Source organism: Pseudomonas sp. LBUM1679, assembly GCF_059695565.1.
Map to the genome: position 1 here is coordinate 6,140,169 of NZ_CP166774.1, position 55,613 is coordinate 6,195,781.

57 protein-coding genes and 3 pseudogenes (2 of these 60 cut by a window edge) are annotated in these 55,613 nt (G+C 59.8%); 22 read left to right on the forward strand and 38 right to left on the reverse strand.

The annotated features are described in order from the left end of the window. From ACA062_RS27980 to ACA062_RS27995, 4 genes are all read right to left on the reverse strand, one after another. Positions 1-1,054, reverse strand: the 5' portion of a protein-coding gene (locus ACA062_RS27980) for a PepSY-associated TM helix domain-containing protein (protein ID WP_497453931.1). It extends 530 nt beyond the left edge of the window; the window shows 1,054 of its 1,584 coding nt (coding positions 1-1,054); the start codon lies at positions 1,052-1,054; its stop codon lies off the left edge, out of view. Continuing rightward, positions 1,054-1,350, reverse strand: coding sequence for a DUF3649 domain-containing protein (locus ACA062_RS27985; protein ID WP_497453932.1), 297 nt, complete (start codon positions 1,348-1,350; stop codon positions 1,054-1,056). Before ACA062_RS27985 ends, ACA062_RS27980 begins: the two co-directional genes overlap by 1 nt. A 230-nt stretch (positions 1,351-1,580) precedes the next feature. Further along, a complete protein-coding gene (locus ACA062_RS27990; protein ID WP_059403312.1) occupies positions 1,581-1,991 on the reverse strand; it encodes an HPF/RaiA family ribosome-associated protein in 411 nt (136 codons plus the stop codon). A gap of 214 nt (positions 1,992-2,205) precedes the next feature. After that, on the reverse strand, positions 2,206-3,153 hold the full coding sequence (locus tag ACA062_RS27995) for a LysR substrate-binding domain-containing protein (protein WP_497453933.1): 948 nt from the start codon (positions 3,151-3,153) through the stop codon (positions 2,206-2,208). Positions 3,154-3,288: 135 nt separating this feature from the next. Between ACA062_RS27995 and ACA062_RS28000 the strand changes: the two genes are divergently transcribed. The 3 genes from ACA062_RS28000 (at position 3,289) to ACA062_RS28010 (ending at position 6,742) form a co-directional block, all read left to right on the forward strand. Then, a complete protein-coding gene (locus ACA062_RS28000) occupies positions 3,289-4,665 on the forward strand; it encodes an L-serine ammonia-lyase (RefSeq protein ID WP_497453934.1) in 1,377 nt (458 codons plus the stop codon). 63 nt (positions 4,666-4,728) lie between these two features. Continuing rightward, the gene (locus ACA062_RS28005; protein ID WP_497453935.1) at positions 4,729-6,030 is read left to right on the forward strand and encodes a serine/threonine transporter; all 1,302 of its coding nucleotides are present in this window, start codon (positions 4,729-4,731) and stop codon (positions 6,028-6,030) included. Positions 6,031-6,424: 394 nt separating this feature from the next. Next, a complete protein-coding gene (locus tag ACA062_RS28010) occupies positions 6,425-6,742 on the forward strand; it encodes a DUF3509 domain-containing protein (protein ID WP_497453936.1) in 318 nt (105 codons plus the stop codon). Here ACA062_RS28010 and ACA062_RS28015 read toward each other — a convergent pair. Continuing rightward, positions 6,739-7,239 carry a phosphate-starvation-inducible protein PsiE gene (locus ACA062_RS28015; RefSeq protein ID WP_064679662.1) on the reverse strand — a complete coding sequence of 167 codons (501 nt, stop codon included), beginning with the start codon at positions 7,237-7,239 and terminating at the stop codon, positions 6,739-6,741. The two genes, ACA062_RS28010 and ACA062_RS28015, sit on opposite strands and share 4 nt — an antisense overlap. A gap of 352 nt (positions 7,240-7,591) precedes the next feature. Between ACA062_RS28015 and ACA062_RS28020 the strand changes: the two are divergent. Next, positions 7,592-7,846 (forward strand): annotated as a pseudogene (locus ACA062_RS28020) (YebG family protein); the annotation flags it as partial. 294 nt (positions 7,847-8,140) lie between these two features. On the opposite strand, the gene ACA062_RS28025 reads toward ACA062_RS28020, so the two are convergent. Next, positions 8,141-9,160, reverse strand: coding sequence for a Glu/Leu/Phe/Val dehydrogenase family protein (locus tag ACA062_RS28025; RefSeq protein WP_497453937.1), 1,020 nt, complete (start codon positions 9,158-9,160; stop codon positions 8,141-8,143). Positions 9,161-9,342: 182 nt separating this feature from the next. Between ACA062_RS28025 and ACA062_RS28030 the strand changes: the two genes are divergently transcribed. Beyond that, a complete protein-coding gene (locus ACA062_RS28030) occupies positions 9,343-10,146 on the forward strand; it encodes a SirB1 family protein (protein ID WP_497453938.1) in 804 nt (267 codons plus the stop codon). A gap of 116 nt (positions 10,147-10,262) precedes the next feature. On the opposite strand, the gene maiA is transcribed toward ACA062_RS28030, so the two are convergent. From maiA to hmgA, 3 genes are read right to left on the reverse strand one after another with little or no spacing between them, the layout of a single operon-like run. Beyond that, positions 10,263-10,898, reverse strand: coding sequence for a maleylacetoacetate isomerase (maiA, locus tag ACA062_RS28035; protein WP_497453939.1), 636 nt, complete (start codon positions 10,896-10,898; stop codon positions 10,263-10,265). Between the two features lie 12 nt (positions 10,899-10,910). Continuing rightward, entirely contained in the window at positions 10,911-12,215 is a 1,305-nt protein-coding gene (gene fahA / locus ACA062_RS28040) for a fumarylacetoacetase (protein WP_497453940.1), read from the reverse strand. A 3-nt stretch (positions 12,216-12,218) separates the two neighbouring features. Next, complete coding sequence (hmgA, locus tag ACA062_RS28045) at positions 12,219-13,523, reverse strand: homogentisate 1,2-dioxygenase (protein ID WP_497453941.1); 1,305 nt, start codon at positions 13,521-13,523, stop codon at positions 12,219-12,221. Between the two features lie 163 nt (positions 13,524-13,686). Here hmgA and ACA062_RS28050 point away from each other — a divergent pair, with 163 nt between their 5' ends. Further along, a complete protein-coding gene (locus ACA062_RS28050; protein WP_497453942.1) occupies positions 13,687-14,478 on the forward strand; it encodes an IclR family transcriptional regulator in 792 nt (263 codons plus the stop codon). On the opposite strand, the gene ACA062_RS28055 is transcribed toward ACA062_RS28050, so the two are convergent. The 3 genes from ACA062_RS28055 to ACA062_RS28065 form a co-directional block, all read right to left on the reverse strand. Beyond that, entirely contained in the window at positions 14,471-17,026 is a 2,556-nt protein-coding gene (locus ACA062_RS28055) for a LuxR C-terminal-related transcriptional regulator (protein WP_497453943.1), read from the reverse strand. The two genes, ACA062_RS28050 and ACA062_RS28055, sit on opposite strands and share 8 nt — an antisense overlap. A 141-nt stretch (positions 17,027-17,167) precedes the next feature. Beyond that, complete coding sequence (locus tag ACA062_RS28060) at positions 17,168-18,535, reverse strand: DUF1329 domain-containing protein (protein ID WP_497453944.1); 1,368 nt, start codon at positions 18,533-18,535, stop codon at positions 17,168-17,170. Between the two features lie 22 nt (positions 18,536-18,557). Continuing rightward, the gene (locus ACA062_RS28065; RefSeq protein WP_497453945.1) at positions 18,558-20,351 is read right to left on the reverse strand and encodes a DUF1302 domain-containing protein; all 1,794 of its coding nucleotides are present in this window, start codon (positions 20,349-20,351) and stop codon (positions 18,558-18,560) included. 133 nt (positions 20,352-20,484) lie between these two features. On the opposite strand from ACA062_RS28065, the gene ACA062_RS28070 reads away from it, so the two are divergent. After that, positions 20,485-20,667: a hypothetical protein gene (locus ACA062_RS28070; RefSeq protein ID WP_497453946.1), complete on the forward strand. Its 183-nt coding sequence runs from the start codon at positions 20,485-20,487 to the stop codon at positions 20,665-20,667. Positions 20,668-21,163: 496 nt separating this feature from the next. After that, the gene (locus ACA062_RS28075) at positions 21,164-21,931 is read left to right on the forward strand and encodes an N-acetylmuramoyl-L-alanine amidase (protein WP_497453947.1); all 768 of its coding nucleotides are present in this window, start codon (positions 21,164-21,166) and stop codon (positions 21,929-21,931) included. Positions 21,932-22,027: 96 nt separating this feature from the next. Here the strand turns inward: ACA062_RS28075 and ACA062_RS28080 are convergent, their stop codons facing one another. The 5 genes and pseudogenes from ACA062_RS28080 to ACA062_RS28100 form a co-directional block, all read right to left on the reverse strand. Then, positions 22,028-22,939 carry an SDR family oxidoreductase gene (locus tag ACA062_RS28080; protein ID WP_497453948.1) on the reverse strand — a complete coding sequence of 304 codons (912 nt, stop codon included), beginning with the start codon at positions 22,937-22,939 and terminating at the stop codon, positions 22,028-22,030. A gap of 262 nt (positions 22,940-23,201) precedes the next feature. Next, positions 23,202-24,104: an alpha/beta fold hydrolase gene (locus ACA062_RS28085; protein WP_497457504.1), complete on the reverse strand. Its 903-nt coding sequence runs from the start codon at positions 24,102-24,104 to the stop codon at positions 23,202-23,204. Next, entirely contained in the window at positions 24,104-24,886 is a 783-nt protein-coding gene (locus ACA062_RS28090) for a class II aldolase/adducin family protein (RefSeq protein WP_497453949.1), read from the reverse strand. The genes ACA062_RS28085 and ACA062_RS28090 overlap by 1 nt, the downstream gene beginning before the upstream one ends. A gap of 137 nt (positions 24,887-25,023) precedes the next feature. Next, positions 25,024-25,110: pseudogene (locus ACA062_RS28095) on the reverse strand (LrgB family protein); the annotation flags it as partial. A 33-nt stretch (positions 25,111-25,143) separates the two neighbouring features. Continuing rightward, positions 25,144-25,599, reverse strand: coding sequence for a flavodoxin (locus tag ACA062_RS28100; RefSeq protein ID WP_497453950.1), 456 nt, complete (start codon positions 25,597-25,599; stop codon positions 25,144-25,146). Between the two features lie 144 nt (positions 25,600-25,743). Here ACA062_RS28100 and ACA062_RS28105 point away from each other — a divergent pair, with 144 nt between their 5' ends. Both ACA062_RS28105 and ACA062_RS28110 read left to right on the forward strand, forming a co-directional pair. Further along, positions 25,744-26,220: a PAS domain-containing protein gene (locus ACA062_RS28105; RefSeq protein ID WP_497453951.1), complete on the forward strand. Its 477-nt coding sequence runs from the start codon at positions 25,744-25,746 to the stop codon at positions 26,218-26,220. Between the two features lie 54 nt (positions 26,221-26,274). Then, entirely contained in the window at positions 26,275-26,880 is a 606-nt protein-coding gene (locus tag ACA062_RS28110) for a hypothetical protein (protein ID WP_497453952.1), read from the forward strand. Position 26,881: 1 nt separating this feature from the next. On the opposite strand, the gene ACA062_RS28115 is transcribed toward ACA062_RS28110, so the two are convergent. After that, the gene (locus ACA062_RS28115; RefSeq protein ID WP_497457505.1) at positions 26,882-27,841 is read right to left on the reverse strand and encodes a MerR family transcriptional regulator; all 960 of its coding nucleotides are present in this window, start codon (positions 27,839-27,841) and stop codon (positions 26,882-26,884) included. A 145-nt stretch (positions 27,842-27,986) separates the two neighbouring features. Here ACA062_RS28115 and folM point away from each other — a divergent pair, with 145 nt between their 5' ends. From folM to ACA062_RS28145, 6 genes are all read left to right on the forward strand, one after another. Further along, positions 27,987-28,697 (forward strand): dihydromonapterin reductase, encoded by a 711-nt coding sequence (folM, locus tag ACA062_RS28120; protein WP_497453953.1) that lies wholly within the window; start codon positions 27,987-27,989, stop codon positions 28,695-28,697. Between the two features lie 21 nt (positions 28,698-28,718). After that, the gene (folE, locus tag ACA062_RS28125; protein WP_497453954.1) at positions 28,719-29,279 is read left to right on the forward strand and encodes a GTP cyclohydrolase I FolE; all 561 of its coding nucleotides are present in this window, start codon (positions 28,719-28,721) and stop codon (positions 29,277-29,279) included. Between the two features lie 2 nt (positions 29,280-29,281). After that, positions 29,282-29,653 carry a dihydroneopterin triphosphate 2'-epimerase gene (gene folX, locus ACA062_RS28130; protein WP_008026970.1) on the forward strand — a complete coding sequence of 124 codons (372 nt, stop codon included), beginning with the start codon at positions 29,282-29,284 and terminating at the stop codon, positions 29,651-29,653. Between the two features lie 96 nt (positions 29,654-29,749). Beyond that, positions 29,750-30,046 carry a DUF1244 domain-containing protein gene (locus tag ACA062_RS28135; RefSeq protein WP_092273166.1) on the forward strand — a complete coding sequence of 99 codons (297 nt, stop codon included), beginning with the start codon at positions 29,750-29,752 and terminating at the stop codon, positions 30,044-30,046. Next, positions 30,039-30,377 (forward strand): HopJ type III effector protein, encoded by a 339-nt coding sequence (locus ACA062_RS28140; protein WP_497453955.1) that lies wholly within the window; start codon positions 30,039-30,041, stop codon positions 30,375-30,377. The genes ACA062_RS28135 and ACA062_RS28140 overlap by 8 nt, the downstream gene beginning before the upstream one ends. A 292-nt stretch (positions 30,378-30,669) precedes the next feature. Continuing rightward, the gene (locus ACA062_RS28145) at positions 30,670-31,920 is read left to right on the forward strand and encodes a 2-aminoadipate transaminase (protein ID WP_497453956.1); all 1,251 of its coding nucleotides are present in this window, start codon (positions 30,670-30,672) and stop codon (positions 31,918-31,920) included. A gap of 182 nt (positions 31,921-32,102) precedes the next feature. Here the strand turns inward: ACA062_RS28145 and trxB are convergent, their stop codons facing one another. Further along, the gene (trxB, locus tag ACA062_RS28150; protein WP_128872979.1) at positions 32,103-33,065 is read right to left on the reverse strand and encodes a thioredoxin-disulfide reductase; all 963 of its coding nucleotides are present in this window, start codon (positions 33,063-33,065) and stop codon (positions 32,103-32,105) included. Positions 33,066-33,373: 308 nt separating this feature from the next. Between trxB and cysZ the strand changes: the two genes are divergently transcribed. Together cysZ and ACA062_RS28160 are read left to right on the forward strand one after the other, a co-directional pair. Next, on the forward strand, positions 33,374-34,126 hold the full coding sequence (gene cysZ, locus ACA062_RS28155) for a sulfate transporter CysZ (RefSeq protein WP_497453957.1): 753 nt from the start codon (positions 33,374-33,376) through the stop codon (positions 34,124-34,126). A gap of 40 nt (positions 34,127-34,166) precedes the next feature. Then, positions 34,167-35,366: a glycosyltransferase family 4 protein gene (locus ACA062_RS28160; protein ID WP_497453958.1), complete on the forward strand. Its 1,200-nt coding sequence runs from the start codon at positions 34,167-34,169 to the stop codon at positions 35,364-35,366. A 134-nt stretch (positions 35,367-35,500) separates the two neighbouring features. Here ACA062_RS28160 and ACA062_RS28165 read toward each other — a convergent pair whose 3' ends face one another. The 3 genes from ACA062_RS28165 to ACA062_RS28175 form a co-directional block, all read right to left on the reverse strand. Continuing rightward, positions 35,501-36,604 carry an NADH:flavin oxidoreductase gene (locus ACA062_RS28165; RefSeq protein WP_497453959.1) on the reverse strand — a complete coding sequence of 368 codons (1,104 nt, stop codon included), beginning with the start codon at positions 36,602-36,604 and terminating at the stop codon, positions 35,501-35,503. A gap of 224 nt (positions 36,605-36,828) precedes the next feature. Beyond that, on the reverse strand, positions 36,829-37,311 hold the full coding sequence (locus tag ACA062_RS28170; protein ID WP_497453960.1) for a glutathione peroxidase: 483 nt from the start codon (positions 37,309-37,311) through the stop codon (positions 36,829-36,831). Positions 37,312-37,435: 124 nt separating this feature from the next. Next, entirely contained in the window at positions 37,436-37,921 is a 486-nt protein-coding gene (locus ACA062_RS28175) for an FKBP-type peptidyl-prolyl cis-trans isomerase (RefSeq protein ID WP_497453961.1), read from the reverse strand. Here ACA062_RS28175 and ACA062_RS28180 point away from each other — a divergent pair. From ACA062_RS28180 to yihG, 3 genes are read left to right on the forward strand one after another with little or no spacing between them, the layout of a single operon-like run. Further along, complete coding sequence (locus tag ACA062_RS28180; RefSeq protein WP_497453962.1) at positions 37,890-38,228, forward strand: DUF3565 domain-containing protein; 339 nt, start codon at positions 37,890-37,892, stop codon at positions 38,226-38,228. The two genes, ACA062_RS28175 and ACA062_RS28180, sit on opposite strands and share 32 nt — an antisense overlap. A gap of 60 nt (positions 38,229-38,288) precedes the next feature. Beyond that, positions 38,289-40,388 (forward strand): phosphate acetyltransferase, encoded by a 2,100-nt coding sequence (pta, locus tag ACA062_RS28185; RefSeq protein WP_497453963.1) that lies wholly within the window; start codon positions 38,289-38,291, stop codon positions 40,386-40,388. Further along, positions 40,389-41,294, forward strand: coding sequence for a 1-acylglycerol-3-phosphate O-acyltransferase, YihG family (gene yihG / locus ACA062_RS28190; RefSeq protein WP_497453964.1), 906 nt, complete (start codon positions 40,389-40,391; stop codon positions 41,292-41,294). It abuts the gene before it with no gap. Between the two features lie 198 nt (positions 41,295-41,492). Here yihG and ACA062_RS28195 read toward each other — a convergent pair whose 3' ends face one another. The 7 genes from ACA062_RS28195 to ACA062_RS28225 form a co-directional block, all read right to left on the reverse strand. Continuing rightward, positions 41,493-42,116, reverse strand: a complete 624-nt coding sequence (locus ACA062_RS28195; RefSeq protein ID WP_497453965.1) for a hypothetical protein — start codon at positions 42,114-42,116, stop codon at positions 41,493-41,495. A 65-nt stretch (positions 42,117-42,181) separates the two neighbouring features. Further along, positions 42,182-42,436, reverse strand: coding sequence for a hypothetical protein (locus tag ACA062_RS28200; protein WP_497453966.1), 255 nt, complete (start codon positions 42,434-42,436; stop codon positions 42,182-42,184). Between the two features lie 3 nt (positions 42,437-42,439). Continuing rightward, on the reverse strand, positions 42,440-43,024 hold the full coding sequence (locus ACA062_RS28205) for a 2OG-Fe(II) oxygenase (protein WP_497453967.1): 585 nt from the start codon (positions 43,022-43,024) through the stop codon (positions 42,440-42,442). Next, entirely contained in the window at positions 43,005-43,559 is a 555-nt protein-coding gene (locus ACA062_RS28210) for a hypothetical protein (protein ID WP_497453968.1), read from the reverse strand. The genes ACA062_RS28205 and ACA062_RS28210 overlap by 20 nt, the downstream gene beginning before the upstream one ends. A 795-nt stretch (positions 43,560-44,354) precedes the next feature. Beyond that, entirely contained in the window at positions 44,355-46,253 is a 1,899-nt protein-coding gene (cysN, locus tag ACA062_RS28215) for a sulfate adenylyltransferase subunit CysN (RefSeq protein WP_497453969.1), read from the reverse strand. A gap of 9 nt (positions 46,254-46,262) precedes the next feature. Beyond that, positions 46,263-47,180, reverse strand: coding sequence for a sulfate adenylyltransferase subunit CysD (cysD, locus tag ACA062_RS28220; RefSeq protein WP_497453970.1), 918 nt, complete (start codon positions 47,178-47,180; stop codon positions 46,263-46,265). Between the two features lie 247 nt (positions 47,181-47,427). Then, positions 47,428-48,186 (reverse strand): Nif3-like dinuclear metal center hexameric protein, encoded by a 759-nt coding sequence (locus ACA062_RS28225; protein WP_497453971.1) that lies wholly within the window; start codon positions 48,184-48,186, stop codon positions 47,428-47,430. Positions 48,187-48,288: 102 nt separating this feature from the next. On the opposite strand from ACA062_RS28225, the gene algW reads away from it, so the two are divergent. Continuing rightward, positions 48,289-49,455 (forward strand): Do family serine endopeptidase AlgW, encoded by a 1,167-nt coding sequence (gene algW / locus ACA062_RS28230; RefSeq protein WP_150763950.1) that lies wholly within the window; start codon positions 48,289-48,291, stop codon positions 49,453-49,455. Between the two features lie 139 nt (positions 49,456-49,594). Here algW and hisC read toward each other — a convergent pair whose 3' ends face one another. The 9 genes and pseudogenes from hisC to mlaD form a co-directional block, all read right to left on the reverse strand. Beyond that, a complete protein-coding gene (gene hisC, locus ACA062_RS28235) occupies positions 49,595-50,647 on the reverse strand; it encodes a histidinol-phosphate transaminase (protein ID WP_497453972.1) in 1,053 nt (350 codons plus the stop codon). Positions 50,648-50,649: 2 nt separating this feature from the next. Next, the gene (gene hisD / locus ACA062_RS28240; RefSeq protein ID WP_497453973.1) at positions 50,650-51,987 is read right to left on the reverse strand and encodes a histidinol dehydrogenase; all 1,338 of its coding nucleotides are present in this window, start codon (positions 51,985-51,987) and stop codon (positions 50,650-50,652) included. Positions 51,988-52,111: 124 nt separating this feature from the next. Beyond that, the gene (gene hisG / locus ACA062_RS28245; protein ID WP_007901570.1) at positions 52,112-52,747 is read right to left on the reverse strand and encodes an ATP phosphoribosyltransferase; all 636 of its coding nucleotides are present in this window, start codon (positions 52,745-52,747) and stop codon (positions 52,112-52,114) included. A gap of 116 nt (positions 52,748-52,863) precedes the next feature. Beyond that, positions 52,864-52,971: pseudogene (locus ACA062_RS28250) on the reverse strand (N-acetyltransferase); the annotation flags it as partial. A gap of 25 nt (positions 52,972-52,996) precedes the next feature. Then, positions 52,997-54,262 (reverse strand): UDP-N-acetylglucosamine 1-carboxyvinyltransferase, encoded by a 1,266-nt coding sequence (gene murA, locus ACA062_RS28255; protein ID WP_128872995.1) that lies wholly within the window; start codon positions 54,260-54,262, stop codon positions 52,997-52,999. Positions 54,263-54,284: 22 nt separating this feature from the next. Next, positions 54,285-54,524: a BolA family protein gene (locus tag ACA062_RS28260; protein WP_128872996.1), complete on the reverse strand. Its 240-nt coding sequence runs from the start codon at positions 54,522-54,524 to the stop codon at positions 54,285-54,287. Positions 54,525-54,638: 114 nt separating this feature from the next. After that, the gene (locus tag ACA062_RS28265; protein WP_497453974.1) at positions 54,639-54,944 is read right to left on the reverse strand and encodes an STAS domain-containing protein; all 306 of its coding nucleotides are present in this window, start codon (positions 54,942-54,944) and stop codon (positions 54,639-54,641) included. Next, positions 54,941-55,597 carry an MlaC/ttg2D family ABC transporter substrate-binding protein gene (locus ACA062_RS28270; protein ID WP_497453975.1) on the reverse strand — a complete coding sequence of 219 codons (657 nt, stop codon included), beginning with the start codon at positions 55,595-55,597 and terminating at the stop codon, positions 54,941-54,943. Before ACA062_RS28270 ends, ACA062_RS28265 begins: the two co-directional genes overlap by 4 nt. Positions 55,598-55,608: 11 nt before the next feature. Beyond that, positions 55,609-55,613 carry the 3' portion of an outer membrane lipid asymmetry maintenance protein MlaD gene (gene mlaD, locus ACA062_RS28275; protein WP_338920668.1) on the reverse strand. It continues 463 nt past the right edge of the window, so only the last 5 of its 468 coding nucleotides appear in the window; its start codon lies beyond the right edge, outside the window — the gene reads right to left on this strand; its stop codon occupies positions 55,609-55,611.

Genomic DNA, 55,613 nt, shown 5'->3' on the forward strand with positions numbered 1-55,613 from the left:
CTGCCAGCCCGCAAATGAAGTACAGCCAGCGCAAGACCGGGCCGGCGAAATGGCCCATGTGCAAACCGTAGAAGGCCCCGGAAATCGCCATGGGCAAACGCTGTTGCGGTGTCGTGCCGAGCAACTGGCCGGTGACGCCATTGAAGGTCACTGCACTGCCGAAGTCGTGGACCACCTGGTCGCTGCCATCACGGAAAAGCACCACCGAGGCGTTCACATCGCCCGGGTTGTTTACCGTCAGCCGCCCCACTCCACCGCCCGACCATAATTGGCGGGCCTGTTCCAGAAGCGGTGCCATCGGCGCCAACTGACCCGGTTGGCCAGCGGGCTCAGGCGTATTGGAAGCCGGAAACACCTCATCGTAAAACACCCGGACATCGCCCTTGTACGAGGCGAGGATGCTTGCCGGCATCACCATCGACATGAAAATCACCAGACTGCTGTAGGTGATCATCAGGTGGAACGGCAACACCAGCACCCCCACGGCGTTGTGCCCGTCGAGCCAGGAACGCTGGCCTTTGCGCGGGCGAAAGGTGAAGAAGTCCTTGAAAATTTTCTTGTGGGTGATGATCCCGCTGATCAACGCGACGAACATCACCATGGCCGCAATGGTCGACAACCAGCGGCCCCACGGATACGGCATCTGCAGCTGGAAGTGGAAGCGATAGAAGAAGTCGCCGCCCATGGTTTCCCGGCCCTGCACTTCGGCGCCGGTTTGCGGGTCGAGAAGTTTTTCTGTGAATTGACCCCGCTCGCCACGCTTGGCCGGGGTTTGCTGCCACCGCACCGAAAGACCCGGTTCCCGTGCATCGGGCAGATCGATGAGCCAGCGCGAAGCCCCGGCGGCGTGCCGCCGAAGATAATCCTGGGCCAGGCTCAGGCTGGCCTCGGAGGTAGCGGACCGGGCGGGAATCTCCGGCTGCATCCAGTGACTGATCTCGTCCTTGAAATAGGCCAGGGTGCCGGTCAGGAAAATGGCGAACAGCAGCCAGCCGAAGATCAGCCCGGTCCAGGTGTGCAGCCAGGCCATGGCCTGACGAAAACCCTCTTTCATCAGTGACCCACCCAGTACGCCAGGCCCGACAGTGCCGCCAGCACCAGGCTCGACACGATCAGTCCCCACCAGGCCTGCCATGCGCTGCGGCAGGCAAAACACCACAGCACCGCGACGAGGTAGGCCAGAAACGAAGTCATCATCCCGGTCACCACGGCTTCGGCGCGAGCCATGGGCAACCACAGGCTCAGGCTGACACTGGCCAGCGCCGCCACGAGGTAACCGCCCAACACGGCGGCCAGCACCCGCGAAGTGACCGCCAGTCGATAGGAAACAGGGAGACTTTTGCCTTTCATGTTTCGACCTTGAAACGAGGGTGGGATCGCGTGAAGTCACGGGACCAGCAAGGTCGCAATATTAATGATAAATATTCGCATATGCAAAACGATCCGATGAGATCGTCACTGCCGATCAGGGGATCCAAGGCGTTTTGAAAGACACGTCACGATCATGCATGGCGCACAAACGCGAACGGGCCTGCATAAGCAGGCCCGTTCTGTGTGGGAGGGTAAAAGTGAATCAGACTTCAGCCGTTTTGCGCAGCCTGTTCGTTCTCGAGAAACTCTTCTTCCAGAAGCACATCTGCGTGTGCCCCCCTCTCGAACGGCACCACAGCGGCACGTGGTTTGCCCCGCAGTTTGCCGAACAGGTGATCCAGCGCATGTTCCAGTTTGGTGGCCGCCCCGTCGATCGCCAGTTCCAGGGAGTCGGCTTTATGGGTGACAGAAATCGGTTGGTGGCCTTTTGGCCGCGCTTCCAGCTGGCAGCGCATGTCGTGCGGTCCGGGCTTGTCGCCGTTTTCGTCCCGCAGGTGAACCTCGACACGGGTCAGGTCCTCTTCATAACGTTCGAGCGTGCTCTCAATGGTAGTACGTACCCACTCCTCCAGTCGGATGCTGCTTTGAATATGGTTATCGCTGTTGACTTGGATTTGCATAGTTCATCCCTTATTTCAGCTAGCTCGCGAGAGGCGCATCGGCTGGCCCTTGGGCGTCATCACCGTGACCTCTTACTTACACAATCGGTGTGCGCGCGAAACAATTCAACCCCTGGATAAAGATAAATATGGATTTGCAAAAAAAGTCGGACAACCGGTAAAAGCGCTGCTAAGGTCGGGAGTTGGGTCGCCCCGCTCCGATGTCCCGAACGGCTCACATCTGCCGCTCCCCCAGCGGGTGCAGGCTACGAAACATCCCCGCCTCTTCCACCAGCCAGTCATGCACCGCACGCACGCCCGGATGACTCAGCGCGCCCGGCGCGTAGAGCAGCACATACCGCTTGTGATTGGGCACCGCCAGGCCAAACGGCACGATCAGCGTCCCGCGCTCCAGCTCATCGTTGAGCAGCGTTCGCCGCGCAATCGCCACGCCCATGCCGGCAATCGCCGCTTCGATGGTCAGGTGATTGCGATTGAAGGTATGCCCGCGCCGGACGTCCGCGCCTTCAAAACCGATGGCATTGAGATAGAACTCCCATTCCGCGTATTCATAGCTGCCGCGCCAGGCGGTGATGTCGTGCAGCAACGGGAAGTGCACCAGGTTCGCCGGGCCATGCAGCGGCGGGCGGCCACGCAACAGGCTCGGGGCACACACCGGAAAGATTTGCTCGTCGAGCAGGGCTGTGGATAACAAGCCGGGATAACTGCCGTCGTTCAGGTCGATGGCCAGATCGAAGTCGCCCTCGTGCAAGGGCACGCTGCTGTCCTCGGCCACCAGGCGCAATTGGATATCCGGGAAACGCTGCTGCAAACGCGGTAACCGCGGGGTCAGCCACTTGCTCAGGAAGGAGGGAATCGAGCGCAGCCGCAAAATCCCGCTGATCATTCCCGCGTCCAGTCGTCGTAATTCTGCATCGATGCTGCCGTAAGCCTCGTTGACTGTGATGGCCAGCCGCTGGCCTTCGGCGCTCAATTCCACCCCGCGAGCACGACGATGGAACAGGCGAAAGCCCAGCCGCTCCTCCAGTTGGCGGATTTGCTGACTGACCGCACCCGGCGTGATGTGCAGTTCTTCGGCGCATCGGGTGAACGACAAGTGCCGCGCGGCACAGGAAAACACGTGCAGCCAGACGTAGGTCTGGGCGTGCAATTGACGACTCATCGTTTAGTCCTGCTAAAGGCTGTCTTAGAAAGTTTCGTTGGTCACGTAGGACCAAGGGAGGCAGTATCGCCGAGATTGCGCTTGTCCTACAAAAATGGCAGCGATTTCTCCTCCATTGCTTGTATAGGCTTTAGCATGGCTATCAGTGTTTTTGATCTTTTCAAAGTGGGCATCGGTCCGTCCAGTTCCCATACCGTCGGTCCGATGCGCGCCGCCGCGACCTTCGCCCAGGCCCTGATTGACCACCACCTGCTGGACGACGTACGGCGGGTAGAGATCCGCCTCTATGGCTCCTTGTCGGCGACCGGCGTCGGTCACGCCACCGACCGCGCCTGTGTCATGGGCTTGATGGGCGAATGGCCGGACAGCATCGATCCCGCGTCCATTGATAGCCGAATCCAGGCCCTGCGCGAAACCGGCGAGCTCAACCTGGCGGGCAAAACCACCATCGCCTTCAACTGGCAGCACGATCTCCTGCTGCTGGACGAGAGCCTGCCCTATCACCCCAACGCCATGTCCCTGAGCGCCTTCGGCGACACCGGTGAATTGTGGGAGCAAACATATTACTCGATCGGTGGCGGTTTCATTATCGAAGCGGCCGAAGCCGAGTCCGGCATTGCGCCGGCCAGCGACGTCGTGCTGCCCTACGATTTCTCCAGCGCCGCCGAACTGCTCAAGCTCTGCAACCAGCATGGGATGCGGGTTTCCGAGTTGATGATGGCCAATGAACTGGCCTGGCGCAGCGAAAGCGAAATCCGCCAGGGCCTGCTGCACATCTGGTCGGTGATGCGCGAGTGCGTCGAGCAGGGCTTGGTGCATGAAGGCATCCTGCCCGGCGGGCTGAATGTTCCGCGTCGCGCCGCGAAATTGCATCGCAGCCTGCTGGAAATCGGCAAGCCGAATGTCATCACCTCGACCCTGTCGGCCATGGAGTGGGTCAATCTGTTCGCCCTCGCCGTGAACGAAGAAAACGCGGCCGGCGGACGCATGGTCACGGCACCGACCAACGGCGCGGCCGGGATCATTCCGGCGGTGCTGCACTACTACATGAAATTCAATCCGGACGCGTCGGACGACGACGTGGTCGCGTTCTTTCTGGGTGCTGCTGCCGTCGGCATCCTCTGCAAGAAAAACGCTTCGATTTCCGGCGCCGAAGTCGGCTGCCAGGGCGAAGTCGGTTCGGCCTGCGCGATGGCCGCCGCCGGTCTGGCAGATGTGCTCGGCGCCACCCCGGAACAACTGGAAAACGCTGCCGAAATCGGCCTGGAACACAACCTCGGCCTGACGTGCGATCCGGTCGGCGGCCTGGTCCAGGTGCCCTGCATCGAGCGCAACGCAATTGCCGCAGTGAAGGCGATCAACGCCACGCAAATGGCCCTGCGCGGTGACGGCAAGCACTTCATTTCCCTGGACCGGGTGATCCGCACCATGCGCGATACCGGCGCCGACATGCATGACAAATACAAAGAGACTTCACGGGGCGGCCTGGCGGTGAGCTGGGTGGAGTGCTGAGGAGCATTCCCTGACCGTCCGCAACACGTGAGCCCGAGCAAGAACAATAACGAGGCCTGATCGATGACCGATGTACGTACACCTGCTGCCGATAATCCCGCTGTAGACCTGACACGCAGTACTGAAATAACCCACAAGGGCTGGAGCAAACACGACACCACCTGGATGCTCGGCCTCTACGGCACGGCCATTGGCGCCGGTACGCTGTTCCTGCCGATTAACGCAGGCGTCGGTGGTTTCTGGCCCTTGCTGATCCTGGCCGTCCTTGCGTTTCCGATGACCTTTTTCGCCCACCGCGGCCTGACCCGTTTCGTGTTGTCCGGTCGCTCCGGGGACATCACCGAGGTGGTGGAAGAGCACTTCGGCATCGGCGCCGGCAAGCTGATCACCCTGCTGTATTTCTTCGCGATCTTCCCGATTCTGCTGGTGTACAGCGTGGCGCTGACCAACACCCTGAGCAGTTTCATGGAGCATCAGTTGCACATCGCCCCGCCACCGCGGGCGATTTTGTCGCTGGGGTTGATCCTCGGTCTGATGGCCATCGTTCGTTGCGGCCAGGGGGTCATCGTCAAATGCATGAGCGTGCTGGTTTACCCGTTCGTCGCGGCGTTGCTGCTGCTCGGCCTGAGCCTGATCCCGAACTGGAACGGCGCCTTCTTCGCCACCGCCAGTGAAGGCATGCCGCTGCCGATGTTCTTCCAGACGCTGTGGCTGGCGATCCCGGTGATGGTGTTCTCGTTCAACCATTCGCCGATCATCTCCGCCTTCGCCGTCGATCAGAAACAACGCTATGGCGAACAGGCCGAGCGCAAGAGCAGCGGCATCCTGGCCATCGCCCACGGGATGATGGTCGTTACCGTGATGTTCTTCTGCTTCAGCTGTGTGCTGGCGCTGTCCCCGGCCGACCTGGCCGCGGCGAAGGCACAGAACATCTCGATCCTGTCGTACCTGGCCAACCACTTCCAGACCCCGGTCATTGCTTACGCGGCACCGCTGATTGCGCTGGTGGCAATCACCAAATCCTTCCTCGGCCATTACATCGGCGCCAGCGAAGGCTTTCAGGGCCTGATCGTGAAAAGCCTGCGCGGCCGTGGCCGGGTGATGTCGGCGAGCTGGCTGAACCGCGCGACGGCGCTGTTCATGATCCTCAGCTGCTGGGCCGTGGCGACCTTCAACCCGAGCATCCTGGGCATGATCGAAACCCTCGGCGGGCCGATCATTGCATGCCTGTTGTTCCTGATGCCGATGTACGCCATCCGTCGCGTGCCGGCATTGCGCCAGTACTCGGGACAGGCCTCGAACGTGTTCGTGGTGCTGATCGGTTTGATTGCACTGTCTGCGATCATTTATTCATTCATGCCCTGATACGGGCAGCCCCCCCTGGCCCTGAAACGGGCAGCCCCCCCTGTAGGAGCTGGCTTGCCAGCGAAGGCGGTAGAACATTCAACACATGTGTTGGCTGTCAGGACGCCTTCGCTGGCAAGCCAGCTCCTACAGATCGGCCAACAGTCCTCCCGCCGTATTCACTGTCCGACAATTTTCCCGGCATGCCCCTTGCTTTGCTTCAGGTAGGAGCTGCCGCAGGCTGCGATCTTTTGATTCTGCTTTTCAAAAACAAGATCAAAAGATCGCAGCCTGCGGCAGCGCCTACAAAAGCGATGATGGCGATATGGCTATGAAATGCCGATGGTCTGGTGTTGCGAACCAATCCGATCTCGTCCGGTCAACAACTGCACGTTCAATCAGGCGGTGACGCATCATGGACAACCCTTTTCAGCTTATTACCGATGCCTTCGCACCGGATTACCAGATCAACCTGAGCATTCAGGGTCTGGACGGCAGCATCATGCTGACCCTGTCCAACAGCGGGCACGTGGTGGCCAAACGGATGATCAGCGCCGAACAACGCAACGACCCCAAACGCCTTAAACGCCTGGTGGAAAGCATTCAGTTCGGCATCGCCATCGAGCAGGGCCACAGCGCCGTGGCCATCCTCGAAGCCATGACCGACGGCGACAATCGCAACCTGCCGCCACCCCAGGTCAAAAGCCACAGCCAGCCGGCCGTGGGGCTTTAAATCTCGCCCTTCTCCACTTCGGGATGTTCACCGGAACCCGCACCGATCTTGCGCTGCGGGTGCTCGATCTTCACCGAAGGGAATTGCGACGAGGCATAACGCACCACCAGGATCGAAAACGCCAGCAGCAGAATCCCGCCGCACAGGTAGATGATCCCCACATCCGGCGGATTGTGGTGCGAGACGTTGGAGATCAGCAGCCGCGTCAGCGCGGTGATCGCCACATAGATCAGGAAGCGCACCGGCATGTGGTTGGTCTTGAAGTAAATCCCGACCATCGCCCCCAGTTCCAGGTAGATGAACAGCAGCAAGATGTCATCGATCTTGATGTGCCCTTCTTCGAGCATCCCCAGAAACTCCATCACCGCCGCCCACGCGGTCACCGCACCGATGGCGAACAGCGCCAGGTAGTGGAAGGTTTCGACAAACAGGTTGCCCAGGGACTCGGCCAGTTGGTGCACGTTCTGCCGCAGCTTCTCGGCCCAGTTGATTTTCACGATGATTCTTCCTTAGCTCGGTTCGAGCGGATGATGCGGGTTGGACGTGACGGTTGTTCTGCATGCAGAAAAAAGGCCAGGGATGTGGGTGAGATGATGGCTGCGGGAAATGAGGCACGTCTGCGGTGTCTGGACGGACGCCTTCGCGGGCAAGCCCCGCTCCTACGGATCACAGACCTGTAGGAGCGAGGCTTGCCCGCGAACGGCTTGACGCGGTTTACCCTGACAAACCCTGAATTCGATCTACAGTCAAAAGCCACTACCCAAAGCGACGGGATTCGCTTATCCTTAGCTGTATATAGATACAGTAGTCGATACAGACAACTTAATGTGAAGGCATGTGAGGTGGTGAATGGCCGTCGAAGTGGTATACCGCAGCAGCCGAGATCTGGAGCGCTTGTTCATGGATAAAGCCGAAGCTGACCGTCATGACAAAATGCTCGAACTGGCTGAATTGCTGGCCGAGGTGTTGCAGAAAGCCGTTCCGTCCCTGACTGAACAGCAAGTGGAAGAAGCCGGGATCTACATGGCAAAAAATCGCGACGTGTTTGCCAAGGCGTTCAAGAGCCAGCCGGATGCCTTGTCCGAACTGCTGAACGCGCCTGCTGAAGTCGCTGAACCTGTAAAAGCGGCTGCTCCTGTTAAAGCGGCTGCACCGGTTGAAGCAGCACCGGTCGAAGTACCGAGCGCTGAGCCGACCAAGCCAGCCAAAGCGGCCAAGACGCCGAAGTAAGCAACGCCCAAATTGAATAGGCCCCGAATGGAATAATTCAGGGCCTTTTTCATTTCAAGATCAAAGGATCGCAGCCTCGCTCCGCTCGACAGCTCCTACATTGGAACGCGCACTCCTGTAGGAGCTGTCGAGCGGAGCGAGGCTGCGATCTTTTGATCTGTTTCTAATTCAACGGTACAACACTTTCTCCGCCAACTCGTCCGCCACCCGCGCCGGGGAGCGTTTTTCCGCCTGGGCATGGGCAAAGACTTCGGTCAGGCGCGAGCTGATTTTCGACAGGTGTGCGGTGATGGTCGTCAGCGCTTCGCCGCGATGCTTGAGCGAGACGTAGATCAGCCCGCCGGCATTGATCACATAGTCCGGCGCATACAGGATGCCCCGCCGCTCCAGTTGATCGGCAACGTCCAGGTGGGTCAATTGGTTGTTGGCGGACCCGGCCACCGCCGCGCAGCGCAGTTGCGTCACACTGTTGCTGTTGAGCACGCCGCCCAGGCCGCAGGGCGCGAGGATGTCGCACGGCGTACTGAGCAACGCATCGTTGGCGATCGGGTGAGCGCCCAGCTGCTCCATCGCCAATTGCACCTTGCCGTGATCGATGTCGCTGACCAGCAGTTCGGCACCGGCGGCATGCAGCTGTTCGGCAAGGGCGTACCCCACATTGCCCAGCCCTTGAATCGCCACGCGCAGGCCTTCGAGGTTATCGCTGCCCAGGCGGGCCATGGCGGTGGCACGTATGCCGGTGAACACGCCCATGGCCGCGTGGGGTGCAGGGTCGCCCGCCGAGGTCGTGCTGGTGACATGCTGGGTCTGTTGGGCGATGCAATCCATGTCCGCTACCGAGGTGCCGCTGTCGATGGCCGTGATGTAGCGGCCGTCGAGCTGATTGATGCAGCGCCCGAAGGCCTCGAACAACGCGGCGCGGCTTTCCACATGCACCGGTCGCATGATCACCGCCACGCCGCCGCCCTGAGCCAGGCCAGCGAGCGCCGCCTTGTAACTCATGCCTTGCGCCAGGCGAACAGCGTCCTCGACCGCGGACTCGTCGTCAGGATAGGCCAGGTAACGACAGCCTCCCAGGGCAGGTCCGAGACGACTGTTATGAATGGCAATCACCGCCTTCAACCCGGTGACCGGGTCGACGCTCAAATGCAGCGATTCAAGGCGAGTGCTTTGCATGAGAGCGAACATAGCAGGGCTCCCGAATGACTACTCGTAGCGCCAGTATAGGCTTGCGCTCAAAAATTGCAGAAGCGCGCCGGAATAAGCGCAGCCGCCAAGCAGGCTTTCGGAAATAACCTGGGATGGCTGGCGCGGGGTACTGGACGAATGTCGCAGACGAGGCTAAAACGAGGCATACCCCGGAGATTTTGATGACGCCGCGCCAATGTTTCTTCGCCTGTCTACAACGTTCACCGCCCGCGCTGTTCGACGCGGCGCTGTGGATCGCGGCCGAACACGACAAAGAGGTGAATGCAGAGGCGGTCCTGAAAGACTTCAAGGACCTGCAGCAGCGGATCAGTTCTGGCTTGCCGATGTTGCCGGTCAGCGAACTAGCCCAGCCCCTGTTGCGGCGCATGAATGACCTGGGCTTCGCCCAGGACGACTTCACGCCCTTGCGCCCGCAGGTGGCCTTGGTCAACAAGGTGCTGGAACGCCGGCGTGGCCAGCCGCTGGCTCTGGGGTTGATTGCGTTGGAGCTGGCCAGGCGGCTGGAAATCTCCATGGTCGGGGTCAACTTTCCCGGGCATTTCCTGCTGCGCGTACCGGGTGCCGATCACCTGCTCGACCCCTGCGGTGGCCGTCGCCTGTACCCCAACGATTGCCGGGAACTGCTGCTGCGCCAGTATGGCCCGAACATGAAACTCAGCGCCGAGCACTTGCTGACCGCCGAGCCGGTGCAAATGCTGCAACGGCTGTCACGCAACCTGCGCCAGTTGCACCTCTCCAACGATGACTACATCGGCGCCCTGATCGATGCCGAACGAGTGCTGGCATTGGGCAACGCCAGCGCCGCCGATTACCTGGCCCGGGCCAGCCTGTATCAACGGCTGGATTGCCCGAACGCCGAGCGCTTCGACCTTGAGCATGCGTTGCTGCTCAGCGACGACCCGATCCAGCGGATACGTCTGACGGATCGGCTGGGACACCTTCCCCCTAACTCAATCGTCCATTGAACGCAGACCCCTTGTAGGAGCGAGGCTTGCCCGCGAATGCGGTGTGTCAGCTACATGGATGCCGACTGACACTCCCTCTTCGCGGGCAAGCCTCGCTCCTACAGAGGTGTGTTGCGTCAAGGGGTATCTGGCTGGTTCGCCGGATGCGCCTTGATGAATGCCGGGTGTGCCGCGGCGAGTGCCGCCACTCGACGAATCCGCGGATACGCCTCGAGCGAAATATTGAAGCGTTCGGCGGCGTAGAGCTGCGGGATCAGGTAGGTATCCGCCAGCCCGGGCTGCGGACCGAAGCAATAACCTTCAGCGCCGATCAACTGCTCTACCGTCGCCAGCCCCTGACTGATCCAGTGCCCGATCCACGCCACCACCTGGGTTTCATCGTGGCCCAGCTGCCGCAGCTGGTTGAGCACGCTGACGTTGTGCAGCGGGTGCACATCGCAACCGATCAGTGACGCGACGCCGCGTTCACGGGCGCGTGCCGTGAGGTCCTTGGACAACAGCGGCACCTGTGGATAACGTTCTTCCAGGTACTCGATGATTGCCGGTGACTGGATCAACAGCTCACCTTCATCCGTGCGCAAGGCCGGGACCCGGCCTTGCGGGTTGACGCTCAGGTATGGCGGTTGTCGGTGCTCGCCACCCGGCGGTGCGATCAGGTTGATCGGCAGCGCCTGATAGTCCAGGCCCTTGAGCGCCAATGCGATCCGCACCCGATAGGACGACGTCGAACGGTAGTAGGTATAGAGTTCCATGAGCCGATCCTCTCAACGTGCCGGCAGCACTTTGCCGCGGCATTCGCCGAAACCGATGGAGGCAAAACCCTCGCGGCTGCAACGGGCGCGCAGGATGATTTCATCGCCGTCCTCGAGAAATTTACGCACCTCGCCCGACGCCAGTTCGATCGGCTTTTTGCCGCCCTCGGTGATTTCCAGCAGGCTGCCGAACTGGCCGTTTTCCGGTCCCGACAGGGTGCCCGAACCGAACAGGTCACCGGCCTGCAGCTGGCAGCCGTTGACACTGTGGTGGGCGACCAGTTGCGCCGCGGTCCAGTACATGTGCCGGGTGTTGCTCAGGGTCAGGCGATGGGCCGGCAGGTTCTGCTCGCGCATGGCTTCGGTGAGCAGCAGCACTTCCAGTTCGATGTCGAAGGCGCCAGCGGCCTGATCGCGCTTGTCGAACAGGTACGGCAGCGGCTGCGGATCGCCTTCGGGACGGGCCGGTTGCGCGCGACGGAACGGTTCCAGTGCTTCGGCGGTCACCACCCACGGCGAAATGCTGGTGATGAAGCTTTTCGACAGGAATGGCCCCAGTGGCTGGTATTCCCAGGCCTGGATGTCCCGCGCCGACCAGTCGTTGAGCAGACAGAAACCGGCGATGTGATCGGCGGCGTCGCCGATGGCGATCGAGTCGCCCAGCTCGTTGCCCTGGCCGATCCAGATGCCCAGCTCCAACTCGTAATCCAGGCGTGCGCAGGGGCCAAAGGTCGGCTCGGTCTGACCGGCCGGCAGGGTCTGGCCTTTCGGACGGCGCACGTCGGTGCCGGACGGGCGAATGGTCGAGGCGCGGCCGTGGTAGCCGATCGGCACGTACTTGTAGTTGGGCAGCAGCGGATTGTCCGGGCGGAACAGTTTGCCGACGTTTTGCGCGTGCTCGATGCCCACGTAGAAGTCGGTGTAGTCATTGATTTTCGCCGGCAGGTGCAAGTCGCAATTGGCCGCCAGCGGCAGCAGTTTCGCGCCTTGGGCTTCGATCTTGCCGTGCAGGGTGCTGCCCTCTTGCAGCAGCTCGAGCAGACGTTCGCGCAACGCCACCCGCGCCTCGCGACCCAGCTCGAAAAAAGCATTCAGTTGGCCGCCACGGGTGGCTTCGACTGCAGTCTTTGCCGCGCCGTCGAACAGACCGGCATCGAGTGCCGCTTCCAGATCGAAAATATGCTCGCCGATGGCCACACCACTGCGCGGTGCCGAACCCTTCACGCTGAATACGCCCAATGGCAGGTTCTGCAGCGGGAAATCAGCATGGCCGTTGGCGGAGGCAACCCAGCTACGAGTGATGGAAGTCTGAGTCATGGGTTATCTCCGGGTCGGGTCGAAAGTGGCGGGCAGCGTGGCCCAGCAGGCATCGTAGGTGTTTTGCAATTGTGGGCAGTCCAGGGCGAAACGGCTCGGGCGCAGCACCTGGCTGGTCTCGAACATGAAGGCCATGGTGTTGTCGATTTTCGTCGGCGCCAGTTCGGCGTTGATCGCCCGGGTGCAGGTTTCGCCGTCCGGGCCGTGGGCGCTCATGCAGCTGTGCAACGACGCGCCGCCCGGCAGAAAGCCTTCAGCCTTGGCGTCGTATTCGCCCTGGATCAGCCCCATGAATTCGTTCATCAGGTTGCGGTGGAACCACGGTGGACGGAAGGTGTTCTCGGCCACCATCCAGCGTGGCGGGAAGATCACGAAGTCGAGGTTGGCCAGGCCGTGCACGCTGGTGGGCGAGGTCAGGACGGTGAAGATCGAGGGGTCCGGGTGATCGAAACTGACGGTGCCAATGGTGTTGAAGCGGCGCAGGTCATATTTGTACGGCACATTATTACCGTGCCAGGCCACTACGTTCAGCGGCGAATGATCGAGCTCGCACCCCCACAGCTCGCCGAGGAATTTCTGCACCAGGGTGGTCGGTTGCTGGAGATTTTCGTACTGGGCGACCGGGGTCAGGAAGTCCCGCGCATTGGCCAGGCCGTTGCTGCCGATCGGCCCCAGGTCCGGCAGGCGCAGCGGCGCGCCGTGGTTCTCGGCGATGTAGCCGCGGGCTTGCGGGTCAAGCAGTTCGACACGGAATTTCAGGCCGCGCGGCAGTACCGCGATTTCCAGCGGCTGCAGCTCCAGCACACCCAGTTCAGTGGCGATGCGCAGACGGCCCAGTTGCGGTACCAGCAGCAGCTCGCCGTCGGCGTTGAAAAACACCCGTTCCATGGAGCGGTTGGCGCGGTAGCTGTAGATGCTGATCCCGGCCGGTTTTTCCGCGCCCGAGTTGGCCGCCATGCTCACCAGCCCGTCGATGAAATCGGTGGGCTCGCTCGGGATCTCCAACGGGTTCCAGCGCAGGCGGTTGGGGGTCACTTCACCCAAGGGGCCGCCGGCCAGTTGCCGGTCCAGTTTGACGAACGCCGGGTGGTTGGCCGACGGCTGAATGCGGTACATCCAGGTGCGCCGCGCTTCGCTGCGGGCCATGGTGAACGCGGTGCCGGAGAACAATTCGGTGTAGAGGCCATAGGGGGCTTTTTGCGGGGAGTTCTGGCCGACAGGCAATGCGCCGGGCAACGCCTCGCTGCTGAATTCGTTACCGAAGCCTGACTGATAAGCCAGCGCGGACGCCGTCGAATCGAGGTTCATGGAGCCTCCTGAACAGAGTATAGGCAGTGGCCTTTCGCTCGGTTGAAGAGGTCTTGGCACGCCCGGGTTATTTTTATCGTAATCCAATTACGCATAACGTAATTTGATTGGTAATGACCGTCAAGCTATAAAGACGCCCATTCGTCCCGGGATCACCGCTTCCATGGAAAAGCCTGACAGCAACGGCAAACAGAAAGTCCGCTCGGCCGAAGTCGGTACCGACATCCTCAAGGCCCTGGCCGAGTTGTCGCCATCGACCTCGTTATCGCGCCTGGCCGAACACGTGCAGATGCCGGCGAGCAAGGTTCACCGCTATCTGCAGGCCTTGATCGCCAGCGGCTTTGCCGAGCAGAACACCACCACCAACCATTACGGCCTGGGTCGCGAAGCCTTGCGCGTCGGGTTGGCCGCCCTCAACAGTATGGACGTGCTGAAAGTCGCCGCCCTGCCCTTGGCCGAGTTGCGCGATGAGTTGAACGAAACCTGCTTTCTGGCGGTGTGGGGCAATCAGGGCGCAACCGTGGTGCATATCGAGCCGGCGGTGCGCGCAGTGACAGTGGTCACGCAATTGGGCTCGGTGCTGCCATTGCTCAGCTCATCGACCGGGCTGGTATTCGGCGCGTTCCTGCCCAAGCGTGAAACCGTGGATTTGCGCGAGCAGGAACTGCAAAACGACAGCGCGCACGCCCTCGCCGAAGATCAGGCCTATGAAACCCTGTTCGGGCAGATCCGTGACCGTGGCCTGCATCATGTGCATGGATTGCTGATGCCGGGTGTCGATGCGCTGTCGGCGCCGGTGTTCAACGCCGTCGGGCACGTGGCGGCAGTGATCACCATTGTCGGCCCGACCTCGTTGTTTCATGCCGACGAAAACGGCCCGGCGGCCCGGCGATTGCTGGCGACGACGCAGGCCGTGAGTTGGCGGATGGGCTACGAGTCGCCCGCCGTCAAATGACAATGCCCAATGCTTTGGCCCTGGCCACCGCTTGAGTCCTGCGTTCCACCCCCAACTTGCCATTGATGCGTCGCGCGTGGGTTTTCACCGTGTGCAACGAGATGAATAACAGATCGGCAATTTGCTGGTTCGAGTTGCCCTGTGCCACTAACGTGAGTACTTCGATTTCACGTTGACTCAACCGGTTCCCGGTGGCGGCCGCCACCTCAGGATCATGACCCGGTTCGGCCCGTCCAATGGCCTGCGGCAACCGTGGCTGGCGCAACTGCAAATCGCGCAAGGCCTGTTGCAGGTGACAACGCTCGACCAGGGCCAGGCCTTCCTGCAACGATTGCCGGGCAACGGCCGGGTTGTCGGTCAGCCAGGCGACTTCGGCCAGCGCCAGGTGCAATTGCGCCTGCAGCCCCGACATCCCGCGCAGCCTGGCCCAATGCAATTGCGCCTCGAGCCGGGCCACAGGCCTGTGCGCCTGTCCCAGATAAACCTCGGTCAATACCAACAGATAGTCCAGGACCGGAATCAGCTCCAGCGTCGCCGGCGGTGCCTGACGTGCGAGGGGGCCCTGATAGTGACGGAGCACCCGGGTCAGGGCTTCATGAGCCAGGTGCGGCCGGCCCTGCTGCAGCCAGAAATGGCAGCTGATTTGCAACAGGGCACTGCGGTACACCGTGTCTGGAATCCGTCGTTGTTGCATCAGCCGTTCGGCGTCACGCAGCAGGACGAAGGCTTGCGCATAATCCAGCCGATTGGCCGCCAATTGTGCCAGGCCGAGGAACCCATACAGCGCGCGTTTATCCTGGTTGCGCAGGCAGATCTGCAGGCCGGTCTCGAAATACGCCGCCGCCTGCGTTTCCCGGCCCTGACTCAAGCTCAGACGCCCACGATGCAGGGCAATCCGTCCCAGCAAGGGTTCGGCCAGCGGTTGCTGCCGCAGGAGCAGGCCGTCCATGTTGGCGAGCAAGTGCTCGGCTCTGCCGCAAGCCCCCCGTTGCTCGAGCAACTGGGCGTGATCGAGTTCCAGCAGGCCTTCAAACACCAGCGAGCCTTGCGCCCGGGCCAGGCACAACGCCTCACGGTTGAGCGCCTGCGCCACCTCGAGTTCGCCCCGCACCAGGGCCTGTTGCGTCAAACCGGACAGGCACATCAGCCGCACGGGCCAGAATGCTGGCCCCAGCGCGTCGAGCGCCTCAAGAAAGTGTGCCCGTGAAGCCTCCATGCGCCCCTGCAAATGCAGCAACCATCCTTGTTGTGCCTGCCAACGCGCGATCAATTGCCGTTGGTGGAACGCTGACGGTTGGGGCAGGAAGCGCGACAAATGGGCGATGCACTCACCCGCCTGCTCGAAGCGTCCGGCAAACAACAAGGCCGCGGTGACCAGCCCGACCAGTTGGGGCGAACCGAGCATCAGTTCTTCGCCTTGTAGCTCGTGCAAACGCAACAGCAGTACCACGGTCTGCTCTTCGAACAGCTGCTCGAAATTGAAATGCTGCAACAAGCTGACGGCGACCTCGTACTCTTCGGCCAGCAAGGCCTGTTCGAACGCGGCCTTCCAGTCCAGTTCGGCGGCGAACCACTGACAGGCACGCCGATGCCAGGAGCGCCCGGCCGGCCATTGTTCGTCGCGCATCAACCGGGTCAGGGGCGCGAAAATCCGCAGCCAGTCTGCCGAGTTTTGCCAAGGCTCGATGAAGCAGCCCAGTTCCTGCAGCGCGCTCAAGCATTGAGTGCCCTCGCCCGCGCCGAACAGGTGATCGCAGAGCCGGGCATTGAAACGTGGCAAGTGGGCCAACACCCGCCAGGCTTCGGCAAGCTCCGGGGTCAGGCTGGCGAAGAGCTCATGTTCCAGGTAATCGTGCAGGGTGTCCGGCCGACCATGGCGTGTGTCGCTGCGTGACCAGTCGCATTTTTGCAGCAGCGCCATCCGTACCCCGGCGCACCAGCCACCACTGCGCTGGAAAATCCGCTCGGCAGCTTTCGCGGCCAGAGCCGGCTCCAGGTGATGCAGCAGGTGTTCGATTTCACCCTGAGTGAACGCCAGCGTGGAGCAATCGCAATCGTACAATTCGTCATCCAGCAGCAGGCGTGGCCAATTGCATTGCGGACGCCGCCGACCGCTCAGCCACCAGGTGACCTGCGGGCTGCTGATGGCCAGCAACCGGTCGAGCAACAGATCCAGTTGCGGCTGGGGAACACGGCAATAGTCATCGAGAAACAGCCAGGTGGTTGTCTGCAGTCGAGCCAGATGCGCCAGCAACGCGGGCTCATCCGATGCCGGCAACCCCAGGGTTTGCGCCAGGCGCTGGCGAAAATCGACCACACTGATCGCCTCCCCCGCCAACGGCAGCCAATGGACCTGACACTGTGCGGGCGCCTGCAACAGGCATTCGACGAGCAGCGCACTCTTGCCGCTGCCCGCCGGTGCGCAGAGCAATTTCACCCGCGCCGTCGATGCCAGCATGGGTTCGATCAACCGGTCGCGCGACTGGTGGTGGCAAGACAAACGGGGCAGGAGTCCAGGACGGTCCAGACACAGCGTCATGGCAGTCATAGTGGTGCGCCTTTTTATAATTGTGGCGCCACCCTAGCCCTGTCCCGACAGCTTGTTGAAGAAGTATTCAACGCACTGATCGACCCCTATAAAAAAGGTGACCTTATGTCACCTTTTTCTGTAGGACGACTGTAGGAAAGCTTACCTCACCCCTGTACTCCGCAAGGCTGCCGGCGTGTAGTCCCCTGCTTTGGCGACGACACCGAATTCGAAGCTGCGTTTCTCCTCGTTCTTCATCCCCAGGGCAATGTAGCGACCGGCAATCAGGTCATACAGCGCTTCAACGGTATACGCCGGGACCTGGTGATCGTAGTAGAACTGCGCATGCCCTTCGGCGACACGCCACAGCTGACCGCGACCGTCGTAGTGGTCGGCCAGTGCGACTTGCCAGCTGTCTTCGTCGATGTACATGTGACGCTTGGCATACACGTGCCGCTCGTTCGGCTTGACCGTGGCGACCACCTCCCAGACCCGGTGCAGCTCATACCGGGTCAGGTCCTGATTGATGTGCCCGGCCTGGATCACGTCGGTGTACTTGAGGCTGGGCGAATCGAGCTTGTAGCTGTTGTACGGGATGTACATTTCTTTCTTGCCGACCAGCTTCCAGTCGTAGCGATCCGGTGCACCGGAAAACATGTCGAAGTTGTCGGTGGTCCGCAGCCCGTCGGACGAGGTGCCCACGCCGTCATAGGCGACTTGCGGCGCACGGCGTACACGTCGCTGGCCGGCGTTGTAGATCCAGGCCTTGCGCGGCTCCTGGACCTGATCGAGGGTCTCGTGCACCAGCAACACGTTGCCCGCCAGCCGCGCTGGCGCGGTGACTTCCTGCTTGAAATAGCTGAGTACGTTCTCATCGCTGCCCGGTTTCAGATCCCCCACCAGCGACGGCACGGCAACCTCGTCCTTGAAGCGGATGACCGTGAAATCCCCATTGGTCTGCGGTGTGGCCTGGGTGATGGTACGGCGCAGGTTACCGCCGTGATAACGGGTGACGTGGTTCCAGATCACCTCGACACCGTTCTTCGGAATCGGAAACGCGTAGTAGCGATTGCCGGTGAAATTGGCCAGGCCGTTCCCGTCATTGATCGGTGTCACGTTCAGGGCGCTGCGCTTGGCCGACTCATTGATGTCCGCTGGCACGGCCACGGTACGGTGGGTGGGGTAAACCGGGATTTTATAGGTCTCGGGGTAGCGCTTGAACATCGCTATCTGGCCATCGGAGAGCTTGTCCTTGTACTTGTCCACCGTCGCCGCGGTGATGGTGAACAACGGCTTTTCATTGGCGAACGGGTCGGCCAGAAAACCCTTGCTGTCCACGGCTCCGGCGTTTTTCGGCAGGCCGCCGGTCCAGGCCGGGATCGAGCCATCGGCGTTGCCAGCCTTCTCGCCGCCCAGCGGGGTCAGGCTGGTGCCAAGCTTGTTCGCCTCTTCCGGCGACACCGCGGCCATGACGTTGGCAGCCAGCAGGCTCAGGGCCAGGGCGCCGCATTGCAGAATCATCTTGCGCATTGATTTCATCCTCTCAGCCAGATCAGAAGTTCACGCCAAAGCTCAACGCCAGGAAGTCGCGGTCTTCCAGGGTGTTGTAGTCACCGCCGAAAAAATCGGTGTAACTCAAGCTCGCGGTATAGGTATTGCGGTAGTCGGCGTCGACGCCGAGGCTGATCGCCTTGGCGCCTTCGTTGAACAGCCCGTTGGGGCCGTAACCGGCGACGTCATGGGACCAGGACAGGTTGGGTTTGAAATTGATCCCGGCGATGACGTTGTTGTAGTCAAGGATGGCGCGGGCGCGGTATCCCCAGGAGGTCGACGTGACAAAGCCGTCGGTATCGCCGCCAAAACCATATTGGCCGTACACCGAGTCGCGGCCGTAGCGCAGCCTGGAGCGGCCCTCCAGCCCGCCAACGTGAACAACCGCCCCTTCACCCACCAGGGTCAGCCGGTCCGCGCCCATCACCTGGTCGATGAAGTGGGTCAGGGTGCTCTGGATTTGCGTCACTTCCTTGCGGCGATAGCCTTTATTGTCAGCGCCTGGCGTCGTCGCGATAGGCGACGCCGCGCCGCCGGCGATCGGGTTGAGCATCGCCAGCGTCAGGTCGGTGCTGTTGAGCTGCACCGGTGCGTTGGGGCGATAGCTGATCTCGCCGGTCCACGCGGTGCCGGTCGGCAAGGTGGTAGAAAAACTTGCACCGTAGAGACGAATGTCTTCCGGGTACTCGAGGTAATACTGGCCGCGACCGAGCATCACACTCTGGGCCAGCGCCGATCCGGTGCCGGGCGCAATAGCGTTGGCGGTACCGACGATGGCCGGGATTTGCGACAAGGTGCCCAGGCCGGCCGTCGTGGTGCCGACGTTCGGCGTGCGGCTGTGGTAGTTCATGAAGTACAGGCCGTATTCGGTATCGTCGCCCAGCCAGCGCAGCGCCGTGCCCCATTGCCCGGAGTCGCGGGCGTCGCGGTCACCGCCACGGGGCACAATCACCCCTTCCCTGCCGACCTGGAAGCCCTGGCCAAACGCGGCGGCAATCGGTTGCAACGGCGCGATGGCCGGGCTGGCGACTGTGTAGCCCGTGGTGCAACCGTCTGCCGCCACGTCACCGCCAAAGAAGGTGCCGCAGTTGTCGAGAACGGTCTGGTCCCACTCCAGTTGATAGAAGCCTTCCACGTTAAGTTTGTCGGTCAGGCCCTGGGAGGCGAACAGCATGTTCACCGGGATCAGGCCTTCCTTGATCTCGGCCCCAGGGCGGCGGAACGCCGAAACGTCGACCGGGTTGATGCTGTTGATCGAGTTGCCGATGAACGTGCTTTCGCCCCAGCTGACCACCTGCTTGCCAGCGCGCACAGTGCCCGGCAGATCGGCGATGGAATAGTTGTGATAGACGAAGGCGTCGAGGATCTGCGCACCGGCAGACTTGGCGCCCTCCTTGCGATTTTTATCGCTGATCGGCTTGAATTCGCGATCTTCGTCCTTCAGTTCGAAGTCGTACCAATACTTGCCGCGGACAAACACCCCGGTGTCACCATACTTCAGCTCAAGATCGTGGATCCCCTTGAAGATCTTGGAGAAGGTTTCGCCCTTCTTGAAGTTCAGCCGCCCGTCGTCACCGGTCGACGCCTGGCCGGTCCCGCCATTGACGATACCCACCAGCGCCTTATCGGCATCGCGCATGCCCCAGCTCGCGCCAACGGACAATGAGGAGTCGAATGTCCCTTCAATTTCGCCGATGTTGAATGAAACGGCCTGCGCCTGGGCACAGCATCCCAAGGCCACCGCGGCGGCCAGCGCCTGCGGTGTGAAGATGGCGCGCATTGTTGTTTTTGTCATGCGTCTTCCCCGGTGAGTGACAGAAGGCCACACCCTACTGCCGCATCCCGAAGGCGATAAGCGCACCAAGGAGGTATTCGTGGTGTCGCTCTAAAGGATGAAAGGCTGCAGCGGGTGGGGTTTTGCCCGGGATATGGATGAGCTGGATGGAGGGTTATCAGCGCAAAGCATGCGTTCACCGGCAACAGCTGCAGAGACTGTTACACAAACTGCAACAGTGCATGTCTGCAATCGCTATTTCTCCTTTGACGCCAAGGGCTTATTCTTGATGGGCTTTCACGGCAAACAGCCTGAAAGCACGGCGAATGGCCTGTGATCGTTCCATTCCATTGGCAACAGTTTTTAGATGAATTGAAAATTTTCGACTCATCGCCCTGTGTTCACTGACGTTGATTTGTAGCTCCTTGATCCAACGTCTTACTTTGGCCGCTGCGCTTGCAGCGGCCTTTTTTATGGGCGGCGTTCGCTGGTTTGGAGGCCACTGCATTTTCCAGCTTGGACACGATCCCTTGTAGGAGCCGGCTTGCTGGCGATGATCGTTAACGATAACGCGTGCGGTCTGGGTAAACGCGGCGCACTTGAGTCCATCGCCAGCAAGCCGGCTCCTACAGGTACTGCGTTATCTGTGTTTCCCGGGATTCAGTGAAAGCCGTTTTTATGAACGAAACTTTTCCATCGCCTACATAACTTTCGGAAAGTGACTACACGATTCTGGAAACATATGAAGCACCGGATGATTAAAGTTAATAACAGCCAGCACTCATTTGCAATCGTGCGCCGACATCAACTTTATTCATTAAGAGTACGCTCCCATGATCTCGACTGATTATAAAAACAATCACTGCACAAAGACCTTTAAAAACCAAATACAATTTCTGGTCTTTCACTATACAGCCGGCACCTTCTCCAGCTCACTCAAAGTACTGACCGGCCCGAATGTCAGCGCCCACTATCTGGTGCCCGACATAACGGATCAGAGCTACCTCAAAGCAGGTCATACCGATCAGGTCATCTTCAATCTCGTCGACGAAACCCAGCGCGCATGGCATGCGGGCATCAGCCAGTGGGGTAATCGAAGCAATCTGAATGACACCTCTATCGGCATTGAAATTGTCAATCTTGCTTCTTTTAACCAAGGAAAGTTCACTTTTCCGCCCTATCATCCCGCACAAATCACGGCGATTGAAGCGCTGGCGCTGAACATCCTTGAACGCTACCCGGATATCACCCCGACCCAAGTCCTGGGCCACTCGGATATTTCGGTCGGCCGCAAGAGTGACCCGGGCCCGCAATTCCCCTGGCATGCGCTGTACTTGAAAGGCATCGGTGCCTGGTTCGACGAGACCACTCGAAATGCCCTTCAGCAGCAATATGTCGAGTCCGAGATTCCAGCCCGGTCCGAATTGCTGAAGATGTTCAAGACTTACGGGTATGACGTGTCCGGTGGGACGCCCGAACAAGGCTTCACCCAGCTTGTTCGGGCGTTTCAGTTGCACTTTCGCCCGGAAAACTATAACGGGGTCATGGATGCGCAAACGGCAGCGAATCTGACGGCGTTGGTTCGCAAGTATTTTTCTTGATGAACCAAAGCCCCCCCAGTTCGTCATGGAAAAACGCTACGTCGAGTAAAAAATGACACCCCAAGCCGCATCCTGCGGCTTGGGGCATCGCACTCCTTAAATCGAATACTTCTGCAAATTCCCCATCATTTCCTTCAACGCCTCAATATTGTCCTTTGGATGCGCCGCCCCTTCAAAATCACAGATCTGCTGCCAATGCGCCGCCACATCCTCCGGTGAGAACCCCACCCGCGGATCAAACCCGGCGCCCAGGCTGCGTTCCCAGCGGACCTTGCCCATCCAGCCGCCACCGACTTCAAACAGCCCGGAGGTTTCCTGGCAGTTTTCGCTGGCCAGGTACACCACCAGCGGGCTGACCAGTTCCGGCTTGAGTTGTTCGAACACTTGCGGGGGGATCAGGCCTTCGGTCATGCGGGTGCCGCCGGTGGGGGCGATGGCGTTGACCAGGATGTTGTTCTTGCGGCCTTCGATGGCCAGGGTGCGGGTCAGGCCGTAGAGGCCGAGCTTGGCCATGCCGTAGTTGGACTGGCCGAAGTTGCCGTAGATGCCCGAGGTCGATGCGGTGAAGATCACCCGGCCGTAGTTCTGCTCGCGCAGGTGCGGCCAGGCGGCGCGGGTGACTTTGTAGGCACCTTCGACGTGGACCCGATACACCAGGTCCCAGTCGCCGTCGTCCATTTTATGGAAGGTCTTGTCCCGCAGGATCCCGGCGTTGTTGACCACGACGTCGACCCGACCGAATACGTCGAGGGCATTCTGGACGATTTTGTCGCCATCGGTGACGGAGTCATGGTTGGCCTCGGCAGTGCCGCCCGCCTCGCGGATTTCGGCCACCACACGGTCCGCCGCCGAAGCGTTTGCGCCTTCGCCCTGGGTCGAGCCGCCGAGGTCGTTGACCAGCACTCTGGCGCCTTGTTTTGCAAAAAGGAGCGCATGCGCCCGCCCCAGGCCGCCACCTGCACCCGTAATAATCACCACTTTATCTTCGAAGCGCACAGACTCGTTCATCGGGGGGACTCCAGCAGGCCAGGGACAATGGGGCCGAGTTTCAGGCACGGCGATGCGGGTCACAATGAACACGGGGGAGGCTGAATGGTGTGCGATAAGGCTGGGGGATGATGAGTTGGAATTTGCGGTGGATGGTAAAAGATCGCAGCCTCGTTTCACTCGTCAGCTCCTACAGAGTGCGTGTACGCCGCAATGTCGCGGATGTACCCGGTAGGCGTAGGAGCTGACGAGTGAAACGAGGCTGCGATCTTTTCGGAGCGACTCAGGAACACGCCACCTTGCGCGGCGGCGAAATCTGCTGATCGCGAAATTCCAGATAGTGCTTGAGCACCAGCCCCGGCGCTTCGGTCTGCGGGTAGTGGCCGATGCCGGGCAACAGGACCGTGTCCGGGTTCGGGATCAGCTCCCGATAGCGCTCGACCATGTGCGCGCCGGAGACCGGATCGACCTCGCCGTCGATCACCCGCAACGGCACTTCACCGCGCTGCATCGCGCCAACCCAGCGCTCACGCTGCACACGCCGCTCGGGGATATAGGCGATCAACTTGTGCATGACCCGTGTCCCGTTATTGCTCTCGATCAGGCTCCAGAAATCATCCATCTCGCTCTCGGTGGGGCAGCTCTGAGGACCGAAGATCTGCCGGAAGCTCTTCACCAGGCCGTCACGGGAAAAGGCTCGCCCAATCATCCAGCCCAAGGGGCTGAGCAATAGTTTTTGCATCAGGACCGGGCGATGGGTTTCGGGAAACAGGCCTCCGTTGAGGAATACGCAGCTGGCGATATGCACGCGCGCTTCGTAATGCCGGGCCAACAGTTCCTGGGCGACGCTGTCGCCATAATCGTGGGCGAGCACATGCACCGGCTGCTCGACGTTCAAATGAGCCAGTAACGCCTGCTGCAGATCAGCCTGCTCGAGCAGGCTGTATTCATGGTCCTGCGGTTTGGCGGAGTCGCCAAAGCCGAGCATGTCGCAGGCAATCACCCGATACCGCTGGATCAGGGGTTGCCACAGGTAATGCCAGTCCCAACTGGCGGTCGGGAAGCCATGAATGAGCAACAGGGGCTCACCCTGCCCCGCCGTCCAGTAGCGCAGGGTCTGGCCACGAAATACGAACGTCTGGCCGCGCTTGCGCCAGACACACAGGGGGATCTCGGCGAGTGGCATCAGCATTTATAACCCGGGTCGAGTTTATCGAGTTTGCGCAGCAACGCCGGCCAGGCCAACGCGCCACCCATTCCTTGAGCACTTTTGGTAACGCCGGCGATCATCGCTTTGGCACCCGCCAGAATCTGCGGTTCGATGGCGATCAGCTCGGCACCACCGTTTTGCGCCAGCACCTGGATATCGCAGGCGCGCTGGAAGTTGAACATCATCAGGAAGGTGTCGGCGATGGTGCTGCCACAGGTCAGCAGACCATGGTTATGCAGCATCAGGAAATTGTTGTCACCGAGGTCGGCTTGCAGCCGGGCTTTCTCTTCATGGTTGAGCGCAACGCCTTCATAGGCGTGATACGCCAGGCTGGACAAGACAAACAATGCCTGCTGGCTGATCGGCAACACCCCTTGCTTCTGCGCCGACACCGCGACGCCTGCCGCCGTGTGAGTATGCAGTACGCAAACGACATCATGACGCACTTCATGCACAGCGCTGTGGATGGTGTAGCCCGCGGGGTTGATCTCGTAGGGGCTGGCCATCAGCTTGTTGCCCGCCTGATCGACCTTGACCAGGCTCGACGCGGTGATCTCGTGGAACATCTGCCCGAACGGGTTGATCAAAAAATCTTCGGTGCCCGGCACTCTGGCCGAGATGTGCGTGAAAATCAGATCATCCCAGCCATGCTGAGCGACCAGGCGGTAGCAGGCAGCCAGATCGACGCGGGTCTGCCACTCGGCGGCACTGACCTGGTCTTTGACACTGGGGGGCGATTGCACGGGGGTTACGCTCACGGCCAGGAACCTCGACTTTTTTATTATGGAGTGTTGCCAATGACTATCGAGTCTAGTCAGCCTCCAGAGATCGTGTAGTTGCATTGGCAGCCAGCTTGATGGCCTAGCGAGTCAGTGCGCCGCCAGGCTGGATCCCATCAAAGTACCGTTGCCAGCAATGGCGCAGCGAACAGGTTCAGCAAACCCGTCAGCACGATGACCCATCCCGCCACCGAGCCTCTTTTCACTGTCCATTTAATGGCTGCGCGAGCGGCCGGTCAGCCCCGCAGGGCACTGACCAACTCTGCCAGCCAGGGCTCGGCGTCGGTTTCCGGGGTCACGCTTTCGCTGGCGTCCAGGCGCAGCATGGGCAGCACTTCGCGAATGCCCAGTTCGCCGAACAGTTCACGCATCAGTTCCCCACCGCCACAGAAAGTGTCGCCGTAGCTCGCATCGCCCAGACCGATCACGGCGCCCGGCAAGCCACGCCAGGCCGCTGGCAACTGGTCGCGTATGGCGAAATACATCGGTTGCAAGTTGTCCGGCAGCTCGCCCATGCCCGTGGTCGAGGTCACCGCCAGGAAGGCCTCAGGGCCAAAGGCCTGAACATCGGCGAGGCTCGCGCGCGGGTTATGGAAGGTATCAAAGCCTGCGTTGTTCAAAATGCTCGCAGCGTGGCGGGCGACTTCTTCAGCCGTGCCGTACACCGAGCCGGAAAGGATGGCGACTTTCATCAATCTGATCCTGAAGCTGAGTAAAAAAGAAGGGGGATATTAACAGCCACAGCAAAAAAGCTGCGATCAGCTCTCATTTAGCATTGATGGCCGCTAGAGTGCTTTTAGACTGCTGCGCTCAATCAACCTGGAAAGGACTCTCCAATGATCAATGCCCAACTGCTGCAAATGGTGATCAAAGCTTCCAACGACGGCATCGTGATTGCCGAAAAGGAAGGCGAGCAAGACTACATTCTGATCTACGTCAACCCGGCATTCGAGCGGCTGACCGGTTATTCCAGCGAAGAAATCCTCTACCAGGATTGCCGTTTCCTTCAGTCCGGGGACCGCGATCAGGACGCCCTGCCGTTGATTCGAGAGGCATTGCGCCGCGGCGGTTCCTGCCGGGAAGTTCTTCGCAATTACCGCAAGGATGGCACACCATTCTGGAACGAACTGTCGCTGTCGACGGTGAAAAATCCGCACGACGGGCAGACTTATTATGTCGGTGTGCAGAAAGACGTCACCGTCCAGGTCAAGGCGCAGCAGCGGGTGGCGCAACTGGAGGCGCAATTGGCTGAGGTCCAGGCCGAAATTGCGGCACTCAAAGCGACGAACGGCGAAAACAAAACCGCGAATTAATGGTCACTTACTACAATCACCGATGACTTTGTAACTATTTTCTTCGAGCCGATCATGCAGCGCGACGCACTCCTGACTCAGGATGAACTGGATTTTATCCAGACCATGCAGCATAACCCTCAGCTCAATGTGCGGGATGCGACGTCGAGCCTGCTCGTCAACGGTGGTTCGCAGATCCGTGACTTGCTCACGCGCCTTGCCGCTCATGAGCAAGTCACCCTCCAGGCCACGTTCGAAAACCAGCAGATGACCTTCCCGCTGCAGCTGGTGGAAGACGAGTTTCACGCGCTGCATTTACGCCTCGGCGTGCCCAGCATCTATGAAGACGGACCCATGGTCCGGCCCTGGCGCCTGGTGCTCGAGGAGCCGGTTGCGCTGGAAAATGCCAGCGGCCATCCTGGCAGAATGTGGGTACACGAAGTGTCGTTCAAAGGGGTTTTGCTGGAAGTTCGCAACAAGACCAAACCCCCCAGGCATTTCGCCTTGTGGTTCAGCCCGTCAGGCTATGAGCGGATTGCGTTGCGCGGCACCCTCGAAAAAGAAACCGATAATGGCTTCCATGCCTATCAGTTGAACCAGGGCGACAAGGACGAAACCGAACGTCTGCGCCAATTCATCCTGCAACAGCATCGGCTGACTCATCCCGCCCTGCATCTGTAACTCAAGTATCGAGATTGCCGGCCAGAAACTGCTTCAACCGTTGACGCATCACCATTGCCTCACTCCCCAGACAACCGACCGACGACCCGGCCAGGCTCTCCTGCGCGAGATCCGACGCATCCCCTGCCAGCATCAACTGGCAATCCAGACCCAAGGCCAGACGATTCAAGCGTCGTGGCAACTCGGGTGCTGGCATATGATTGGAAAACAGCACCAGCGCCTGGGGCTTGACCCTTTCGCAGACCAGGGTCAATTCGTCGAAGGGCTGACCCAGCGCCAGCACTTGGATGGCCGAATCGACACTGCTCAGAAACAGCGCCGTGACCAGCACTTCGAGTTCACGGCACTGATCGTCAAGCGCGCAGACAATCACGCGTCGCGGTTGCATGACCCGCACCAGCAGCAGACGTTGCAACACGCGAGAACGCAGGAAGCCATCCAGAAACAGCCATTCGCTGGCCTGGCCAAAGGCGTCCTGGCGCTGCAGCAACAGCTTCCACAGCGGCAGCAGGATGTTCTGAAACACCACCGTCAGCGGGTAACTGGAAAAGATCTGTCCATAGACCTGCTCCAGGCGAGCCTCGTCAAAGGCACTGACCGCCGCCTGGACTTGCTCCTGCCATTGCGCGTAGTCCGCTTGCACGAGTTCATTCGGGATAAAGGGCGACAGCACCTGGAGCGGTGCAGCCCGGGCCAGTATCTTGCCGACCTTGCTGACCGCAACGCCGCGTTCGATCCAGCTGAGAATGCTGTGAATGCGCTCGATATCGTTCATCGAATACAGACGATGCCCACTGTCGGTGCGCTTGAGCTGAATCAGCCCATAACGTCGTTCCCAGGCGCGTAGCGTGACCGGGTTGACGCCGGTCAGGCGCGCCACTTCGCGAATCGGAAACAGCTCTTCACGTCCGAGCGAAGCAGCGTCTTGCACAGTCGGGATAACGTCGGTCAACACAGGCATGTATAGTTTTACGTCCATGTGAATTGGATCCCATTGTACCTCGCTTGCCCTATCGTAATTCAAGGCCTGCAGAAGACACGCCCTGATAGGTGTAGGTCTCCCGTTCGCTGGTATAGTTTTGCTCTCACTGCGACGCGAGCCGTTCATGACCTCTTCATTCGCCCCGATCCTCATCACCGGCGCCGGCCAGCGTGTCGGCCTGCACTGTGCGCAGCGATTGCTCGAAGATGGCCACCCGGTGATCTTCAGCTACCGCAGCGAGCGCCCCGGTGTGCAAACCCTGCGCGACCTGGGGGCGACCGCGGTGTTTGCCGACTTCTCCACCGAAGCCGGGATTTTTGCCTTCATCAGCGAACTGCACACCCACACCGACAGCCTGCGGGCGATCGTCCATAACGCCTCCGAATGGCTGGCCGAAACCCCGGACACCGACGCCGCCGCCTTTACCCGCATGTTCAACGTACATATGCTGGCGCCCTACCTGATCAATCTGCATTGTGCCGATTTGCTCGAACGCTCGTGCCCTGCCGACATCGTGCACATCAGCGATGACGTGACCCGCAAGGGCAGCAGCAAGCACATCGGCTATTGCGCCAGCAAAGCCGGGCTCGATAGCCTGACCCTGTCTTTCGCCGCCAAATACGCGCCGACCATCAAGGTCAACGGGATCGCGCCAGCCCTGCTACTGTTCAACCCCGACGACGACGCGGCGTACCGCGCCAAGGCATTGGCCAAGTCCGCGCTGGGTATCGAACCCGGCAGCGAAGTGATCTACCAGAGCTTGCGCTATCTGCTCGACAACCCTTATGTCACCGGCACCACCCTGACCGTCAACGGCGGACGGCACATCAAATAAGCGCCCCCGCGAGGATGTTCCATGACGTTATCCCTGTCCCAGAGCTATCGCGAGATCCTCATCGGTCTCGGCGAAAACCCCGACCGCGAAGGTCTGCGCGACACCCCGCTGCGCGCGGCCAAGGCCATGCAGTACCTCTGCCATGGCTACGAGCAGAGTGTCGAAGAAATCGTCAACGGTGCGCTGTTCGCTTCCGACAACGATGAAATGATCATCGTCGACAACATCGAGCTGTACTCGCTGTGCGAACATCACATGCTGCCCTTCATCGGCAAGGCTCATGTGGCTTATATTCCAACGGGCAAGGTGCTGGGCCTGTCGAAGATTGCGCGGCTGGTGGACATGTTCGCCCGTCGCCTGCAGATCCAGGAAAACCTCACCCGGCAAATCGCCGATGCCGTGCAGCAAGTGACCGGTGCGGCGGGCGTCGCGGTGGTCATCGAAGCCCGGCACATGTGCATGATGATGCGCGGCGTCGAGAAACAGAATTCGACCATGAACACCTCGGTGATGCTCGGCGCCTTTCGCGAGTCAAGCAACACCCGCCAGGAGTTTCTGCAATTGATCGGACGGAGCAAGTAGCAATGCCACAACTTCAACCAGGAATGGCGCGCATCCGGGTCAAGGACCTGTGCCTGCGTACCTTCATCGGGATCAACGAGGATGAAATCCTCAACAAGCAGGATGTGCTGATCAACCTGACCATCCTCTATGCCGCCCAGGAAGCGGTGCGTGACAACGACATCGATCACGCGCTGAACTACCGGACCATCACCAAGGCAATCATCGCCCACGTGGAAGGCAATCGCTTCGCCCTGCTCGAACGCCTGACCCAGGAAATTCTCGACCTGGTCATGGCCAACGAGTCGGTGCTGTATGCCGAGGTCGAAGTCGACAAGCCCCACGCCCTGCGTTTCGCCGAGTCGGTGTCGATTACGCTTGCAGCGAGCCGCTAGCTTCAAGCGGCAAGCTTCAAGCTGTAAACTTCCAGCCACCGCAATCCATCTTGCAGCTTGAAGCTTGCCGCTTGAAGCTGTCTCGCAGAGACTCCCATGAACGATCAACAACGCCTGGAACTTGAAGCCGCCGCCTTCCGCCGGCTGGTCGCCCACCTGGACAGCCGCAAGGATGTGCAGAACATCGACCTGATGAACCTCTCCGGTTTCTGCCGCAACTGCTTGTCCAAGTGGTACAAGGCCGCTGCCGACGAACGCCAGATCGAGGTCAGCCTCGATGACGCCCGCGAAGTGGTCTACGGCATGCCGTACGCCGAGTGGAAAGCCCAATACCAGCAAGAAGCCAGCGCCGACCAACAAGCGGCGTTCGCCAAAGGAAAACCCAATGAGTGATTTGAACACCCTGCGCGCCAGCCTCACGAGCGGCGAACACCTTTTCGCCGACACCCTGGCCTTTATCGCCGCCGGCTACGACTATCAGCCTCAGGCGTTCAGCAATGGCGGCGTGGAAAACGCCGCCGGGCAGAACGAAGGTTCGTGCAAGACCCTGGGTCTGGCACTGCTGGAAGGTCTGAGCGATGAGGAAGCGCTGTTGGCGTTTGGCGAGCATTATCGTTCGGTGGTGGCAACGCCTGAGGGCAGCGATCACGGCAATATTCGTGCGTTGATGGCGCATGGCTTGGCTGGCGTCAAGTTCACCCAGCAACCACTGACCCGCCGGTAACCCCCCTGTAGGAGCTGGCTTGCCAGCGAAGGCGTCCTCAAGAGCGATACACGACTCAAGGGCCCCTTCGCTGGCAAGCCAGCTCCTACAAATGTTGCGTACACCAACGCAATCAAAGGTGTACCCGGTCAATGTAGGAGCTGGCGAAGCCTGCGATCTTTTGATCCTTTGTCATACCGAAACCACACATCCCGACTTTTAAGATTGACCCGGCGACTTTATTTCGTTTGCCGGGTACCGCTGCTCACGGCTTAGATAAAAAGAAGCATCCCTTCTTCAGAGTCAGGCATTCATGAGCAACGAAACCATCAGCCAGTCGATCAACATCGTGCATCCCGTTACGCTCAGCCACGGCAAAAACGCCGAGGTCTGGGACACCGACGGCAAACGCTACATCGACTTTGTCGGCGGCATCGGCGTACTGAACCTCGGCCATTGCCATCCGCGCATCGTCGAAGCCATCCGTGAACAGGCCACGCGACTGACCCACTACGCGTTCAACGCCGCTCCCCATGTTCCCTACATCGAACTCATGGACCGTCTCACTGCGTTTATCCCGGTGGACTACCCGGTCAGCGGCATGCTGACCAACAGCGGCGCGGAAGCGGCGGAAAACGCCCTGAAGATCGTCCGTGGTGCCACCGGCCGTACGGCAGTCATTGCTTTCGATGGCGCCTTCCATGGCCGCACGCTGGCCACGCTCAACCTCAACGGCAAAGTCGCGCCTTACAAACAGAAAGTCGGCGTGTTGCCGGGTCCGGTGTACCACCTGCCCTTCCCCAGTCAAGACAACGGCGTGAGCTGTGCCGAGGCCTTGAAAGCCATGGAGCGCCTGTTCAGCGTCGAGATCGACGTCGAGGACGTGGCCTGTTTTATCGTCGAACCGGTGCAGGGCGAAGCGGGTTTCCTGGCGATGGACGTGGCATTCGCTCAGGTGCTGCGACGCTTCTGTGATGAAAAGAACATCGTGCTGATCGCCGATGAAATCCAGTCCGGCTTCGGCCGCACCGGTGAGCGCTTCGCGTTCTCGCGACTGGGCATCGAGCCGGACCTGATCCTGCTGGGCAAAAGCATCGCCGGTGGCGTACCGCTGGGGGCCGTGGTCGGGCGCAAGGCGCTGCTCGACACATTGCCGAAGGGCGGACTGGGCGGCACTTACTCGGGCAATCCCATCGCCTGCGCCGCGGCATTGGCGACGCTCGACGAAATGACTGACGCGCATCTGCACGCCTGGGGGGCGCAACAGGAAGAAGCGATTGTCAGCCGCTACCAAGCCTGGCGCACCCGCAAGCTGTCGCCGTATCTGGGTCGCCTGACCGGCGTCGGGGCGATGCGCGGCATCGAGCTGATCAATGCCGACGGCACACCGGCATCGGCGCAGTTGACGCAACTGTTGGCGTTGGCGCGCGAGGCGGGTTTGCTGCTGATGCCCAGCGGCAAGTCGCGCCACATCATCCGGCTCCTGGCACCATTGACCACCGAGGCGGCGGTGCTGGAGGAAGGGCTGGATATCCTTGAGGCGTGCCTGGCGAAACTTTCCTGAACCCAAAAAAATGCAGTCCATGTGGGAGCGAGCTTGCTCGCGATGGCGGCGTGTCATTCGATATCAAGACTGAATGATAAATTGCTATCGCGAGCAAGCTCGCTCCCACAGGTTTGTTGGTCGGCTACTAAATCGTGAACACAAAAAAACCGGCCAGGGCCGGTTTTTTCATCGCGACGAAATCAGAACTTGGCGTTCTGCAGATCGTCGAGGTAACGCTCGGCATCCAGTGCCGCCATGCAGCCGGCGCCGGCCGAGGTGATGGCCTGACGGTATACGTGGTCAGCCACGTCACCGGCGGCAAAGATACCTTCCAGGCTGGTGGCCGTCGCGTTGCCGTCACGGCCGCCCTGCACCACCAGGTAACCGTCTTTCAACGTTAGCTGGCCTTCGAACAACGAGGTGTTCGGGGTGTGGCCGATGGCGATGAACACACCGTCGACTGTCAGTTCGTCGAAGCTGCCGTCGTTGTTCTTCAGGCGAGCACCGGTCACGCCCATGTTGTCGCCCAGCACTTCGTCCAGGGTCGCGTTCAGTTTCAGGACGATCTTGCCTTCGGCAACCCGGGCATTGAGCTTGTCGATCAGGATCTTCTCGGCGCGGAAGGTTTCGCGACGGTGGATCAAGGTCACAGTGCTGGCGATGTTGGCCAGGTACAGGGCTTCTTCCACAGCGGTGTTGCCGCCACCCACCACGGCCACTGGCTTGTTGCGATAGAAGAAACCGTCACAGGTCGCGCAGGCTGAAACGCCTTTGCCCATGAACGCTTCTTCCGACGGCAGACCCAGGTAACGGGCGCTGGCGCCGGTGGCGATGATCAGGGCGTCGCAGGTGTAGGTCGCGCTGTCGCCGGTCAGGGTGTACGGCTTGGCAGCGAAATCCACGGCATTGATGTGATCGAAGACGATCTCGGTTTCAAAGCGCTCGGCGTGCTCTTTCATGCGCTCCATCAGCGCCGGGCCAGTCAGGCCATGGACATCGCCCGGCCAGTTGTCGACTTCGGTGGTGGTGGTCAGTTGACCGCCGGCCTGCATGCCGGTGATCAGCAAAGGCTTGAGGTTGGCACGGGCGGCATAGACGGCGGCGCTGTAACCGGCAGGGCCGGAACCGAGAATAATCACTCGCGAATGACGGACTTCAGACATGACCTGCTCCTGTTGACCGGCCTGGAATACCTGGCGCGGAACGCCGGGTTGCCGGCGGGAATAAAAAAGGACCGTTGACAGCACTTGGGGAAGCTCGACGATCCTGTAAAAAGAATGGGTGCAGCGTATCGAGGGGGCGAAGATTAAGGAAATACGGTTTAACAATCCAGCTCATAGGCGGTCTCTATCCAGTCACGGTGAAGATTTAGACGCCTTTGTTACTGTTAATGTCGATGTCACCGCCACGCTTTCGCCTGTCAGGCAAAGCCGGTAAGGTCGGCGCGTTTCCCCTTTGCTCGGAGCACGCTATGCCCGCCCCCGTTCTGTCCGGCCCGCAATACCTGCGCGAAGGCCTCAGGCTGGTCCTCAGCCCCAGCCTGCGTTTGTTCGTATTGTTACCGCTGGCGATCAACCTGGTGCTGTTCGTCGGATTGATCTATTTGGCCAGTCATCAATTCAGCCTGTGGGTCGATACCTTGATGCCGTCCCTGCCTGAATGGCTGAGTTTCCTCAGCTATGTCCTCTGGCCGCTGTTTGTGGTGCTGGTGGTGTTGATGGTGTTCTTCACCTTCACCATGCTCGCCAACGTCATCGCCGCGCCATTCAATGGTTTCCTGGCGGAAAAAGTCGAAGTGGTGGTGCGCGGCACTGACGACTTCCCGGCCTTCAGTTGGGGTGAACTGATGGCCATGGTTCCCCGCACCCTCGCCCGGGAAATGCGCAAGCTGGGCTACTTCCTGCCGCGTGCCATCGGCTTGTTCATCCTCTCGTTCATCCCGGTGGTCAACATCATCGCTGCACCGCTGTGGCTGTTGTTCGGGGTGTGGATGATGGCGATCCAATACATCGACTACCCGGCGGATAACCACAAGCTGGGCTGGAACGAAATGCTCGCCTGGCTGCGGCAGAAACGCTGGCAGAGCATGAGTTTTGGCGGGATCGTTTACCTGGTGCTGCTGATTCCGCTGGTCAACATCCTGATGATGCCGGCCGCCGTGGCGGGGGCGACGCTGTTCTGGGTCCGTGAGCGCGGAGCGGAAAACCTGGTGGTTCAGCGCTGAGCGAGTCATAAATCCATCATCAAACCGCCACAATGACGACATGGCCTCAGCCGATACTGGGGTCATGACGACAGCTCTGCATATCACTCTGATCACCGAAACCTTTCCTCCCGAAATCAACGGCGTGGCCAACACCCTCGGCCGCTTGTGCGACGGCCTGCGCGCGCGCGGGCACCAGGTGGAACTGGTGCGGCCACGACAGGTGGGCGATCAGCAGCTGGGCAGCGACGATCAATTGCTGTTGTGTCGGGGCTGGCCGCTGCCGGGTTATCCCGGTTTGCAATGGGGTCAGTCATCGATGCACAAGTTGCTGCGACGCTGGAAACGCCATCGGCCGGACGTGCTGTACATCGCCACGGAAGGACCGTTGGGACTGTCCGCATTGCGCGCGGCGCGGCGCCTGGGGATCTGCGTAGTCAGCGGTTTTCACACCAATTTCCAGCAATACACCAGCCAGTACGGGCTGGGCTTGCTGACGCGCCTGCTGACCCACTACCTGCGCTGGTTTCACAATCGCTCGACCCTGACCCTGGTGCCAAGCATCAGCCAGCGCCTGGAGCTGGAACGTCGGCATTTCGAGCGCCTGGCGTTGCTGTCGCGAGGTGTCGACAGCCAGTTGTTTCATCCGGCCAAACGGCTGCAGTCGCTGCGCGAACAGTGGGGACTGGCGGAGAACGACATCGCCGTCATCCACGTAGGACGCTTGGCACCGGAGAAGAATACCGGTTTGCTCAGGCGCAGTTTCGATGCGCTGAAAGCGGCTTATCCACAGCGTACGATCAAGTTGATCGTGGTGGGTGACGGTCCGCAACGCGTGGTGCTGGAGAAGGAACTGCCCGAGGCGATTTTCTGTGGCTCGCAACGCGGCGAAGCCTTGGCCAGTCACTATGCGTCGGGGGATCTTTTTCTGTTTCCGAGCCTGACCGAAACCTTCGGCAATGTGGTACTTGAGGCGCTCGCTTCGGGGCTGGGGGTGGTGGCCTACGATATGGCCGCGGCCGCTCAGCATATTCGCCATGGCTACAACGGCGTACTGGCGATGCCGGGGGATGCAGAGGCGTTTTGCGATGCAGCGGTGTGGCTGCTGGAGGAGGAAGAGACCTTGCGCTGCGTGCGGCTCAATGCGCGCCAGCATGCGAGTCGCCAGGGCTGGGCGGCGATTATCGAGCAGTTCGAGGGGCAGTTGCGGGGGGCTTGTGTGGGGGAGTTGGTGGTGCCTAATGCACCGACCATGCCCTGAATCTTTACTGACCTTGAGGCCGTCTTCGCGGGCAAGCCCGCTCCCACAGGTTTTGTGGCGATCACATGATATGTGAACACCACGGAACCCTGTGGGAGCGGGCTTGCCCGCGATGGGGTCAGTGAGGTCGCCGCTTAAACCAGCGTCATCAACGCCTCACGACTGAACGGCAGGATGTCCTCTTCACGCCCATCCCGCACTTTCTGCGCCCAGTCCGGATCCACCAGCAGCGCACGCCCCACCGCCACCAGATCAAACTCATCGTTGTTCAACCGCTCCAGCAGTTTTTCCAGGCTGGCCGGCTGGGCGATCTTGTCGGTGTTGACCATGAACTGCAGGAACTCGCCGTCCAGGCCGACACTCCCGACCGTGATGGTGGGCTTGCCGGTGAGCTTGCGCGTCCAGCCTGCCAGGTTCAGTTCGGAACCGTCGAATTCCGGCTCCCAGAAACGGCGCGTCGAGCAATGGAAAATGTCCACGCCGGCGTCGGACAATGGCTTGAGGAACTCGCCCAGCGCTTGCGGGGTTTGCACCAGGCGCGCGGTGTAATCCTGCTGCTTCCACTGGGAGAAACGGAAGATGATCGGGAACCCTTCACCGACCGCTGCACGCACCGCCTGAATCAGTTCGATGCCGAAACGCGAACGGTTGGCCAGGCTACCGCCGTATTCGTCAGTGCGCTGGTTGCTGCCTTCCCAGAAAAACTGGTCGACGAGATAGCCGTGGGCACCGTGGATTTCCACGCCGTCCATGCCGATGCTCTGCGCGTCTTTAGCCGCCTGGGCGAACGCAGCGATCACGTCCTGGATGTCCTGGCGGGTCATGCCGTGAACCACGACCTGACCGTCCTTGAGTTTTTCCGACGGACCGTAACCCGGCACGCTGGCATCTGGCTCGGTGCCGATGCGGCGCACACTGCCGACATGCCACAGCTGGGGCACGATCTTGCCGCCTTCGGCGTGGACCGCGTCGACGACTTTCTTCCAGCCGGCCAGTGCTGCTTCACCGTAGAAGTGCGGTACGTTCGGGTAACCGTTGGACGCCTTGTGCCCGACGGTGGTGCCTTCGGTGATGATCAACCCGACGCCGGCGGCGGCGCGACGACGGTAGTATTCGATCACTTTGGAATTGGGCACGCCGCCCGGCGAAAACGAGCGGGTCATCGGGGCCATGACGACCCGGGTCGGCAGTTCGAGGGTGCCGAGGTGGAACGGTTTGAACAGGGCTTTGACGGGCATGGGAAGCTCCACGAAACGGAATCGACGGGACATAAATTTTATGACGGCGATAATATGAGCAGTGTCGAGCGATGCACAGCACTATTGATTTGGGTGATTAAAGGTCAAAAGATAGAAAGCATTGTAGGAGCGAGGCTCGCCCGCGAACGCGTCAGGTCAGTCAGCGATGATGTCGACTGACCGACCGTCTTCGCGGGCAAGCCTCGCTCCTACAGGGGGAGATGTCAGCTCAGGGCTTTTTCGATCGCCTGGACGACCGCAGGGTCATTCGGCGGTGTACGCGGCGAGAACCGCGCGAGCACGCGTCCATCCTTGCCGAGCAGGAATTTTTCGAAGTTCCAGGTGATGTCACCCGGGAACTCGGCGCCCTCGCCCGCCAGCAGACGGTACAACTGATGGCGATCGTGGCCGTTGACTTCCAGCTTGCGGGACAACGGAAAGGTCACGCCATAGTTGAGGCTGCAGAAATCCTGGATCTCTTGCTCGGTGCCCGGTTCCTGCCCGGCAAACTGGTTGCACGGCAAGCCCAGCACACTGAAACCCTTATCCTTGTAGGTCTGATAAAGGTTTTCCAGCGCCGCATACTGTGGGGTCAAGCCACATTTGGAGGCGACGTTGACCACCAGCACGACTTGCCCCTTGAAGGGCGTCAGAGGTAGCTCCTGACCATCCAGGCCTGTCAGTTTAAGGTCGTGAAAAGCACTCATGACGAACTCCAAATTCCCGTGTTCTTCTCGAAACAGCCACTTGACGGCGTCGCCAGGGACAGCCGCGGAACTAAAAAGGCGCCCGCGGGCGCCTCTCCAGTTCTCGAAAGCTTAGCGCAGAAAATCAGTGATGATGACCACCTTCGCCATGGACGTGGCCATGAGCGATTTCTTCCTGGCTGGCATCACGGATGTCGATGATCTTGACCTGGAAATTCAGGCGCTGACCGGCCAACGGGTGGTTGCCGTCGACGGTGACGTCGTCGCCATCCAGATCACGAATGGTGACGATCTGCATCTGGCCGTCCGGAGCGGAAGCGTGGAACTGCATGCCCACTTCCAGTTCGTCGACGCCTTCGAACATGCTGCGGCTCAGGGTGCTGACCAGTTCGGCAGCGTACTCGCCGTAGGCATCTTCAGGTTCTACGGCGACCATCAGTTCGTCACCGACTGCCTTGCCGTCCAAGGCCCTTTCCAGGCCTGGAATGATGTTGCCTGCGCCTTGCAGGTAGACCAGCGGCGCGCCGCCGGCGGAGCTGTCGATGACCTCACCAGCGTCGTTGGTCAGGGTATAGTCGATGGAGACAGCCTTATTGGCGGCGATCAGCATGGGGCGAGACCTTTTGCATAAGAATATTGAAAGACCCAGTTTAGCGAAGCAATCGCCCGAAAGCGAACACAACCCGGACAGACGGACCGCAGCGAAAGGCTCGACGGTGACAGGCTTTCATCAGGACGAAGACGGCCACTGGGTGGCCGAGCTTTCCTGCGGCCACACTCAGCACCTGCGCCACCAGCCACCGTGGCAGTCCCGGGCCTGGGTGCTGAACCCTTTGCTGCGCAATGAAAAAATAGGCCAGCCCTTTGCTTGCGGTTGGTGTGCACAAGGCGCTGTTAGCGATAACCTTGACGACTGAAATTCGGTAGACGACCAGTCATAAGTTGTCACCATTGCCATGCACCCCCAGAGAATCCGCATGCAGACTTTTTTTATCGCACCCACCGATTTTGGTGTGGGTCTGACCTCCATCAGCCTCGGGCTGGTGCGTACCCTTGAGCGGGCCGGCCTCAAGGTCGGCTTTTTCAAACCGATTGCCCAGCCCCATCCGGGTGATACCGGGCCTGAACGCTCCACCGAACTGGTGGCCCGCACCCACGGCTTGAAACCGCCGCAGCCATTGGGGCTGGCCCATGTCGAGCGCATGCTCGGCGACGGCCAGCTCGACGAGCTGCTCGAAGAAATCATCACCCTTTATCAGCAGGCAGCCATCGGCAAGGACGTGCTGATCGTCGAAGGCATGGTCCCGACCCGTAGCGCCAGTTATGCCGCGCGGGTCAATCTGCACCTGGCCAAAAGCCTCGACGCCGACGTGATCCTGGTCTCGGCCCCGGAAAACGAAGTGCTGGCCGAACTGTCCGGCCGTGTGGAACTGCAGGCGCAATTGTTCGGCGGGCCGAAAGACCCGAAAGTCCTCGGCGTGATCCTCAACAAGGTCAAGACCGACGAAAGCATGGAGGCCTTCGCCTCGCGCATGAAGGAACACTCGCCCTTGCTGCGCAGCGGCGATTTCAGATTGCTCGGCTGCATTCCGTTCCAGCCGGAACTCAATGCGCCGCGCACCCGCGACGTCGCCGACCTGATGGGCGCGCAGATCCTCAATGCCGGCGACTATGAAACCCGGCGCATGACCAAAATCATCATCTGCGCCCGCACCATGCGCAACACCGTGGAGCTGCTCAAGCCCGGCGTGCTGGTGGTGACCCCCGGCGATCGCGACGACATCATCCTCGCCGTCAGCCTCGCGGCCATGAATGGCGTGCCCCTGGCCGGCTTGCTGCTGACCAGCGACACCCTGCCCGACCCGCGCATCATGGACCTGTGTCGCGGCGCGTTGCAGGCGGGCCTGCCGGTGTTGTCGGTGAGCACCGGTTCCTACGACACCGCCAACCAGTTGAACGGCCTGAACAAGGAAATCCCGATCGACGACCGCGAGCGTGCGGAGATCATCACCGATTTCGTCGCCAGCCACCTCGACGCCAACTGGCTGCACCAGCGCTGCGGCACGCCGCGGGAAATGCGCCTGTCGCCGGCGGTGTTCCGCTATCAACTGATCCAGCGCGCCCAGGCCGCCAACAAGCGCATCGTCCTGCCCGAAGGCAGCGAGCCGTTGACCGTGCAAGCGGCGGCGATCTGTCAGGCACGCGGCATTGCCCGCTGCGTGTTGCTGGCCAAACCCGCGGACGTCGAAGCCGTGGCCCGCGCCCAAGGCATCGAGCTGCCGCCGGGGCTGGAGATTCTCGACCCGGACCTGATCCGCGAGCGGTACGTCGAGCCGATGGTTGCGCTGCGCAAGTCGAAAAGCCTCAACGCGCCAATGGCCGAGCAACAACTGGAAGACACCGTAGTGATCGGCACCATGATGCTGGCGCTGGATGAAGTCGATGGCCTGGTGTCCGGGGTCATTCACTCCACCGCCAACACCATTCGCCCGGCGCTGCAGCTGATCAAGACCGCACCGGGCTGCACCCTGGTGTCGTCGGTGTTCTTCATGCTGTTCCCCGAAGAGGTGCTGGTCTACGGCGACTGCGTGATGAACCCGCACCCGAGCGCCAGCGAACTGGCGGAGATCGCCCTGCAAAGCGCCGATTCGGCAGCCGCATTCGGCATCACCCCGCGCGTGGCGATGATCAGCTACTCCAGCGGGGAATCGGCCAGCGGCGAAGAAGTCGAGAAGGTGCGCGAGGCCACGTTGCTCGCCCATGAACAACAACACTCGCTGCTGATCGACGGCCCGCTGCAATACGACGCCGCCGCCAACGAAACCGTGGCCCGGCAACTGGCGCCGAACAGCCAGGTGGCCGGTCGCGCCACGGTGTTCGTGTTCCCCGACCTCAACACCGGCAACACCACCCACAAGGCCGTGCAGCGCAGCGCCGACTGCGTCAGCCTCGGGCCAATGCTGCAAGGCCTGCGCAAACCGGTGAACGACCTGCCCCGCGGCGCCCAGGTCGATGACATCGTCTACACCATCGCGTTGACCGCGATTCAAGCGGCCAACCGACCTCTGGATCTTTAAATGCTGGATTTCCTGCCCGCCGCCATCCGCGGCGTGATTGCATCGTTGTTGCTGGCACTCAATACCATTTTGCTGTGCTCGTTTCTGTTCTGCGTGGCGATCTTCAAGGTATTGCCCTTCGCCCTCACCCAGCGCTTCACGCGCTGGCTGATGAGCCATACCCACGAAGCCTGGATCAGCAACAACAAAGCCTGGATGGACCTGGTGTGCCGCACCCGCTGGCACCTCAGCGGTCTCGAAAGCCTGGACTATCGGCACTCGTACCTGATCACCAGCAATCACCAGAGCTGGGTCGACATCATGGTGCTGCAGTACGTGCTCAACCGGCGCATCCAGCCGCTGAAGTTCTTTCTCAAGCAGGAGCTGATCTGGGTGCCGGTGATTGGCCTGGCCTGGTGGACGCTGGGCTTCCCGTTCATGAAGCGCTACTCCAAGGCCTACCTGGAAAAGCACCCGGAAAAGAAAGGCAAGGACCTGGCAACCACGCGCAAGACCTGTGCGAAGTTCCGCCATGACTCGGTGGGCATTTTCAATTTCGTCGAAGGCACGCGCTTCACCGAAGGTAAGCATGCGCAGCAGAAATCACCGTTCAAGTACCTGCTCAAGCCCAAGGCCGGTGGCATCGCGTTTGTGCTGGATGCGATGGGCGAGCAGCTGGAGTCGATCGTCAACGTGACGATTCACTACCCGGGCGGGCGTCCGGGGTATTGGGATTTGCTCTGCGGGAACGTGAAGGATGTGGTGGTGCATTTCCAGGAGCTGAAGATTCCGCCGGAGTTCATTGGCAAGAATTACGACCAGGATGGCGAGTATCGATTGCAGTTTCAGGGGTGGATCAATCAGTTGTGGGAAGACAAGGATGCGCTGCTGGAGCAGATGCATCGGGAGTATCCAGCGAAGTCTTGAGCTGGCTGGTCTGGCCCTATCGCGAGCAAGCTCGCTCCCATATTGGATCTCTTTGGAATACACATTTTGTGTGCCCTGAAGATAAAAAGTGGGAGCGAACTTGCTCGCGAAGACGATCTGAAGGGCACAATAAAGCCCGCCAATGATCACTCATCGGCGGGCTTTATTGGCAAAATATGAACTTATGAATGCGAACTACTAAACATAACCATCACTTCCTCCTGTACAGCAACCATACTCATCACCATTATCGTCAGCACCAGAACTTCCGTCACCAAAATCAAGAGGACCAATGGTAACTACTGGGATTGTTTCAGGAGGGGGCGCAGGTGTGACAGGTGCTGTAGGGGGATAAAAACTGCTACCAATACCTTCACTACCACCCTCAGCCTCTACCTCTGGTACTTCTACTACCTCTGGTACTTCTACTACCTCTGGCACCTCTACTACCTCTGGTACCTCTACTACCTCTGGTACCTCTGCCCCTTCTCCACCAACACCATTACCAATCCCTTCAGGGGGAACAGCCATCGGCAACGCCTGCAACTCTCCAGTTTCAGATATCCATTGACAGGAAAGCATCTGATTACCGTATGCGTCTCTCAACGTATTTCTATGAACGATTTGCATATCGGGGGCGCAAGAATAGTCAAGATAGCTATCCAATGTATTGCCTTCAAAAAAGCTCGCTGCGCTTTTCGTGATTTTTTTATACGTTTCAGTTTCCCGAATTGAATACAGCCCAACCCCTATAGTAACAATACCTAAACTTGCAATAATCCAAGGTGCTGCCCCACCCAATATTGTCATTGTAGCAATCACACCTGCAACATTTCCGACAAGACTAACAACGTCACCCTCCTGGGGTTTCGCGCCGTCCCTGATATCTATTCCAATTTTTTTTGAAAGGTAATTGTTCCCGCAACTATGTTGGCAGGCATGCTTACAATCGGAACATAAGGCCCCGCCAGCTTTGTCACGGAGGTCACACTCGCTATCAGCGCGCCTGTTTGCGCCGTTTGATTCAACAGCACCATCCCAGTCCCGTTAACTAGAAACTGATCTGAGACTGCAGTCGAAGCTGCGCCAACAGTTACACCGTCATTGACAACACCTACAAATATTACGGCCTTACCTGCCATATACTACTCCTTAATAACCGTTTTGAAAGCAAGCGTCATTCTTACCTGATCACACTTCACAGAAGGCGATCTTGCAGCATGGGGGATTCGCCCATCGAAAATCACAACCCTCCGTGATTTAGGCAATACAGACTTGATGACGTTTTCTTTTTTATCATCATAAAAAACCAGCTCTCCTCCCCAGCAGGTAGGCCAATGTTCATTACAGAAAACGATAGCTGTCAGCCCTGGATGAATTTTGTTATCACGGTGAATAATCGTGTCTTGTCCGAATGTCTGGCCATTTGCATAAACGCCCAACAAGGTAATGTTGAAGTCATGTAATTTTGACAACCGCTCCCAAAACCCTATCAGGAACCGCCATGATTCGTTGCTGTTCAGTTCCTCTACACAAGACTGCCTATCAGGACGACCTTTACCAGCGATAAAAACATGCCAACAGGGTCTAACGAAGGGAAGCTCTTCATAATTTGGCCAGTTGTATCTCCAGATCGCACCTTTAAGCTGAAGGTTTATGCTTTCCTCTTCACCTTGAGTTAAAAACTCGTCGATTACAAATATTCCATTATCAATCTGCTCGATTTTCATACGCTATCCTTTTCACCAAAAATCTATTCCAAACACCGTGCTTGAAAAGCACAAATAGCAAATAAAGAGACAGAAAACCCCATGTAACAACCACAAAATAATTTGCCGAGTTACTGTATTGCACCCATTGCAAAATATCTTTACGACTTATCAACAACCCTAGTTCATTATCATACACCCCCCAAACAAATCGCTTACTCCGATCCGGTTCTACAGCGACCCATAGCTTTCGCGACTTACCCAAATCCAAGCGCTGAATATCCTGAGTAGAAGCCTCGATAACATAATCATACGTTTCATCATCCGGCCCAACCCTGAGATATAAATTCGAAGTAATTTTTGAGGCCTTCGAAATATCCCTGTATATAAAAGCGCGCTCCAAAACAACTTTTCTTGGAACCGAAGGAATTTCTATCACCTTACCAAGGTGCCATAATAAAATAGCAACAAAATACGCAAAAATAATAACTAACAAAGCAATTTCAAAAACACTTGGCACATAACCCCTGGGGACATCGAATATTTTATATCGCACACCACAACTCCCTACGACAGCACAAGCGACTCTAATACACGCAAACACTTCATATCCAGCTGAGAATCGATCTCACTCACTCTGCAAACAACGCTATTCAAATTTACAAATAAATCATACTTGTCCACTTCCGATATTTTTACAGTCCAAATCCGACAGCATTAATTAAGCTGGCAGCTCATACGCACGTCAGAATTTGCGGAGGTTTTGCCTCCCGCACTGGGAACATCCTCTCCGGAAATGGAGTAGCTACGAGGGCCTAAGTGAGTCGATCGTCAACACGCTTTACAGGCTGAAGCCAACTTGACCGGCATACTTTTACCCTCCCCAGTTAAAGTGTTACCGAAGCGGCATCCGTTCGATCGAAACAACACACTTCATCTGCCGAGAATATTACCTGGGCACTTTAATTAATGTCAGATACCGACTTCCGAGGCAGGTGTAATCCTGGTCTGACAAAGAATGGTCAATCGGGTAATTGCGTATAGGAAAAAGTTACAAGTGGAGTTTTCCTACAGCGTTTAAGTTTTCGGACTACTTTTGGCTGGGGAAGGATGGGGTGTTGTGGCAGATGCAGTGTGAGTATCCTGCCAAGTCTTGAGTTGCCTGTACCGGCCTCTTCGCGGGCAAGCCCGCTCCCACAGTGTTCTCTATGGAATGCAAATTTTGTGTTCACTAAAGATCTTTGTGGGAGCGGGCTTGCTCCGGGCGGCGTTCCGACGATGGCGCCCTCCCAGGCACAAAAAAACCCGCCGATGATCACTCATCGGCGGGTTTTTCAAGGGCGGCTAACGCTTAGATCGCGCCACGCTGACGCAGCAGGTCCAGCACTTGCTTGACGCTTTCTTCCAGCGACAGCGACTGGGTGTCGACCACGAGGTCGGCGTCCAGTGGCACGTCGTACGGGAAGGAGTCGCCCGGGATGTTGTCCCCGGCCGCCGCGTACAGGCCTTGCGGGTCACGCTCGGCACAGACCGTCGGCGAGGCCTGGACGTAGACCGTCAGCAGGCGCTCCTTGCCGATCAGTTCCCTGGCCTGTTCACGACCTTCGGCACTTGGCGCAACGAAGGCGGCCAGGGTCACCAGGCCGGCTTCGTTGAATTGACGCGCGACGTGCGCGGCACGACGCCAGTTCTCGGTACGCCCGGCGCGATCCTGTGGCAGACCTTTGTTCAGGTCGTGACGCAGGTTCTGGCCATCGAGTACAAATACCGCGCGGCCCATGTCGAACAGCCTGCGTTCAACCGCGTAGGCCAAGGTGCTCTTGCCGGCGCCGGACAAACCGCTGAACAGCACGGTGGCCGGTTGCTGGCCGAAGCGCTGGGCGCGTTCTTCGGTGGCGACGTGCGCCAGTTTGCCGTGGTGGGTGCTGGTGCCATGGCTCAACGGCTGAGCGATGATCATGCCGGCTGCCACGGTGCCATTGGTCAAGCGGTCGATGACGATGAACGAACCGGTGGTGCGGTTGCTCGCGTAACCGTCCAGCGCGATGGCCGCGTCGAGGCTGACCTTGACCCGACCGATCTCGTTCAGCTGCAACGAACTGGCCGGGCCTTCTTCCAGGGTGTTCACGTCAACGCGGTTGACGATGCTGGTGATCGAACCCGGTACGTAGCTCGTGGCGCGCTTGATGTCGTATTTCTTGCCCGGCAGCATCGGCTCTTCGGCCATCCACACCAGCATGGCGTCGAAAGCGTCGGTCACTTGCGGCTGGTTGTCGGCGTGCACCAGCAAGTCGCCGCGGGAGATGTCGATTTCGTCTTCCATGGTCAGCGTGACAGCCTGACCGGGACCTGCGTGTTCCAGTTCACCTTCGAAGGTGACGATGGATTTCACCCGGCTGCTCTTGCCCGACGGCAGCACCACGACTTCGTCGCCCTTGTGCACGACGCCACTGGCCAGGGTGCCGGCGAAACCACGGAAGTTCAGGTTCGGACGGTTGACGTACTGCACCGGGAAACGCAGGTCGGTGTAGTTGCGGTCGCTGGCGATTTCGACGGTTTCAAGAATTTCCATCAGCGACTGGCCGGTGTACCACGGCGAGCGCTCGGACTTGTTCACCACGTTGTCGCCCTTGAGCGCCGACATCGGCACAAAGGCCATGGTGGTCGGCTTGAACGCGATGCCTTCGGCGAACTTCAGGTAATCGGCCTTGATCGACTCGAATACGCTTTGGTCAAAACCATTGATGTCCATCTTGTTGACGGCCACCACAATGTGTTTGATCCCCAGCAACGAGGCGATAAAGCTGTGGCGACGGGTCTGGGTCTGCACGCCGTAGCGGGCGTCGATCAGGATGATCGCCAGGTCACAGGTGGACGCACCGGTGGCCATGTTGCGGGTGTACTGCTCATGGCCGGGGGTGTCGGCGATGATGAACTTGCGCTTGGCGGTGGAGAAGTAGCGGTAGGCGACATCGATGGTGATGCCCTGCTCCCGCTCGGCCTGCAGGCCGTCGACCAGCAAAGCCAGGTCGATGTCATCACCGGTGGTGCCGACTTTTTTCGAGTCGCGGGTGATGGCTTCCAGGTGATCTTCGTAGATCATCTTGGAGTCGTGCAGCAGGCGCCCGATCAGGGTGCTCTTGCCGTCGTCGACGTTGCCACAGGTCAGAAAGCGCAGCATTTCCTTGCGTTCGTGCTGGCCCAGGTAGGCGAGGATGTCCTCGCTGATCAAATCAGATACGTGCGACATGACAACCCCTTAGAAATAACCCTGACGTTTCTTTTCTTCCATCGAGCCTGCGCCATCGTGGTCGATGACCCGGCCCTGGCGTTCGGAAGTTCGCGTCAGGAGCATTTCCTGAATGATGTCGGTCAGGCTGGTGGCCTCGGATTCGACCGCACCGGTCAGCGGGTAGTCGCCGAGCGTACGGAAGCGGACCTTCTTCTTGACGATGCGCGCCTTGTCTTCGTCGCTCAGGTGATTGAGCAGGCGTTCGTCGTCGATCATGATCCAGGTGCCGTTCATCTCGATGACGTCGCGTTCGGCGGCGAAATACAGCGGCACGATCGGGATGCCTTCGAGGTAGATGTACTGCCAGATGTCCAGTTCGGTCCAGTTCGACAGCGGGAATACGCGGATCGATTCGCCCTTGTTGACGTTGCCGTTGTAGACGTTCCACAACTCCGGGCGCTGGTTTTTCGGGTCCCAGCGGTGCTTGGTGTCACGGAAGGAGTACACGCGCTCTTTGGCACGGGACTTCTCTTCATCGCGACGGGCACCACCGAACGCGGCGTCGAAGCCGTGCTTGTCGAGGGCCTGCTTGAGGCCTTCGGTCTTCATGATGTCGGTGTGCTTGGCACTGCCGTGGGTCAGCGGGTTGATGCCCTGCGCAACGCCCTCGGGATTGACGTGCACAATCAGGTCCAGTCCAAGCTCTTCGACCATGCGGTCGCGGAACGTGTACATTTCCTTGAACTTCCACCGGGTGTCGACGTGCATCACCGGGAACGGCAGTTTGCCCGGGAAGAATGCCTTGCGCGCGAGGTGCAGCATTACGGCGGAGTCTTTACCGACGGAGTACAGCATCACCGGGTTATCGAACTCGGCGGCGACCTCGCGGATGATGTGGATGCTTTCGGCCTCCAGCTGTTTCAGATGCGTCAGTTTGTCGACCATGGCTACTCACGAAAACGATCTTATGGACGGCCAGCGGGCCGTGTTCGAGCGGGGAATCCTAGCACAGCGACCTCTTCTAATCAGGACGTGGGCTAGATCGAAAGGGTATATGAATATACCTGCCCGTTTGGGCCCCCTGCCCTTGTAGGAGCGAGGCTTGCCCGCGAAGAACGATAACGCGATACGTCAGGTACACCGGGTTATCGTTCTTCGCGGGCAAGCCTCGCTCCTACAGGAATGTCAGAATTCAGATCGGATTCGGGCAATCGATGAAGATGTGCTCGAGGGCGAAACGCCGTGCCAGGTAATCGCCCAGCGCCTGCACGCCATAGCGCTCGGTGGCATGGTGACCGGCGGCGATGAAGCTGATGTCGTTTTCCCGGGCGCTGTGGAAGGTTTGCTCGGAGGCTTCGCCGGACAGGTACAGATCGACGCCGGCCAACACCGCCTGGTCAATGTAACCCTGACCGCCACCGGTGCACCAACCCACCCGACGAATCATCTCGCTGCCTTCGATCAGCAATGGCTCGCGGCCCATGACTTCCTGCACGCGACGGGCGAAATCCCGCGGTGTCACCGGTTCGTTCAATGAGCCGACCAGGCCGACAACTTTAAGGTTGTCCGGGTCCAGCGGGCCTTCGACGGTGATGTCCAACTGGCGAGCAAGCTGCACGTTGTTCCCGACTTCCGGGTGCAGATCCAGCGGCAGGTGGTAGGACAGCAGGCTGATATCGTGCTTGAGCAACGTCTTCAACCGACGCTGCTTCATGCCGGTGATGCACGGATTCTCGCCCTTCCAGAAATAGCCATGATGCACCAGCACCAGATCCGCGTTGGCCTCCACCGCGGCGTCGAGCAACGCCTGGCTGGCGGTGACGCCACTGACGATGCGCATCACCTGCGGCCGGCCTTCGACCTGCAAACCGTTGGGGCAGTAATCGGCAATCTTGGCACTGTTCAGGTAACGGTCGGCTTCTTCGACCAGGGTGCTCAGGGCGACGGCCATAAAAGACTCCTAAATATCCCGTTCGGAGGCGCGCTTGGCCTCGTATAATGCGCGACATTATGGGCGGTCTCATACCGCCTGCAACCTTTCAGGACGTGCTTAATGCTCAAGGCGCTGCGTTTTTCCGGCTGGCCGCTGTTGGCCGGCGTGCTTATCGCTCTATTGATCATCCAGCGTTACCCGCAGTGGGTCGGGCTCCCGAGCCTCGACGTCAACCTGCAGCAAGCCCCGCAAACCACCATCATGCAACAGGGCCCGGTGTCCTATGCCGACGCGGTGACCACGGCCGCGCCGTCGGTGGTCAACCTGTACACCACCAAGGTCATCAACAAACCGAACCATCCGCTGTTCGAGGATCCGCAGTTCCGCCGCTTTTTCGGCGACAACTCGCCCAAGCAGAAGCGCATGGAGTCGAGCCTCGGTTCGGGCGTGATCATGAGCCCGGAAGGCTACCTGCTGACCAACAACCATGTGACCAGCGGTGCCGACCAGATCGTGGTGGCACTCAAGGATGGCCGGGAAACCCTGGCCCGAGTGATTGGCAGCGACCCGGAAACCGACCTCGCGGTGTTGAAGATCGACTTGAAGCATCTGCCCTCGATCACCGTCGGCCGTTCCGACAATATCCGCATCGGCGACGTGGCCCTGGCCATCGGCAACCCGTTCGGTGTCGGCCAGACCGTGACCATGGGCATCATCAGTGCTACCGGGCGTAATCAGCTGGGCTTGAACAATTACGAAGACTTCATCCAGACCGATGCCGCGATCAACCCCGGCAACTCCGGCGGCGCGCTGGTGGATGCCAACGGCAACCTGACCGGCATCAACACGGCGATCTTTTCCAAGTCCGGTGGTTCGCAAGGTATCGGTTTCGCAATTCCGGTCAAGTTGGCCATGGACGTGATGAAGTCGATCATCGAACACGGCCAGGTGATCCGCGGCTGGCTCGGCATCGAAGTGCAACCGTTGACCCAGGAGTTGGCGGAATCCTTTGGTCTGTCGGGACGTCCGGGGATCGTGGTCGCGGGAATTTTCCGTGATGGTCCGGCGCAGAAGGCCGGCCTGCAACTGGGCGACGTGATCCTCGCCATCGACGGTGAACCGGCGGGTGATGGTCGTCGCTCGATGAACCAGGTGGCGCGGATCAAGCCGACGGACAAGGTCACGATTGAGGTGATGCGCAACGGCAAGGAACTCAAGCTCATGGCGGAAGTCGGACTGCGTCCGCCGCCTGCGCCGGCGCCGGCCAAAGAGAAAGAACAAGAGTAAGCAGCAACACAAAACCCTTGTAGGAGCGAGCGGTGCGGCGATCCGACTTGCCCGCGAAGAACGATGACTCGGTGCAACAGATGCACCGCGTTATCGTTCTTCGCGGGCAAGCCTCGCTCCTACAGATGTCGGCTGTGGTTTAGAGGTCGGCCAGGCCGTCGATCAGCGCCTGGTTCTGCTCTGGGGTACCAATGCTGATCCGCAGGAACTGGGCAATCCGCTCCTGCTTGAAGTGCCGAACGATCACACCCTGCTCGCGCAACTTCGCCGCCAGGCCCGCTGCATCGTGCTGCGGATGACGAGCGAAAATGAAGTTCGCCGCCGACGGCAACACTTCAAAGCCCTTCGCTTGCAATTGCCCGACCACCTTGTCGCGACTCTCGATCACCCACCGGCACGTCTTGTCGAAGTGCTCGCGATCCTCGAACGCTGCCGCCGCGCCCACAATCGCCAGGCGATCCAGCGGATAGGAGTTGAAGCTGTTCTTGATCCGCTCCAGTGCTTCGATCAGGTCCGGATGGCCGACCGCCAGGCCCACCCGCAGCCCGGCCAGAGAACGGGACTTGGACAGGGTCTGAGTCACCAGCAGGTTCGGGTAACGGTCCACCAGCGTGATCGCCGTCTCGCCACCAAAATCGATATACGCCTCATCCACCACGACCACCGAGTGCGGACTGGCCTTGAGGATTTGCTCTACCGCTTCCAGCGCCAGCAGGCAGCCAGTCGGCGCGTTCGGGTTAGGGAAAATGATCCCGCCGTTCGGTTTGGCGTAGTCGGCCGGATTGATCTGGAACTGCTCGTCCAGGGGTACGGCGTCGAAGGCGATGCCGTACAACCCGCAGTAGACCGGGTAGAAGCTGTAGCTGATGTCCGGAAACAGCAGCGGCTGATCGTGTTGCAGCAGACCGTGGAAGATGTGCGCCAGGACTTCATCGGAACCGTTGCCGAGGAACACCTGATTGCTCTGCACACCGTAGTACCTGGCGACTGCGTTTTTCAGCAGATCGCTGTTCGGGTCCGGGTACAGGCGCAAATTGTCGTTCAGTTCGGTCTGCATCGCCGCCAGGGCTTTGGGCGATGGACCGTACGGATTTTCATTGGTATTGAGCTTCACCAGCTTGGCCAGTTTCGGCTGTTCGCCCGGTACGTAGGGCACCAGATTCTTGACGAACGGGCTCCAGAATTTACTCATGTTCAGTTCCCCTGCCCTTGTGGAAAGTCTTCGTCAACGATGCGGTATTCGGCGCTGCGCGCGTGCGCGGTCAACGACTCGCCACGGGCCAGCACGGAAGCGGTCTTGCCCAGTTCCGACGCACCCTGCTCGGAGCAGAAGATGATCGACGAGCGTTTCTGGAAGTCGTACACACCCAGCGGCGAGGAAAACCGTGCAGTGCCGGAGGTCGGCAGCACGTGGTTCGGGCCGGCGCAGTAGTCGCCCAGGGCTTCCGAGGTGTGACGGCCCATGAAGATCGCGCCGGCGTGACGGATCTGCGGCAGCCAGGCTTGCGGATCGGCAACCGACAATTCCAGGTGTTCCGGCGCGATGCGGTTGGCCACTTCGATGGCTTGGTCCATGTCGCGGACCTTGATCAGCGCGCCGCGGCCGTTGATCGAGGTTTCGATGATCTCGGCGCGCTCCATGGTCGGCAGCAGTCTGGCGATGCTGGCGGCGACTTTGTCGAGGAACTCGGCGTCCGGGCTGACCAGGATCGCCTGGGCGTCTTCATCGTGCTCGGCCTGGGAGAACAGGTCCATGGCGATCCAGTCCGGATCCGTCTTGCCGTCGCACACCACGAGGATTTCCGAGGGGCCGGCGATCATGTCGATACCGACCTGGCCGAACACGTGGCGCTTGGCGGTGGCGACATAGATGTTGCCCGGCCCGACCACCTTGTCGACCTTCGGCACGCTTTCGGTGCCATAAGCCAACGCAGCGACCGCTTGCGCGCCACCGATGGTGAAGACGCGGTCGACACCGGCGATGCAGGCCGCGGCCAGCACCAGCTCGTTGATTTCACCGCGGGGAGTCGGCACGACCATGACCACTTCGGTCACACCGGCCACCTTGGCCGGAATCGCGTTCATCAGAACCGAGGAAGGATAAGAGGCCTTGCCACCCGGTACGTACAGACCGGCGCGATCCAGCGGCGTGACCTTCTGGCCCAGCACCGTGCCATCGGCTTCGGTGTAGCTCCAGGAGTCCTGCTTCTGCTTTTCGTGGTAGCTGCGCACGCGGGACGCGGCTTTTTCCAGGGCTTCGCGCTGGGGCACGGTGATCCGCGTCAGGGCCAGTTCCAGGCGCTCGCGCGGCAGGATCAGGTCGGCCATGGAGGCAACGTCCAGGCCGTCGAACTGCCGGGTGTAGTCCACCAGCGCCGCATCGCCACGTTCACGCACGGTCTTGATGATGTCCAGCACGCGCTGATTGACCGAGTCGTCGGACACACTTTCCCAGCTCAGCAGATGATCCAGATGATGTGCGAAATCCGGGTCAGCAGCGTTGAGTCGGCGAATTGCAGTCGGTGCGGTCATAGCGAGAGCCTCATAGAATTGGCAAAAACTCAGGCGCCCGAAGCTAACATTCGATCCGCTTGGGCACCTGAGAATTCTGGCTATGAGGCGGATAGACGGCGCGACCTGACGTCGCGCAGGTGAATCAGCCGCGGTGTCGAGACTCCACTGCCTTGCGCAGGGTGTCGATCAACGCCTGGATACGGGCGTGCTGCATTTTCATCGACGCCTTGTTGACGATCAGGCGGGAGCTGATGTCGGCAATGAAATCCTGGGGTTCCAGGCCATTGGCGCGCAGGGTGTTGCCGGTGTCGACCACGTCGATGATCTTGTCCGCAAGACCGATCAGCGGTGCCAGCTCCATCGAGCCGTAGAGCTTGATGATGTCGACCTGACGGCCCTGTTCGGCATAGTAGCGCTTGGCAACGTTGACGAACTTGGTCGCCACCCGCAACCGGCCCTTGGGCTCGACATCGCCGACACGGCCAGCGGTCATCAGCTTGCAGAGGGCGATACGCAGGTCCAGAGGCTCGTACAAACCCTGGCCGCCATATTCCATCAGCACATCTTTACCGGCGACACCGAGGTCGGCGGCGCCATGCTCGACGTAAGTCGGCACATCGGTGGCGCGCACGATCAGCAGGCGCACATCGGCCTGGGTCGTGGGAATGATCAGCTTGCGGCTCTTGTCCGGATTCTCGGTCGGCACGATGCCCGCTTCAGCCAGAAGCGGCAGGGTGTCGTCAAGGATGCGGCCCTTGGACAGTGCGATGGTCAACATGGGAAGCGTCAGTCCTTATCAGGCTATTGCTGTCCGGTCGCAAACGGCGCCAGACACAGATCGAGGCCATTACAGCCTCGATTTGAACCAAATCAGTTAACAGCAGACACCGTACTGTGGCGAGGGAGCTTGCTCCCGTTGGACTGCGTAGCAGTCCCATTTTTCGGGCCGCTTCGCGCTGGAGCGCCAGCCCGGCCCAGCGGGAGCAAGCTCCCTCGCCACAATGACAGTGTTCGCAGCCCCGGGGAACTAGCCCGGTACGCGGCGGATCTTGGCGCCGAGCATCTGCAGTTTCTCTTCGATGCACTCGTAACCACGGTCTATGTGGTAGATGCGGTCGATCAGGGTGTCGCCTTCGGCGATCAACGCCGAGATGACCAGGCTGGCCGATGCACGCAGGTCGGTGGCCATGACTGGCGCGCCCTTGAGCTTCTCGGTACCGGTCACGATGGCAGTGTTGCCTTCGACCTGGATCTTGGCGCCCATGCGGTGCAGTTCATACACGTGCATGAAGCGGTTTTCGAAGATCGTCTCGATCACGGCACCGGTGCCTTCGGCAATGGCGTTGAGGGAGATGAACTGCGCCTGCATGTCGGTCGGGAACGCCGGGTACGGAGCCGTACGCACGTTGACGGCTTTAGGCCGCTTGCCGTGCATGTTCAGCTCGATCCAGTCTTCGCCGCAGGTGATTTCGGCACCCGATTCGCGGAGTTTTTCGAGGACGGCTTCAAGGATGGTCGGATCCGTGTCCTTGACCTTCACACGACCGCCGGTGACCGCTGCGGCCACCAGGTAGGTGCCGGTCTCGATACGGTCGGGCATCACCTTGTAAGTGGTCGGGTGCAGACGCTCGACGCCATCGATGGTGATGGTGTCGGTGCCGGCACCAGTGATCTTGGCGCCCATGGCGTTCAGGAAGTTCGCCAGGTCGATGACTTCAGGTTCGCGAGCGGCGTTTGCCAGCACGCTGCGGCCCTTGGCCAGTGCGGCGGCCATCATGATGTTTTCGGTACCGGTCACGCTGACGGTATCGAAGAAGAAGTGCGCACCGCGCAGGCCGCCTTCAGGCGCCTTGGCCTTGATGTAGCCGCCTTCGACGTCGATGACTGCGCCCATGGCCTCAAGACCGCGGATGTGCAGGTCAACCGGACGCGAACCGATGGCGCAACCGCCAGGCAGTGCGACTTCAGCTTCACCGAAACGGGCAACCATCGGGCCCAGCACCAGGATCGACGCACGCATGGTTTTAACCAGTTCGTACGGGGCGATCAGGGTCTTGATGGTGCGCGGGTCGATTTCGACGCTGAGCTTCTCGTCGATCACAGGCTCAATGCCCATGCGACCGAACAGCTCGATCATGGTGGTGATGTCGTGCAGGTGCGGCAGGTTGGCCACGGTCACCGGGCCATCGCACAGCAAGGTGGCAGCCAGGATCGGCAGGGCAGAGTTCTTTGCCCCGGAGATGCGGATTTCGCCATCAAGACGAACGCCACCGGTAATAATCAATTTATCCATAAGAATCTCGACGCCCTTGGGCTCAGGTGCGCTCGGCCCAGGCCGCGCTGCTGAAAAATTTCATAGTGACCGCATGGATGCTGCCATCGGTGATCCATGGGTTCAAATGGGCATAGATCTGCTGCTGACGCTTCACCGGGCTCAACGCCGCCAGTTCATCGCTAATCACGTTCAGCTGAAAGTTGCAGCCTTCGCCTTCAACTTCTACCAACGTTCCGGGCAGCTTTCCTTCAAGGAAGCTCTTTACTTCGGTGGCCTGCATGCTCAACCTCAATCGGCGCCCTGTGCGCGCGGGTCGGACATCATACAAAAAAGCCCCGCGCCTGCGAACCCCGCTAAGCAGGACTCTGACGGGGGGCTTGTTCATAGATGCTGGTTAGGGTTGCGCCAACAGCTCGGTCAATTCGCTGACCTGAGCGATTTCGCGCATGTCTTCCGGCATCCCACGGATGCTCCACGCCTTGCCGGCCGCCTCTGCATCGCGCATGAAGCATAGCAACAGCGACAAGCCGACACTGCTGGACTTCAGCACCGCCGAGCAATCGACTACCAACGCAGCCGCCTTGCTGGACTTGATCAGCGCCTGGCCCTGCTTGCGCAGGCCGGGGCCGGTGCGGTAGTCCAGCATGCCGCTGAGCAGCAGCTCGCCGGCGTTGTTCATGCGAATGGCCGACACACTCATTGGGCTTGCTTCGCCGGCGCTTGTTTCTCGGTGGCGTCCTTGGCTTTGGCGACTTCACCGGCCCAATTATTGATGGTCTTGTCCAGGTCGTTGCCATTGCGCTGCATCGCGTCAGCGAACTGATCACGGAACAGCTTGCCGATGTTGATACCGTTGATGATCACGTTGCGCACTTTCCACTCGCCGTTGATTTTCTCGAGTGTGTAGGACACAGGATAGACCGAACCGCTGCTGCCCTTGACCGTCATGGCAACGCTTGTACGGTCGCCCGACTCATCCTTGGCAGGATCAACGGTGATGCCCTGGTTGTTGTATTCGAGCAAGGCATTGCCATAAAACTGGAACAGGCCTCTTTTGAAGTTTTCCTGAAACGTCTTCATTTGCTCGGGCGTGGCTTTGCGCGAGTACTTGACCGTCATGATGCTCTTGGAAATGCCCTCGGCATCCACGACGGGTCCCACGATAGTATTCAGTGCCGTATAAAAATCTGACGGATCCTGTTTGTACTTGTCTTTGTTGGCCGCCAGATCTGCCAGCATCCGGGTCGTGGTGTCCTTTATCAGATCGTGCGCCGACGGCGCCGCCACTGCGTTAGCCATCAACGGCAAGGCCGCAAGCAATATCAACAGGCCACGTCGCAAGGTAGAGATCATTCAAAAACTCCTCATT

Excerpts from the sequence above, each read along its gene's own strand:
- ACA062_RS27985 (WP_497453932.1), bottom strand. The coding sequence starts at position 1,350 with ATGAAAGGCAAAAGTCTCCCTGTTTCCTATCGACTGGCGGTCACTTCG.
- ACA062_RS27990 (WP_059403312.1), bottom strand. The coding sequence starts at position 1,991 with ATGCAAATCCAAGTCAACAGCGATAACCATATTCAAAGCAGCATCCGA.
- ACA062_RS27995 (WP_497453933.1), bottom strand. The coding sequence starts at position 3,153 with ATGAGTCGTCAATTGCACGCCCAGACCTACGTCTGGCTGCACGTGTTT.
- ACA062_RS28000 (WP_497453934.1), top strand. The coding sequence starts at position 3,289 with ATGGCTATCAGTGTTTTTGATCTTTTCAAAGTGGGCATCGGTCCGTCC.
- ACA062_RS28005 (WP_497453935.1), top strand. The coding sequence starts at position 4,729 with ATGACCGATGTACGTACACCTGCTGCCGATAATCCCGCTGTAGACCTG.
- ACA062_RS28010 (WP_497453936.1), top strand. The coding sequence starts at position 6,425 with ATGGACAACCCTTTTCAGCTTATTACCGATGCCTTCGCACCGGATTAC.
- ACA062_RS28025 (WP_497453937.1), bottom strand. The coding sequence starts at position 9,160 with ATGTTCGCTCTCATGCAAAGCACTCGCCTTGAATCGCTGCATTTGAGC.
- ACA062_RS28030 (WP_497453938.1), top strand. The coding sequence starts at position 9,343 with ATGACGCCGCGCCAATGTTTCTTCGCCTGTCTACAACGTTCACCGCCC.
- maiA (WP_497453939.1), bottom strand. The coding sequence starts at position 10,898 with ATGGAACTCTATACCTACTACCGTTCGACGTCGTCCTATCGGGTGCGG.
- fahA (WP_497453940.1), bottom strand. The coding sequence starts at position 12,215 with ATGACTCAGACTTCCATCACTCGTAGCTGGGTTGCCTCCGCCAACGGC.
- hmgA (WP_497453941.1), bottom strand. The coding sequence starts at position 13,523 with ATGAACCTCGATTCGACGGCGTCCGCGCTGGCTTATCAGTCAGGCTTC.
- ACA062_RS28050 (WP_497453942.1), top strand. The coding sequence starts at position 13,687 with ATGGAAAAGCCTGACAGCAACGGCAAACAGAAAGTCCGCTCGGCCGAA.
- ACA062_RS28055 (WP_497453943.1), bottom strand. The coding sequence starts at position 17,026 with ATGACTGCCATGACGCTGTGTCTGGACCGTCCTGGACTCCTGCCCCGT.
- ACA062_RS28060 (WP_497453944.1), bottom strand. The coding sequence starts at position 18,535 with ATGCGCAAGATGATTCTGCAATGCGGCGCCCTGGCCCTGAGCCTGCTG.
- ACA062_RS28065 (WP_497453945.1), bottom strand. The coding sequence starts at position 20,351 with ATGACAAAAACAACAATGCGCGCCATCTTCACACCGCAGGCGCTGGCC.
- ACA062_RS28070 (WP_497453946.1), top strand. The coding sequence starts at position 20,485 with ATGGATGAGCTGGATGGAGGGTTATCAGCGCAAAGCATGCGTTCACCG.
- ACA062_RS28075 (WP_497453947.1), top strand. The coding sequence starts at position 21,164 with ATGATCTCGACTGATTATAAAAACAATCACTGCACAAAGACCTTTAAA.
- ACA062_RS28080 (WP_497453948.1), bottom strand. The coding sequence starts at position 22,939 with ATGAACGAGTCTGTGCGCTTCGAAGATAAAGTGGTGATTATTACGGGT.
- ACA062_RS28085 (WP_497457504.1), bottom strand. The coding sequence starts at position 24,104 with ATGCCACTCGCCGAGATCCCCCTGTGTGTCTGGCGCAAGCGCGGCCAG.
- ACA062_RS28100 (WP_497453950.1), bottom strand. The coding sequence starts at position 25,599 with ATGAAAGTCGCCATCCTTTCCGGCTCGGTGTACGGCACGGCTGAAGAA.
- ACA062_RS28105 (WP_497453951.1), top strand. The coding sequence starts at position 25,744 with ATGATCAATGCCCAACTGCTGCAAATGGTGATCAAAGCTTCCAACGAC.
- ACA062_RS28110 (WP_497453952.1), top strand. The coding sequence starts at position 26,275 with ATGCAGCGCGACGCACTCCTGACTCAGGATGAACTGGATTTTATCCAG.
- ACA062_RS28115 (WP_497457505.1), bottom strand. The coding sequence starts at position 27,841 with ATGCCTGTGTTGACCGACGTTATCCCGACTGTGCAAGACGCTGCTTCG.
- folM (WP_497453953.1), top strand. The coding sequence starts at position 27,987 with ATGACCTCTTCATTCGCCCCGATCCTCATCACCGGCGCCGGCCAGCGT.
- folE (WP_497453954.1), top strand. The coding sequence starts at position 28,719 with ATGACGTTATCCCTGTCCCAGAGCTATCGCGAGATCCTCATCGGTCTC.
- folX (WP_008026970.1), top strand. The coding sequence starts at position 29,282 with ATGCCACAACTTCAACCAGGAATGGCGCGCATCCGGGTCAAGGACCTG.
- ACA062_RS28135 (WP_092273166.1), top strand. The coding sequence starts at position 29,750 with ATGAACGATCAACAACGCCTGGAACTTGAAGCCGCCGCCTTCCGCCGG.
- ACA062_RS28140 (WP_497453955.1), top strand. The coding sequence starts at position 30,039 with ATGAGTGATTTGAACACCCTGCGCGCCAGCCTCACGAGCGGCGAACAC.
- ACA062_RS28145 (WP_497453956.1), top strand. The coding sequence starts at position 30,670 with ATGAGCAACGAAACCATCAGCCAGTCGATCAACATCGTGCATCCCGTT.
- trxB (WP_128872979.1), bottom strand. The coding sequence starts at position 33,065 with ATGTCTGAAGTCCGTCATTCGCGAGTGATTATTCTCGGTTCCGGCCCT.
- cysZ (WP_497453957.1), top strand. The coding sequence starts at position 33,374 with ATGCCCGCCCCCGTTCTGTCCGGCCCGCAATACCTGCGCGAAGGCCTC.
- ACA062_RS28160 (WP_497453958.1), top strand. The coding sequence starts at position 34,167 with ATGGCCTCAGCCGATACTGGGGTCATGACGACAGCTCTGCATATCACT.
- ACA062_RS28165 (WP_497453959.1), bottom strand. The coding sequence starts at position 36,604 with ATGCCCGTCAAAGCCCTGTTCAAACCGTTCCACCTCGGCACCCTCGAA.
- ACA062_RS28170 (WP_497453960.1), bottom strand. The coding sequence starts at position 37,311 with ATGAGTGCTTTTCACGACCTTAAACTGACAGGCCTGGATGGTCAGGAG.
- ACA062_RS28180 (WP_497453962.1), top strand. The coding sequence starts at position 37,890 with ATGGAGACAGCCTTATTGGCGGCGATCAGCATGGGGCGAGACCTTTTG.
- ACA062_RS28175 (WP_497453961.1), bottom strand. The coding sequence starts at position 37,921 with ATGCTGATCGCCGCCAATAAGGCTGTCTCCATCGACTATACCCTGACC.
- pta (WP_497453963.1), top strand. The coding sequence starts at position 38,289 with ATGCAGACTTTTTTTATCGCACCCACCGATTTTGGTGTGGGTCTGACC.
- yihG (WP_497453964.1), top strand. The coding sequence starts at position 40,389 with ATGCTGGATTTCCTGCCCGCCGCCATCCGCGGCGTGATTGCATCGTTG.
- ACA062_RS28200 (WP_497453966.1), bottom strand. The coding sequence starts at position 42,436 with ATGGCAGGTAAGGCCGTAATATTTGTAGGTGTTGTCAATGACGGTGTA.
- ACA062_RS28205 (WP_497453967.1), bottom strand. The coding sequence starts at position 43,024 with ATGAAAATCGAGCAGATTGATAATGGAATATTTGTAATCGACGAGTTT.
- cysN (WP_497453969.1), bottom strand. The coding sequence starts at position 46,253 with ATGTCGCACGTATCTGATTTGATCAGCGAGGACATCCTCGCCTACCTG.
- cysD (WP_497453970.1), bottom strand. The coding sequence starts at position 47,180 with ATGGTCGACAAACTGACGCATCTGAAACAGCTGGAGGCCGAAAGCATC.
- ACA062_RS28225 (WP_497453971.1), bottom strand. The coding sequence starts at position 48,186 with ATGGCCGTCGCCCTGAGCACCCTGGTCGAAGAAGCCGACCGTTACCTG.
- algW (WP_150763950.1), top strand. The coding sequence starts at position 48,289 with ATGCTCAAGGCGCTGCGTTTTTCCGGCTGGCCGCTGTTGGCCGGCGTG.
- hisC (WP_497453972.1), bottom strand. The coding sequence starts at position 50,647 with ATGAGTAAATTCTGGAGCCCGTTCGTCAAGAATCTGGTGCCCTACGTA.
- hisD (WP_497453973.1), bottom strand. The coding sequence starts at position 51,987 with ATGACCGCACCGACTGCAATTCGCCGACTCAACGCTGCTGACCCGGAT.
- hisG (WP_007901570.1), bottom strand. The coding sequence starts at position 52,747 with ATGTTGACCATCGCACTGTCCAAGGGCCGCATCCTTGACGACACCCTG.
- murA (WP_128872995.1), bottom strand. The coding sequence starts at position 54,262 with ATGGATAAATTGATTATTACCGGTGGCGTTCGTCTTGATGGCGAAATC.
- ACA062_RS28260 (WP_128872996.1), bottom strand. The coding sequence starts at position 54,524 with ATGCAGGCCACCGAAGTAAAGAGCTTCCTTGAAGGAAAGCTGCCCGGA.
- ACA062_RS28265 (WP_497453974.1), bottom strand. The coding sequence starts at position 54,944 with ATGAGTGTGTCGGCCATTCGCATGAACAACGCCGGCGAGCTGCTGCTC.
- ACA062_RS28270 (WP_497453975.1), bottom strand. The coding sequence starts at position 55,597 with ATGATCTCTACCTTGCGACGTGGCCTGTTGATATTGCTTGCGGCCTTG.